Annotated in this window: 54 protein-coding genes and 1 pseudogene (2 of these 55 cut by a window edge); 32 read left to right on the top strand and 23 right to left on the bottom strand. The window is 67.0% G+C overall.

Annotated features, from left to right (window positions below):
- Positions 1-325 carry the 3' portion of a TetR/AcrR family transcriptional regulator gene (locus tag ABD301_RS26500; RefSeq protein WP_163569270.1) on the top strand. The gene continues 314 nt to the left of window position 1, outside the view, so the window shows 325 of its 639 coding nt (coding positions 315-639); its start codon lies beyond the left edge, outside the window; its stop codon occupies positions 323-325.
- A 2-nt stretch (positions 326-327) separates the two neighbouring features.
- On the opposite strand, the gene ABD301_RS26495 is transcribed toward ABD301_RS26500, so the two are convergent.
- The 5 genes from ABD301_RS26495 to ABD301_RS26475 form a co-directional block, all read right to left on the bottom strand.
- Entirely contained in the window at positions 328-1143 is an 816-nt protein-coding gene (locus ABD301_RS26495) for an FAD binding domain-containing protein (protein ID WP_344313152.1), read from the bottom strand.
- Positions 1140-1607 (bottom strand): (2Fe-2S)-binding protein, encoded by a 468-nt coding sequence (locus ABD301_RS26490; protein WP_344313151.1) that lies wholly within the window; start codon positions 1605-1607, stop codon positions 1140-1142. The genes ABD301_RS26495 and ABD301_RS26490 overlap by 4 nt, the downstream gene beginning before the upstream one ends.
- Positions 1604-3883 (bottom strand): xanthine dehydrogenase family protein molybdopterin-binding subunit, encoded by a 2280-nt coding sequence (locus ABD301_RS26485; protein ID WP_344313150.1) that lies wholly within the window; start codon positions 3881-3883, stop codon positions 1604-1606. Before ABD301_RS26485 ends, ABD301_RS26490 begins: the two co-directional genes overlap by 4 nt.
- Positions 3884-4056: 173 nt before the next feature.
- Entirely contained in the window at positions 4057-4812 is a 756-nt protein-coding gene (locus tag ABD301_RS26480; RefSeq protein ID WP_344313149.1) for an IclR family transcriptional regulator, read from the bottom strand.
- The gene (locus ABD301_RS26475) at positions 4809-6251 is read right to left on the bottom strand and encodes an APC family permease (protein ID WP_344313148.1); all 1443 of its coding nucleotides are present in this window, start codon (positions 6249-6251) and stop codon (positions 4809-4811) included. Before ABD301_RS26475 ends, ABD301_RS26480 begins: the two co-directional genes overlap by 4 nt.
- Before the next feature lie 203 nt (positions 6252-6454).
- Here ABD301_RS26475 and ABD301_RS26470 point away from each other — a divergent pair, with 203 nt between their 5' ends.
- Together ABD301_RS26470 and ABD301_RS26465 are read left to right on the top strand one after the other, a co-directional pair.
- Positions 6455-8365, top strand: coding sequence for a primary-amine oxidase (locus tag ABD301_RS26470; protein WP_163569268.1), 1911 nt, complete (start codon positions 6455-6457; stop codon positions 8363-8365).
- 100 nt (positions 8366-8465) lie between these two features.
- Entirely contained in the window at positions 8466-9335 is an 870-nt protein-coding gene (locus ABD301_RS26465) for an SAM-dependent methyltransferase (protein WP_344313146.1), read from the top strand.
- Here the strand turns inward: ABD301_RS26465 and ABD301_RS26460 are convergent.
- On the bottom strand, positions 9319-10191 hold the full coding sequence (locus tag ABD301_RS26460) for an SDR family NAD(P)-dependent oxidoreductase (RefSeq protein ID WP_344313144.1): 873 nt from the start codon (positions 10189-10191) through the stop codon (positions 9319-9321). The two genes, ABD301_RS26465 and ABD301_RS26460, sit on opposite strands and share 17 nt — an antisense overlap.
- A 79-nt stretch (positions 10192-10270) precedes the next feature.
- On the opposite strand from ABD301_RS26460, the gene ABD301_RS26455 reads away from it, so the two are divergent.
- Positions 10271-10855: a TetR/AcrR family transcriptional regulator gene (locus ABD301_RS26455; protein ID WP_163569264.1), complete on the top strand. Its 585-nt coding sequence runs from the start codon at positions 10271-10273 to the stop codon at positions 10853-10855.
- On the opposite strand, the gene ABD301_RS26450 is transcribed toward ABD301_RS26455, so the two are convergent.
- Positions 10830-11918, bottom strand: coding sequence for a glycoside hydrolase family 88 protein (locus ABD301_RS26450; protein WP_344313142.1), 1089 nt, complete (start codon positions 11916-11918; stop codon positions 10830-10832). The two genes, ABD301_RS26455 and ABD301_RS26450, sit on opposite strands and share 26 nt — an antisense overlap.
- A gap of 323 nt (positions 11919-12241) precedes the next feature.
- Between ABD301_RS26450 and ABD301_RS26445 the strand changes: the two genes are divergently transcribed.
- Entirely contained in the window at positions 12242-12898 is a 657-nt protein-coding gene (locus ABD301_RS26445) for an LppU/SCO3897 family protein (RefSeq protein WP_344313141.1), read from the top strand.
- A gap of 105 nt (positions 12899-13003) precedes the next feature.
- Entirely contained in the window at positions 13004-14416 is a 1413-nt protein-coding gene (locus ABD301_RS26440) for an O-antigen ligase family protein (protein ID WP_344313140.1), read from the top strand.
- On the opposite strand, the gene ABD301_RS26435 is transcribed toward ABD301_RS26440, so the two are convergent.
- The gene (locus ABD301_RS26435; RefSeq protein WP_344313139.1) at positions 14340-14975 is read right to left on the bottom strand and encodes a helix-turn-helix transcriptional regulator; all 636 of its coding nucleotides are present in this window, start codon (positions 14973-14975) and stop codon (positions 14340-14342) included. The two genes, ABD301_RS26440 and ABD301_RS26435, sit on opposite strands and share 77 nt — an antisense overlap.
- 69 nt (positions 14976-15044) lie before the next feature.
- Between ABD301_RS26435 and ABD301_RS26430 the strand changes: the two genes are divergently transcribed.
- Entirely contained in the window at positions 15045-15515 is a 471-nt protein-coding gene (locus tag ABD301_RS26430; RefSeq protein WP_279579053.1) for a hypothetical protein, read from the top strand.
- 4 nt (positions 15516-15519) lie between these two features.
- Here ABD301_RS26430 and ABD301_RS26425 read toward each other — a convergent pair whose 3' ends face one another.
- Positions 15520-16827, bottom strand: a complete 1308-nt coding sequence (locus ABD301_RS26425; RefSeq protein WP_344313138.1) for a Gfo/Idh/MocA family protein — start codon at positions 16825-16827, stop codon at positions 15520-15522.
- A 66-nt stretch (positions 16828-16893) separates the two neighbouring features.
- Here ABD301_RS26425 and ABD301_RS26420 point away from each other — a divergent pair, with 66 nt between their 5' ends.
- The 5 genes from ABD301_RS26420 to ABD301_RS26400 all read left to right on the top strand — a co-directional run bounded on the left by ABD301_RS26420 (position 16894) and on the right by ABD301_RS26400 (position 23738).
- Positions 16894-18108, top strand: a complete 1215-nt coding sequence (locus ABD301_RS26420; protein WP_344313137.1) for a hypothetical protein — start codon at positions 16894-16896, stop codon at positions 18106-18108.
- Positions 18105-18632 carry a hypothetical protein gene (locus ABD301_RS26415; protein WP_344313136.1) on the top strand — a complete coding sequence of 176 codons (528 nt, stop codon included), beginning with the start codon at positions 18105-18107 and terminating at the stop codon, positions 18630-18632. Before ABD301_RS26420 ends, ABD301_RS26415 begins: the two co-directional genes overlap by 4 nt.
- Positions 18629-19270 carry a hypothetical protein gene (locus ABD301_RS26410; RefSeq protein WP_163566887.1) on the top strand — a complete coding sequence of 214 codons (642 nt, stop codon included), beginning with the start codon at positions 18629-18631 and terminating at the stop codon, positions 19268-19270. The genes ABD301_RS26415 and ABD301_RS26410 overlap by 4 nt, the downstream gene beginning before the upstream one ends.
- Before the next feature lie 20 nt (positions 19271-19290).
- Positions 19291-22440 carry a coiled-coil domain-containing protein gene (locus ABD301_RS26405; protein ID WP_344313135.1) on the top strand — a complete coding sequence of 1050 codons (3150 nt, stop codon included), beginning with the start codon at positions 19291-19293 and terminating at the stop codon, positions 22438-22440.
- Between the two features lie 68 nt (positions 22441-22508).
- Entirely contained in the window at positions 22509-23738 is a 1230-nt protein-coding gene (locus ABD301_RS26400) for an MFS transporter (RefSeq protein WP_344313134.1), read from the top strand.
- On the opposite strand, the gene ABD301_RS26395 is transcribed toward ABD301_RS26400, so the two are convergent.
- Complete coding sequence (locus ABD301_RS26395) at positions 23704-25107, bottom strand: MFS transporter (protein ID WP_344313133.1); 1404 nt, start codon at positions 25105-25107, stop codon at positions 23704-23706. The genes ABD301_RS26400 and ABD301_RS26395 overlap by 35 nt on opposite strands.
- A gap of 66 nt (positions 25108-25173) precedes the next feature.
- Between ABD301_RS26395 and ABD301_RS26390 the strand changes: the two genes are divergently transcribed.
- The 3 genes and pseudogenes from ABD301_RS26390 to ABD301_RS26380 all read left to right on the top strand — a co-directional run bounded on the left by ABD301_RS26390 (position 25174) and on the right by ABD301_RS26380 (position 28070).
- Positions 25174-26109 carry a LysR family transcriptional regulator gene (locus ABD301_RS26390; protein ID WP_344313132.1) on the top strand — a complete coding sequence of 312 codons (936 nt, stop codon included), beginning with the start codon at positions 25174-25176 and terminating at the stop codon, positions 26107-26109.
- A gap of 22 nt (positions 26110-26131) precedes the next feature.
- Positions 26132-27150: pseudogene (locus ABD301_RS26385) on the top strand (glutathione S-transferase family protein).
- Positions 27151-27194: 44 nt separating this feature from the next.
- A complete protein-coding gene (locus ABD301_RS26380; protein WP_344313131.1) occupies positions 27195-28070 on the top strand; it encodes an alpha/beta hydrolase family protein in 876 nt (291 codons plus the stop codon).
- Here ABD301_RS26380 and ABD301_RS26375 read toward each other — a convergent pair.
- Positions 28067-29026 (bottom strand): GNAT family N-acetyltransferase, encoded by a 960-nt coding sequence (locus ABD301_RS26375; protein WP_163566734.1) that lies wholly within the window; start codon positions 29024-29026, stop codon positions 28067-28069. The two genes, ABD301_RS26380 and ABD301_RS26375, sit on opposite strands and share 4 nt — an antisense overlap.
- A gap of 342 nt (positions 29027-29368) precedes the next feature.
- Here ABD301_RS26375 and ABD301_RS26370 point away from each other — a divergent pair, with 342 nt between their 5' ends.
- Positions 29369-30115 carry a FadR/GntR family transcriptional regulator gene (locus ABD301_RS26370; protein WP_344313130.1) on the top strand — a complete coding sequence of 249 codons (747 nt, stop codon included), beginning with the start codon at positions 29369-29371 and terminating at the stop codon, positions 30113-30115.
- Positions 30116-30124: 9 nt separating this feature from the next.
- On the opposite strand, the gene ABD301_RS26365 is transcribed toward ABD301_RS26370, so the two are convergent.
- Positions 30125-31078 (bottom strand): zinc-binding dehydrogenase, encoded by a 954-nt coding sequence (locus tag ABD301_RS26365; RefSeq protein ID WP_163566735.1) that lies wholly within the window; start codon positions 31076-31078, stop codon positions 30125-30127.
- Between the two features lie 112 nt (positions 31079-31190).
- Positions 31191-31691 (bottom strand): Lrp/AsnC family transcriptional regulator, encoded by a 501-nt coding sequence (locus ABD301_RS26360; RefSeq protein WP_163566736.1) that lies wholly within the window; start codon positions 31689-31691, stop codon positions 31191-31193.
- 94 nt (positions 31692-31785) lie between these two features.
- Here ABD301_RS26360 and ABD301_RS26355 point away from each other — a divergent pair, with 94 nt between their 5' ends.
- The 6 genes from ABD301_RS26355 (at position 31786) to ABD301_RS26330 (ending at position 36994) form a co-directional block, all read left to right on the top strand.
- Positions 31786-33039, top strand: coding sequence for an MFS transporter (locus ABD301_RS26355; RefSeq protein ID WP_344313129.1), 1254 nt, complete (start codon positions 31786-31788; stop codon positions 33037-33039).
- A gap of 126 nt (positions 33040-33165) precedes the next feature.
- Positions 33166-33429 carry a hypothetical protein gene (locus tag ABD301_RS26350; protein ID WP_344313128.1) on the top strand — a complete coding sequence of 88 codons (264 nt, stop codon included), beginning with the start codon at positions 33166-33168 and terminating at the stop codon, positions 33427-33429.
- Positions 33430-33555: 126 nt separating this feature from the next.
- Complete coding sequence (locus tag ABD301_RS26345; RefSeq protein ID WP_344313127.1) at positions 33556-34407, top strand: universal stress protein; 852 nt, start codon at positions 33556-33558, stop codon at positions 34405-34407.
- A gap of 9 nt (positions 34408-34416) precedes the next feature.
- Positions 34417-34596: a hypothetical protein gene (locus tag ABD301_RS26340; RefSeq protein WP_163566740.1), complete on the top strand. Its 180-nt coding sequence runs from the start codon at positions 34417-34419 to the stop codon at positions 34594-34596.
- A gap of 113 nt (positions 34597-34709) precedes the next feature.
- The gene (locus ABD301_RS26335) at positions 34710-36335 is read left to right on the top strand and encodes a sensor histidine kinase (RefSeq protein ID WP_344313126.1); all 1626 of its coding nucleotides are present in this window, start codon (positions 34710-34712) and stop codon (positions 36333-36335) included.
- The gene (locus tag ABD301_RS26330) at positions 36332-36994 is read left to right on the top strand and encodes a response regulator (protein ID WP_344313125.1); all 663 of its coding nucleotides are present in this window, start codon (positions 36332-36334) and stop codon (positions 36992-36994) included. Before ABD301_RS26335 ends, ABD301_RS26330 begins: the two co-directional genes overlap by 4 nt.
- A gap of 5 nt (positions 36995-36999) precedes the next feature.
- On the opposite strand, the gene glmS is transcribed toward ABD301_RS26330, so the two are convergent.
- The 3 genes from glmS to ABD301_RS26315 are packed head-to-tail and all read right to left on the bottom strand — an operon-like array spanning position 37000 to position 40308.
- A complete protein-coding gene (gene glmS, locus ABD301_RS26325; RefSeq protein WP_344313124.1) occupies positions 37000-38817 on the bottom strand; it encodes a glutamine--fructose-6-phosphate transaminase (isomerizing) in 1818 nt (605 codons plus the stop codon).
- A complete protein-coding gene (locus tag ABD301_RS26320) occupies positions 38793-40133 on the bottom strand; it encodes a glycosyltransferase family 2 protein (protein WP_344313123.1) in 1341 nt (446 codons plus the stop codon). Before ABD301_RS26320 ends, glmS begins: the two co-directional genes overlap by 25 nt.
- Positions 40126-40308: a hypothetical protein gene (locus ABD301_RS26315; RefSeq protein WP_163566741.1), complete on the bottom strand. Its 183-nt coding sequence runs from the start codon at positions 40306-40308 to the stop codon at positions 40126-40128. Before ABD301_RS26315 ends, ABD301_RS26320 begins: the two co-directional genes overlap by 8 nt.
- 353 nt (positions 40309-40661) lie before the next feature.
- Here ABD301_RS26315 and wecB point away from each other — a divergent pair, with 353 nt between their 5' ends.
- The 5 genes from wecB to ABD301_RS26290 all read left to right on the top strand — a co-directional run bounded on the left by wecB (position 40662) and on the right by ABD301_RS26290 (position 46510).
- Positions 40662-41939: a non-hydrolyzing UDP-N-acetylglucosamine 2-epimerase gene (gene wecB, locus ABD301_RS26310; protein WP_344313122.1), complete on the top strand. Its 1278-nt coding sequence runs from the start codon at positions 40662-40664 to the stop codon at positions 41937-41939.
- Positions 41940-41980: 41 nt separating this feature from the next.
- Positions 41981-43807, top strand: a complete 1827-nt coding sequence (locus ABD301_RS26305; RefSeq protein ID WP_344313121.1) for a DUF2334 domain-containing protein — start codon at positions 41981-41983, stop codon at positions 43805-43807.
- A 71-nt stretch (positions 43808-43878) separates the two neighbouring features.
- On the top strand, positions 43879-44517 hold the full coding sequence (locus ABD301_RS26300; protein ID WP_163566742.1) for a hypothetical protein: 639 nt from the start codon (positions 43879-43881) through the stop codon (positions 44515-44517).
- Positions 44514-45218: a LamG domain-containing protein gene (locus ABD301_RS26295; RefSeq protein WP_344313120.1), complete on the top strand. Its 705-nt coding sequence runs from the start codon at positions 44514-44516 to the stop codon at positions 45216-45218. The genes ABD301_RS26300 and ABD301_RS26295 overlap by 4 nt, the downstream gene beginning before the upstream one ends.
- A gap of 44 nt (positions 45219-45262) precedes the next feature.
- Positions 45263-46510, top strand: coding sequence for an SH3 domain-containing protein (locus ABD301_RS26290; protein ID WP_344313118.1), 1248 nt, complete (start codon positions 45263-45265; stop codon positions 46508-46510).
- A 25-nt stretch (positions 46511-46535) separates the two neighbouring features.
- On the opposite strand, the gene ABD301_RS26285 is transcribed toward ABD301_RS26290, so the two are convergent.
- Both ABD301_RS26285 and ABD301_RS26280 read right to left on the bottom strand, forming a co-directional pair.
- Positions 46536-47105, bottom strand: a complete 570-nt coding sequence (locus ABD301_RS26285) for a DUF5134 domain-containing protein (protein WP_344313117.1) — start codon at positions 47103-47105, stop codon at positions 46536-46538.
- Positions 47106-47213: 108 nt separating this feature from the next.
- Positions 47214-48065, bottom strand: coding sequence for an SDR family oxidoreductase (locus ABD301_RS26280; RefSeq protein ID WP_163566746.1), 852 nt, complete (start codon positions 48063-48065; stop codon positions 47214-47216).
- Positions 48066-48158: 93 nt separating this feature from the next.
- Here ABD301_RS26280 and ABD301_RS26275 point away from each other — a divergent pair, with 93 nt between their 5' ends.
- Positions 48159-48539 (top strand): winged helix-turn-helix transcriptional regulator, encoded by a 381-nt coding sequence (locus ABD301_RS26275; protein ID WP_163566747.1) that lies wholly within the window; start codon positions 48159-48161, stop codon positions 48537-48539.
- Here ABD301_RS26275 and ABD301_RS26270 read toward each other — a convergent pair.
- Positions 48536-49606: a fatty acid desaturase family protein gene (locus ABD301_RS26270; RefSeq protein ID WP_163566748.1), complete on the bottom strand. Its 1071-nt coding sequence runs from the start codon at positions 49604-49606 to the stop codon at positions 48536-48538. The two genes, ABD301_RS26275 and ABD301_RS26270, sit on opposite strands and share 4 nt — an antisense overlap.
- A 214-nt stretch (positions 49607-49820) precedes the next feature.
- On the opposite strand from ABD301_RS26270, the gene ABD301_RS26265 reads away from it, so the two are divergent.
- Positions 49821-50465 (top strand): Rv1733c family protein, encoded by a 645-nt coding sequence (locus tag ABD301_RS26265; RefSeq protein ID WP_425551981.1) that lies wholly within the window; start codon positions 49821-49823, stop codon positions 50463-50465.
- On the opposite strand, the gene recQ is transcribed toward ABD301_RS26265, so the two are convergent.
- Positions 50457-52313, bottom strand: a complete 1857-nt coding sequence (recQ, locus tag ABD301_RS26260) for a DNA helicase RecQ (RefSeq protein WP_163566750.1) — start codon at positions 52311-52313, stop codon at positions 50457-50459. The genes ABD301_RS26265 and recQ overlap by 9 nt on opposite strands.
- A gap of 63 nt (positions 52314-52376) precedes the next feature.
- On the bottom strand, positions 52377-52733 hold the full coding sequence (locus ABD301_RS26255) for a YciI family protein (protein WP_163566751.1): 357 nt from the start codon (positions 52731-52733) through the stop codon (positions 52377-52379).
- 174 nt (positions 52734-52907) lie between these two features.
- On the opposite strand from ABD301_RS26255, the gene ABD301_RS26250 reads away from it, so the two are divergent.
- Positions 52908-53933, top strand: coding sequence for an LLM class F420-dependent oxidoreductase (locus ABD301_RS26250; RefSeq protein ID WP_163566752.1), 1026 nt, complete (start codon positions 52908-52910; stop codon positions 53931-53933).
- A 162-nt stretch (positions 53934-54095) separates the two neighbouring features.
- Here ABD301_RS26250 and ABD301_RS26245 read toward each other — a convergent pair whose 3' ends face one another.
- A complete protein-coding gene (locus ABD301_RS26245; protein ID WP_163566753.1) occupies positions 54096-54605 on the bottom strand; it encodes a winged helix-turn-helix transcriptional regulator in 510 nt (169 codons plus the stop codon).
- A 109-nt stretch (positions 54606-54714) separates the two neighbouring features.
- Between ABD301_RS26245 and ABD301_RS26240 the strand changes: the two genes are divergently transcribed.
- Entirely contained in the window at positions 54715-55215 is a 501-nt protein-coding gene (locus ABD301_RS26240) for an SRPBCC family protein (protein WP_163566754.1), read from the top strand.
- Complete coding sequence (locus ABD301_RS26235) at positions 55215-56288, top strand: LLM class F420-dependent oxidoreductase (protein WP_344313115.1); 1074 nt, start codon at positions 55215-55217, stop codon at positions 56286-56288. The genes ABD301_RS26240 and ABD301_RS26235 overlap by 1 nt, the downstream gene beginning before the upstream one ends.
- Here ABD301_RS26235 and ABD301_RS26230 read toward each other — a convergent pair.
- Positions 56251-56568: the 3' portion of an Lrp/AsnC family transcriptional regulator gene (locus ABD301_RS26230; protein ID WP_163566755.1), read on the bottom strand. Its footprint extends 165 nt past the window's final position; the window shows 318 of its 483 coding nt (coding positions 166-483); the start codon falls outside the window, past its right edge; it ends in the stop codon at positions 56251-56253. The genes ABD301_RS26235 and ABD301_RS26230 overlap by 38 nt on opposite strands.

The following is a 56568-nucleotide window of genomic DNA, read 5'->3' as shown; positions in this document are numbered from 1 at the left end:
GCGGAACAGTCAGCGGCCCAACCAGGTGCGGCTTTTCGTCACGCTGAGTGCGGAGGCGATCGATCCGGCGCATCCCGCGCACGACTGGGTTCAGCAGCACTACGCGGGCGTCTACGCGTGGCTGACCGCGGCCGTCGAACATGGCCTGGACGCCGGCGAATTCCGCTCCGAGGTGCCGGTCGAGCGGTTCGTCCACCTCACCATCGCCGCCCTGGACGGCCTGCAGATCCAGTGGCTGGTCAGCGGTGGTGAGCTGGACATGGTTGGCGACTTCGGGGCGTACGTGGCCGCCCAGAAAACCCGCTGGGGCCCGGTCGGGGGGTAACGTCAGCGGGCCTCGGCTGCGGTCAGGGCTCGGCGAGTGAGAACTCTCGCGAGGTGCCGGCGGAATTCCTCGGACGCGTGCATGTCCGCGGCCGGCGCGGTGCCGTCGGCAGCCAGTGCGGCCGCTTCCGAGACACTCGCGCCAGACGTGAGTGCCTCTTCGACCGCGGTCGCGCGCAGCGGGGTCTGGCCCATGTTGACCAGCCCGACCCGACCGTCCACTGTGGCTGCTCCCACGATCGCCCAGTCGTTGGCCCGCCGGACGAATTTCTGATACGCCCACGGGCACGCACCCGTACGCGGCAGCCGAACCTCCACCAGGATCTCATCCGGTTCCAGCGCGGTTTCGAAGAAGCCGCGAAAAAAGTCGTCGACACCAATGATCCGCCGACCAGCCGGACCCTGCGCGATCAGCGAACCGCCGGTGGCCAGCACGACGGCTGGGAGGTCCGAGGCGGGATCGGCGTGTACGAGGGTGCCGCCAATCGTGCCGCGGTGGCGCACCTGCGGATCGCCGACCAGCGATGACGCGTACCCGAGCAGCGGGGCTTCTTTCGTGACCACGTCAGCGGAAACCAGGTCGCAATAGCGCGTCAAGGCACCGATCGCGAGCTCGTCACCTTCCACTCGTACGTACGACAGATCCGTCAGCCGGCCGATGTCGATCAGCACGCTGGGGTTGGCGAACCGCAGTTTCATCAGCGGCAGCAAGGAATGCCCACCGGCCAGCAGTTTCGCCTCGTCGCCATGCTGACCGAGAAGGCCGATGGCCTCCTCGACCGTTTCTGGCCGTGCGTAGTCAAAAGCGGCGGGGATCACGCGCGATTCCCTTCGGCGGCAAGGCGGACGGCCCGGACGATGTTGTGATAGCCGGTGCAGCGGCAGAGGTTGCCTTCCAGGCCCTCCCGGATCTCCTGCTCAGTCGGATCCGGATTCTCCGCCAGCAGCCCAATCGACGCCATCACCATGCCTGGCGTACAAAACCCGCACTGCAGCGCGTGCTCCTGCTGGAAGGCCCGCTGCATCGGATGCATCGTGCCGTCTTCGCTCGCCAGACCCTCCACAGTGGTCACTTGCCGGCCGTCCGCCTGAACGGCCAGAACCGTGCAGGACTTCACCGACTCCCCGTCGACGTGGACCGTACAAGCGCCGCACGACGAGGTGTCGCAACCGATGTTGGTGCCCTTCAATCCTGCGACCTCGCGCAGATAATGCGCCAGCAGCAGGCGAGGCTCGACCTCATCCGTACGTTTCACGCCGTTGACGGCGATCTCGACCTTCACGCGGTTCCTCCGGCGGCTTGCTGGATCGCGGACCAGACCCGCTCCGGGGTGGTCGGCATCTCGATATGTCTGACGCCCAAATGGGAAACGGCGTCGATCACGGCGTTTTGCACGGCCGGGGTGGCACCGATCGTGCCCGCCTCGCCGATTCCCTTGGCGCCGAGCGGATTGTACGGTGTCGGCGTCTGCATGGTGACCAGCTCGAAGCTCGGCAGCTCGGTGGCCGACACGAACGGATAGCTGGCGAAGGTCGAGGTCAGCGGATTTCCGTCCTCGTCATAGAGAACCTCCTCGAACAGCGCCTGGGCGACGCCCTGCGCGATGCCGCCGTGCCGCTGCCCGTCGAAGAGCAGCGGGTTGAGGATCGTACCGGCGTCGTCCACCGTGACGATCCGGCGCAGCTCCGCCTTGCCAGACTCCGTGTCCACATCGACGACCGCGATATGGGCGCCGAAAGGAAAAGTCGCACCGTCGGTGGTGAAAACCGTGTAGACGGAAAGCTTTTCCTGTGCGGCCAGCTCAGCGAAGCTGATCGTGGCGGTTGGTACGCCGGCGACCGCGATCGCGGCCCGCCCGGTATCCACCACCAGATCGTCCACATTGGCCTCGAGCAGGTCGGCCGCACGCGTCTTTGCCAGCTCCACCAACTCTTTGGTGGCCTGGTGCACGGCGGCGCCGCCCTGCTGCAGGCTGCGCGACCCCATCGTGCCGCCGCCTACCGGAACCAGGTCGGTGTCGCCGTATTTGACGGTGATCCGGTCCATCGGGATGCCGAGCTGGTCACTGACCAACATCGACCATGCCGTCTGATGCCCCTGACCGTGCGGTGACGTGCCGGTGAGGACGGTGACGCTGCCATCGGGATGCACCTCGACGGTCGCGTTTTCGCTCGGCGAGCCCCCTTCGCCGCCGGCGCCGGTGACTTCCACGTACGCGCAGACGCCGATGCCCATCTGGACGACGTCCCCGTTGGCGCGCTTTTGCGCCTGCTCAGCCCGCAAACCGGCGTAATCCGCCGCGTCCACCGCGAGGTCGATAGCGGCCGCGTACTCGCCACTGTCGTAGAGCGCTCCGCCTTTTGTCTTGTACGGAAAGGCTTCTGGTGGCAGCACGTTCTTCTTGCGCACCTCGATCGGGTCCATCCCGATCTCCGCGGCGAAAAGATCCATCGCCCGTTCGATCGCGGCTGTCGCCTCTGGCCGACCCGCGCCGCGGTAGGCCGCGACAGAGGTTTTGTTGGTGGCCACACTGCGAGATCTGTACTGCAACGTCGGAATGTCGTAGACGCCGGTGGCCATCGAGTAGGTGAATGCCGGCAGCATCGCACCGAAAAGCGGGTAGGCGCCGCAGTCCTGGATCACATCCAGCCGGTACGCCTGCAGCGTGCCATCGCGACGGCCGCCGAGCGTGATGGTCTGCACCTGGTCGCGGCCGTGCGTCATGCCGACGAGGTTCTCCGAGCGGGTTTCGACCCACCGCAACGGCCGTTTGAGCCTGCCAGCCATCCACGCGACCGCGGCGGCCTCCGGATCGGCGCCGATCTTGGCGCCGAACCCGCCGCCGGTGTCCGGCGTGATGACGCGGACCAGATCCGGGTCGATGCCCAGGATGGCGACCAGCCCGGCCTTGGTCATCTGGGCCGCCTGGTTGGGAATCCACGCGGTCAGCCGGCCGTCCTGCCCCCAAACCGCGGCCGCCGCCCGCACCTCCATGGGCGCCGGCGCGAGCCGCTGGTTGACGATCTCGCGGCTGATCACCACCTCGCAGCCCTCGAAAACGCTGTCATCGAGGTCGCCAGGGACGGTGAAGATCAGGTTCGTACCGGCCGCTGGGAACAGCAGGACCTCGTCGTTCAGCGCCTTGCGCGGATCGACCACCGCCGGCAGCGGATCGAAGTCGATGTCGACCAGCTCGGCGGCATCCTCGCCCTGGTAACGCTCCTCCGTGACGATCGCGGCCACCAGGTCGCCAACGAACCGTACGGTGTCGGCGGCCAGCAGCGGCCGATCCATCCCCTTGGTGAACATCGGCAGCGCTGGCGGGATCGGTGGGAGCTCGACGTCCTTCGCGGTGAAAACTCGTACGACTCCCGGCGCGGCCTCCGCCTCCGACGTGTCGATCGCGGTGATCCGCCCATGCGCGATGGGCGATCGTACGAACGTCACATACGCGGCGCCGGCGAGGCGCTCGTCGACGAGGTCCTCGGTGTAGGTGGCCCCTTTTGTCAGAAACAGCGGATCTTCGGTGCGGAGAACCCGCGTACCGAGAATGCTCACCAAACGCCTCCACAGGCAGTCGTAGTCCGATAGAAGATGTCTATCAGCCGGCGCGGTCTGTGTTCACCGGAGTCTCGACCTCCGAACCGCGGTGTTCCACGAAGAAAGGTGATCTGTCCGTGACCACAGCTCTGGACCGCGCTCGCGGACGTGCTGCTGGCGAGATCAGGACACTAGGCGAGCAGCGGTGCGAGACGGTCGGCATGTTTGCGCAGGAGGGCGATCATGTCGGTGTTGGGTTCGGCGATCCGATCGGGTGGGCCGCTGACGGCGAGGCCAGCGACCAGGGCGCCGGTGTCCTGGTCGCGGATGGGGACGGCCAGGCAGCCGCGGTCGGTACGCAGCTCGCCGCATTGGCGGGCGACGCCGGAGGCGGCGACCTCGCGGAGTTCGGTGTCCAGTTCGGTACGACCGACGATGGTGTGTTCGGTGAAGCGGCGAAGGTCCCGGACCATCGCCCGCCAGTCGGGTTGGTCGGCGAGCAGCAGTTTGCCCAGCGCGGACGCGTAAAGGTAGCGGGCGAGGACTACCTCGTCGCTCGGTGGGTGGTCGCGGTCCGGGTCCATGAGTACGAGACGGCCGGCGGTGAACGAGGCGAGGTGGACGCCCCACCGGACGTTGCCGCGCAGATGGCCGACAACGGCGCGTACGGCCGCAGGTGGGCGGGTGTTGGTGGGAGCGGCCAGCCGGGCGGCCCGGCGGCCGAGCGCGAAGCCGCGCAGGTCCGGCAGCCGGACCAGGTATTCCTCGCCGACCAGCAGGTTCAGCAGTCGGTACGTGGTGGCCGGCGGCAGCTTGAGGGCGGCGGAGATTTCCTTCGCGGTGACGCCAGGCCCGGCCGCGACCACCTCCTCGATGATCGCGAGCGTGTTGCGAAGGGCCCGCGGCTGCCGGCCGGGCAGCGGCGAGGGGTCCATGCCTGAGGTCATCTGTCGGTGCCACCCAGCACGTCAGCCGCCAACGTCTCGTCGTACACCCCGATACCGGACAGGGTGGCCGGCCGGCGCAGCCGCAACCAGCCGAACCACCCCAGCGCGGCCAGGACGAGGAGGCCGAAGGCGTACGGGTAGGGGCCGTTCCAGGTGACCATCGTGAAGGCGACCAACACGGCGACCAGCACCGGCGCGATCACCGCGGCGGTCAGCACCGCGCCCACGGTCAGTTCGCCGATCCGCCGCAGGAACACCGGCGCGGACACGCAGACCAGCAGATATGCCACCAGATAGCCGAAAACCGCGATGTTGATCAGGGTCACCAGCAGGACGCCGGCGGGCATCCCAGCCAGCAACAACACGGCCGGTACGGCGGCGGTGACCGGGATCGCCACCATGATCGCCACTCGCGGAGTCCGGTGCCGTGGATGGGTGGCGCCGAACTGGTGCGGGGCGATGCCGTCCCGGCCCATCGAGAACAGCACCCGGGTCAGCGCGGTGCCGGTTGCCAACGTACAGGCGAAAAACGAGGCCGCGATGCCGATGTCGAGCAACAGGGACAGCCAGGGCAGGTGCTGTGCGGTGGCAAGCGCGGTGACCGGCCGGCCCTGCCCGGCGAGGCCGCCGGGCAGCCGGCTGAGGCCGACCACCTGGGTGTAGGTGGCGGCCACGAACAGCACGCCGGCGAGCCCGGCGGTCCATTGCACGGCCCGCGGGATCGTCTGGAACGGCCGGCGGGCCTCGACGCCCAGAGCCGCCGCCGCCTCGAAGCCCACGAAGGCCCCGAGAGCGGGCAGTACGCCGGCACCGACGATGCCGAGGTTGGCCGAGGAGATCGCGAATGGCCGCAGGTCCAGGTGCGGCCCGATGCCGGTCAGGAGCACCGCGAAAATCACCAGCATCAGCCCGATCGACACCGCCTCGACGACCAGGATGACCTGCGCGGACAGTCGTACGGCCCGGAGTGTGCAGACGGTGGCGAGGGCACCGAGGGCGAGTACGCCCAGAGCCGCGACGGCCACTGTGCTGGGCCCGCGCGGCACCCCGAGGCGGGCCAGCAAGTCGCCCAGGTAGATGGCGCAGCCAGTCAGCATGCCCATCCCCAGCACCCCGTAGCCGACGAGCATCGCGCAGCCGCACGCGAAGGCCGCCGACGGGCCGAGGCCCTTGGCGGTGAGGCTGTAGAGCGAGCCGGCCACGGCCATCCGGCGGGTGAAGTAGGCGATGCAGCGCCCAATCAGCAGCGCGAGACCAGTGGCGATGACGTACGACCAGGTCACCGTCGCGCCGGCGGTCACCGCGGCCATCGCCGGGCTGGTCGCCATCGCGGCCGACGGTGCCACCGCCGAGACGGACTGGGCGATCACCTGGAGCGGCCCCAGCCGGCGCCGGTCCAGCCCGGACACCGGCGACCGGTGGCGCAGCTGCAGCTCCACCAATGGACGGTCCTTTCGTATCTGCGGGTGAAAGGTAGCGTCCGTCCGCTATGCCGAGGTGGGTCATTCCCGGGTTGTGAGAATGCCGCTTTCCGTCTTCCCGGCAGCCAGGTTGTGGCGAGCCCGTCGGCGTACGGTGAAGGCACTGCCGGATCCGGGCGGCCAAGTAGGCTGACGCAAACGTCGTGAAGAGGAGCTGAGAAGTGACGATCGTCGACGGGCTGGTGGCCGCCAGCCACCCACTGGACCGGGTCACGAAGGACGAGATTCGCCGGGTGAAGGAAGTCCTGGCCGAGGCCGGACTGCTCGGCGAGAGCGTGCGATATGCGTTCTGCGGTCCGGAGGAGCCGTCGAAGGCCGAGGTGCTGGCGTACGGCGAAGGGACCGAGCTGGACCGTCGGTTCCGGGTGCTGCTGCTGGACCTCGCGACCGGTGACTCGCACGACGTGCTCATCTCGGTCACTCGGTCCACAGTGGACAGTGCAATTCGGCTGGACACGGCCAAAACCGGTCAGCTGCCGATTATCGACAGTGAGTTCGAGCTGGTTGAGGAGGTCGTCGCGGGCGACCAACGGTGGGTGGACGCGCTGGCCAAGCGCGGGATCGACCCCGCGAGCGTACGAGCCGTGCCGTTGTCCGCCGGCGTCTACGACGAGCCGGACGAGACCGGCCGGCGGCTGCTGCGGACGATCGGTTTCCAGCAGTTCCACGAAAAAGACCACCCGTGGGCGCATCCGGTCGACGGTTTGTCAGCGTACGTGGACATGACCCGCAAGATCGTCACCAAAGTCATCGACCACCAGGTTTTCCCGGTGCCGGCCGAGCCGGGCAACTTCGACGACCCGGAGCAGGTCGGTCCGCTTCGTACGACCTTGAAACCGATCGAGATCACCCAGCCCGAAGGCCCCAGTTTCGCGGTCTCCGGCGGCGAGGTGAGCTGGCAGAACTGGCGGCTGCGGATCGGTTTCAACGAGCGCGAAGGCCTGACCCTGCACCAGATCTCCTTCGACGACCGGCCGATCGTCTACCGCGCGTCAATCGCCGAGATGGTCGTCCCGTACGCGGATCCGTCGCCGGTCCGGTTCTGGCAGAACTACTTCGATGCTGGCGAGTACATGTTTGGTCGCTACACCAACTCGCTCGAGCTAGGTTGCGACTGCTTGGGGGAGATTCACTACGAAGACGTGGTGATCGCCGACGACTTCGGTGAGCCGCAGACGCTGCGCAACGCGATCTGCATGCACGAGGAGGATTTCGGGGTGCTGTGGAAGCATTCCGATCTTTTCACCGGTTCCTCGGAAACCCGCCGGCAGCGCCGATTGGTGATTTCCTTCTTCACCACGGTCGGCAACTACGATTACGGCTTCTACTGGTATTTCTCCCTCGACGGTACGATTCAGTGCGAAGCCAAGGCGACCGGTGTGCCGTTCACGTCGGCCTTTCCGGGGGCCGGTCACCCGTACGCCACCGAGGTCGCGCCCGGTCTCGGCGCGCCGTTCCACCAGCATCTTTTCTCGGCCCGGCTGGACATGATGGTCGATGGCCTGACGAACGCGGTCGAAGAGGTCGAGGCCGTACGGGTCCCGGTCGGCCCGGACAATCCGTATGGGAACGCTTTCCGGGAGGCCCGGACGCGGCTGGAGCGGGAGTCGGACGCGCAGCGAATGGGTGACCAGAGCCGCGCGCGTACGTGGCAGATCGTGAATCCCGAGGTGCGGAACCGGTTCGGCCGGCCGGTCGGCTATGCGCTTTATCCGGAAGGCCTGCCGACGCTGCTCGCTGACGAGTCGTCGTCGATTCACCAGCGAGCGGCGTTTGCGACCAAGCATCTCTGGGTGACCGCGTACGACCCGGCCGAGCGTTATTCGGCCGGTGACTTCGTGAACCAGCACCCCGGTGGCGGCGGCCTGCCGGCATGGACTTCGGCTGACCGGCCGGTGGATGGCGCGGATGTGGTGCTGTGGCACACCTTCGGGCTGACGCACTTTCCGCGGCCGGAGGATTGGCCGATCATGCCGGTCGACTACGCGGGCTTCACTCTCAAGCCGATCGGTTTCTTCGACCGCAACCCGACCCTGGATGTGCCGCCCAGTAGCAACGGGCACTGCCACTGAAGGGCAATAGCTGAATAATCACATTGTGCCCGCCCAAATCGGACGCTAGCGTCGATAGTTAGGTATGCAAACTATCTGACGGTGGGGCGAGGTGGGCGCGATGGCGGCGCGGGTCGAGATGGCCGATGTCAGTTGGACGGCGCTGGGAGTGGCGGTGGGTCGCGCGGCCGAGGACGCGCGGCCCGACCCGCTGTTCCATGATCCGCTGGCCGCCGCCTTCGTCGCGGCCGGCGAGGCGCATGCGCCTTTTCCCAGTGGCGCGGCGGCCGATTCTCCGGATATCTGGCAACAGATGCAGGTGCTCATGGGCGAATATGTGAGCGTACGAACGAAGTTCTTCGACGACTACCTGCTGGCCGCGACCGCCGCCGGCTGCCGACAGGTGGTGCTGGTGGCGGCCGGGTTGGACGCCCGGGCGTACCGGCTGGACTTTCCCGCTGGCGTAAGGGTTTTCGAGCTCGACATGCCACCGGTCCTGCGGTTCAAGCAGCAGGTCATCGACGAGGTGGGCGCTCAGCCGCGCGGCGAGCGGATCGTGGTGGCGACGGACCTGCGCGAGGACTGGCCGACCGCGCTGCAGGCCGCCGGGCTGGATCCGGCCGTACCGACGGCGTGGCTCGCCGAGGGCCTCATCCCGTACTTGTCTCCGGCGGACAACGACCGGCTGATCTCCGGCATCACCGGACTGTCCGCGCCGGGCAGCCATCTTTCGGTGGAATACATCGACGCCGATTTCGCCAAGGTTCCGGACCTGATGCGCGATGTGGACCCGGAAATGACGAACTGGTTCGCTGATCTGTGGAAAGGCGGTGTCGGCAACGACCCGGTCAGCTGGCTGGCGGATCACGAGTGGCTCGCTCGTACGGCCGATCCAGCCGAGCTGAGTCGGCGCCATCACCGCGACCTGGCGCCACTTTTCGCCGGCACCGCGGGATTCACGCCGCCCCAGTTCATCACCGCCCAGCGCTGACCGAAAGGCCCACCAGCCGGGCACTCTCGTCCCACAGTCGGTCGCAGCGAGCCTTGTCGGTGGTGTGTGGGGCGGTGGGAACTTGCTTGCGTTTGACGAAGAACTTCCCGGTCACGCCAGCGACCTCGGGAGAGGTGGCCAACCACGCGGGGCTGTCGGCACCAGCGTCCACGCCCGGCATGAAGGGAGCGACAAGGCTGCTGAACACTCTCAGGGAGCCGCGGGCGTCTCGGGCCAGACCGGTTCCGCTGATGATGCCCGGATGGACACCGTTCACCTTGATCTGGCTGTCGGCGAGCCGGTCCGCGAGCGCGTAGACGAACATCGCGTTCATGTTCTTCGTCCGCCCGTACGCGGCGAACGGTCGGGCGCTGGGCAGCGGTCCGAGTCCGCGACCGGTGTGGCAGTCCAGATCGTCGAGATTCACCGGCGTACGGGCCAGCGCGGTCGGTGATGCTCCGACCACGATGAACCGCGCCGCCCGGTCGCCGATCGGTTTGACCAGCGAGCGCATCAACAAATAGGGCGCGAGATGGTTCGTCACCAGGGTCCGCTGCAGACCTTCGGAGGTGACGTCCCGAATCTCCGCGATCACTGCCGCGCAGCTGATCACCACGTCCGGCGGATTGTCGGCGGCCTGATCCGCCAGCGCTCGTACTTCGGAGAGCAGGGACAGATCCGCGCGTACGAGCCGGAGGTCGGCAGCCGGGTGGGTGCCGAGAATCCGTTGCCGTGCCTGCTCAAGTCGGCCTTGGCTGCGTCCGACCAGGTCAACGGTCATGCCGTTGGCGGCCAGTAGTCTCGCGATCTCCGCACCGATCCCGGAAGTCGCTCCGGTGATGACCGCCCGTTTCATATCATCGGTCCTCTCGTAGGTTGACAGCGTCAACCTAGCTCGCCAGGTTGACACTGTCAACCGGCGTTACGCTGCTCGCATGGCTCCTGGTACGCGTGACGCCCTGATCGAGGCGGCCGCCCATCTGCTCGATCAGGGTGGCGTCGACGCGGTGACCCTGCGCGAGGTCGGCCGCCGGGTCGGCGTCTCGCACAATGCCCCGTACAAACATTTCGCCAGCAAGGAGGCGTTGCTGGCGGCGGTCGCCGCGCGGGAGCTGGCGCGGCGAAGTGCGGTGCTGGCCGGCGCATCGGGGCCGCCCGAGGCCGTGCTGCGGGAAGCCACGCACGCATACGTCGAGTGGGCGAGCCGGTATCCGGCCCGTTTCAGGCTGGTTTTCGGTCCGTGGACGATCGAATCCAACGAGCTGGCGGCTGCCGCCGAAACCACCCAGGCCGCGCTGGTCGGGCTGGTCGCGGCGACCCAACGGGCCGGCGCGCTGCCGGCCGGCGATCCGGTCCGGTTGGCCTCGCTGATTCGATCGCTCGCCCATGGGGCGGCGGACCTCGCGGCGGCCGGCCACCTTGCCGCCGGCGGAAAGGGAAACGCGAGTCCGCGGCAGCTGGTCGACGACCTTTTCGGCTACCTGAGAGGTGCGGCTACGGAGCCTGGCAGGCCGGGGTGAGGGCAGCGATCCAGCGGCCGGCCTGCAGGAAGCCGCCGACGCCGTACGCGGCGGTGTCGGTGGCTTTCGCGGGCGGGCTGAACGGTCGAGCGGCGGGATTCTGGACGTAGCCAAGGAATCCGCTGGGCAGCAGGGCCTTGGACGTAAGTGCCTGCCACGCCTTCGTGGCGGCTGGTTCGTACGTGCGCGCGTCCAGGACGCCGGCCGAGACCCCCCAGGCGAGGCCGTACGTGAGCAGTGACGTGCCGGCGCTCTCCGGGCCGGGGGAGTCCAGCGGGTTGAGCAGATCGGTGTTCCAGAATCCGTCAGGGCGCTGGGTCAGCCGGATGGTGCCGGCCATTTTCCTGAAAACACGGAGATATTCGACCCGGCGTGGATCTGTGGACGGCAGCGCGGCGAGGACCTTCGCGAGCCCGGCGAAGGCTTCGCCGTTCGCTTGGGAAGAGAACGTGAACGACCCAGAGTCGTGTCTCCACAGCCCGACGGTCTCGTTGAAGAGCCCGCCACCGTCGACCTTTTCGGTGTAGTGGAACAGTTTCTGCATGGATGCGAGGATGGTGTTGTCGCTGTCCAGCACGCCGAGCCGGGCGAAGGACGGCATCGACCGGTTGATCGCCTCCGCCTGCCCCCAGTAGGTCGTCTTGCCCGTGCCGATCTCGGCGAGCACGTTGTTTCTGAGCGGGACCAGGTTTTCCGGTTCCGGGTGGAAATAGACGTGCAGGTCGAGGTACGCCTCGCCTACTGCCTGGGTGTCCGGGGCGAAGGGGTGGGACGGATCGCTGAGGATTGCGTAGCCGTTGGCATCGGCCCACGGCAGCGTGCGGTGGTTGGACTGCCCGGTGGCCAGCACGACGGCCAGGTTGCCGGTGTAGAAACTGCCGTTCTGCCAGGTGTTCGCGGCGAGTTCGGTGCCGTTGACGACCCAGTAGTTGGCCGCCGAGATCATCGCGTCGGTGACGGGACAGGGCAGCGGGGTGGCGCTCGCCGGGGAGGCTAACAACCCGCTGGCCAGGGTCGCCGTGACGGCCAGCAGGGCGGCGGTGCGGATTCGTCGAACGCGCATGCGCGGAACTCCTCGAAAGCCGAGCGGCCTGGTTTCACGGCTCGAAAAAAGGGTGTGCCGGGTCACTATGCGCACCTCGCGAGACTGTGTCAAGGACCGCGTTTTCCTTGTTCATACTGATGAAAGTTCACATCTGTGAAAGGGTTTGGATGGATCTGCCAGACCGCCGAACGGGCATTCCCGCGAAACCATGAGGGACCGTACGGCGCAAGGTGTTGCCCGATCGGCTGGCCGCTGGGGCGTTCGGCATCTTCGCCGGCCACGCCACACTGAATCGCCCGCCCAGTTGGTGCGGACAGACGTGACGGAGCCAGGAGCCCGGAGTGAGCCAGTACGACCCCCAGGGTGGTTACAACCCCTACCCGCAGAACCCCGGCGGCCAGCCGTACGGTGCTCCTACCCCGAATTCGGGTGTCCCGTACGGCTCCCCGCCGCCCAGCACTGGCGCTCCTTATGGCGCGCCGGCGCCCGGCGACCCTTACGGCGCTCCTGCCGCGCCCGGCACTGGCGCGCCGTACGGGACGCCGCCGGGTGGGCAGCCGTACGGCATGCCGCCAATGGGACCGCCGCCGAAACAGAAGCGCGGTGGCGGCGGCATCATCGCCGTCGTGGTGATCGGCGTCCTGGTGTTGGGCTGCCTCGGCGGCGCCAGCTACGGGGCGTACTACCTCTACACGTTGGCGAACAAGGCCACCTCAGCCGCCAGTTCGAACAGCCGGCCGGCCGCCGCCAACTCGCCGCGCAACAACCGGACCGGGGACGGCGACGAGGACCACCTGAAGGTCGGCCAATGCGTCACCACCCGGGACGAGGGTTCGGACTCGTATCTCGACCTGGCGCCGGGCTGCGGCAGTGGCACGTACAAGCTGGTCTCCCGCTATGACGGCACCACGGCCAAGAGCCTGTGCGACGACGACACGGACTACACGTATACGAACGAGGGCACGCCACCGTACGTGCTCTGCCTGAAATCGAATTGATCCACGGCATAGTTTCGGAGGGCCCATAACCTGATTGCCCACCTGGTGCGTCTCCTTTAAAGGCGCATCAAAGGGGATGGTCAGGTGGGGTTGCGGGCTCGGCGGGTGGAACTGACGCGGGCGGCGGGTACGACACTGCTGGTGCTGCTCGCCGCCCTTGTCCTCGATGTCCTGTTCGAAGGCTGGGTCCAACAGATTTTCGGCCATGCCGGACCAAGGGACGCCAAGGGGCAGCTGACCTGGGTGCTGGCCGGCTGGCCCAAGACTGTGAAGAGCGCGCTCTTCCTGGCCGTACTCGCCGTCACGCTGGCCAAGGTGGCACTGGACCGGAGTTGGCGTGACTTCGCCACCAAAACCGAGGCCGCGTTGGTCGCGCTGGCTATGGTGATGGTGGCCGCTGGTCTGTTCGGTGGTTGTGGTCCGGTCCTGATAGGACAGTCGCTGTTCGTCTATTTTCGTGGCGTAATCGTGTTTTTCGCTTGGCGGGCGCTGCGGCCGACGTGCCGCCAGCTCAAGCCGATAGTGATCGCCGTCGGGGTGATCGCGGTCCTCAACGCGTCGGTCGCGATGGCGGAGTTCGCCTTCGGTTTGCCGGTTTTCCGGGCGTTGGGCTGGACCGAGCTGACCTGGGCCCGGCTCGCGAGGGCCGACGGGTTCTTCAATCATCCCAACCATCTCGGCCATTTCTTGATGGTCGTGGACCTTGGATTGCTCTGTTGGTTCATGACACTTGAGCGGGTGTCCCGCAAATGGTGGCTGTTGTTCGGCTTCCTGGCTTTCGGCTTGTCCGCGACCCAGTCCCGTGAGTCCACGATCGGATTCGTCCTGGGCGCAGCGGTCATGTGGTGGTTCCGTCGCGGATCGGTGAAACCCGTCGTCATCGCCGCGGTCCTGGTTCTCGGATTCGCTGGCCTGCAGGTGGCTATCCCGAAGAACCAGGCGACCGTCGCCGACCGGCTCGCCGGCGTTTTCAACGCGATCGGCGGGGGTAAGCCAAAACCCAGCGGAAAGGACGATCCGGCCGCGAGCCGGCAGGAAACCCGGATCGTCTTTTTCAAGCAGGGCGCCGGGCTGTTGGTGAGACGGCCGCTGCTCGGTTACGGCGTCGGCCAGTTCGGTGGCACCGTCGCGTACCAGCACGACCCGTACTGGTACGACACCTTGGTAGACAACAAGCTGGACCCAGCCCACCCGGATTTCCCGCTGGCCGGTGCGCATCCCGACCAGGTCGACTCGTTCTGGCTGCATCTCACCGTGGAAACCGGCTTGCTGGGTCTCGCCTTCTATCTGCTTTGGCTCTATTTCCTGATTTCCCCGATCGTACGGGCACGGCAGCGCGACTCGTTGCTGCGATCGTGGGCTCCGGCACTCATCGCGGCCTCCGTGGTGATCGCGGTGTTGTCGCCCGCCCTGGAAGATCAGCTCTATCCGGTGTTGCTTTTCACCGTCCTGGGGTGGGCGTGGGCGGCACCTGGAGCCGGGTCGCCGCTGCCCGCAGCTCTTCCTCGCTCCAGGTAATGGATTTGTCGCGGAGCCCCGCCAGAACTTCGTCTATCCACCGCAGTTCCGCCTGGGTCAGCGCCCGCAGATACTCCGACTCCAACAGGGTGACCCGGGGGAGCTGAAAGCCTTCCAGGGCAGTGGTGAGCTCGGCGTCCCGTTCGGTCAGCTCCTGGATCAAAAGCTCGCGCCTTCGTTCGAAAAGGTCCGCTGCGGCCTCTGGAGTCAGCAGCGGCAGGAACGACAGTGCGGCGGGGAACTCCGGGAACTCGTTTCTGGGCGTGGACAGGATTTCGTCCATCCACTGCCGGGCGGCGGCTCGGCCGGCGTCGGTCAGCTCGTACGACGTCCGCTCCGGGTAGAGGTTGTCCCGGGTGGTCTCGCAGACCTTGATCAGCCGCGCCTCGGTCAGCCTGGCGATCATCTTGTAGAGGGTGGCGCGCTGCCCGACGTTGATCACCTGGTCCTTCCCCCATTCCTTGATCAGCTGCTGCATGCCGTACGGGTGCAGGGGGCCGGCCTCCAGAAGGCCGAGGATCGCCAGCGCCAGGGGTGAGCGCTTGAAGCTAGTGGTCATAGGACAAAGTTACACTAGTCACCGAACTGCTAGTTGCAATGCAACTAGTTTCTGTGTCACTATCTAGCCATGACAAACACAGAGAGCATCACCGCAGACGTTGTCCGCATCGCCGCAGACCACAACATGAGCAAGCACCTGGGAAACTGGACGACCGCGCGCAGCTTCGAGGTTCGAGCGCGTCGCGGCGCGGTGGTCATCGACCTGCGCTCGCCGGCCATCGCCGAGGGGGACATCGAGCTCGCCGTCGATATCGACCACAGCATGGTGAAACTGTTGCTGCCCAGCGACGCGACCGTCGATCAGTGGGGCATCGAGTGGACTGGCCGCGGCCGGATCAAGGATCTCGAAGGCGGCGGCGCTGGAGGTGGCCGCCGGGTGGTGATCACCGGCCGGATCCGCGGCGGGGAGATCCGCGTCAACCGCGGCGGGATCGCCATCCTGTCGGCGCTCTTCTCCCGCGAATTCGTGGCGGACGCGCTCCGGGCGCACCGGGAAGGCGCCATGACCACGATTGACGACCCCACCCGGGCGTTCTGACCACCTACCAGGAAATGTCCGTACCCAGATCGAGACCGGCGATCGTGATGGGCGTGCCGCTCGCGATGCTGTCGTTGGCCGCGATGCCAACAGCAACCGAGCGCACCCCGTCGCGATAGTCGGCGGCTCGGTGGAGTGGGTCGTCTCCAGGTCCCACGAAAATGTCCTTCAGCAGTTTGGCGTCGCCGCCACCGTGGGCGCTGCCGTCAGCCGGAATATCGATGTGCCGAGCCGATTCCCAGTGTTGTTGTACGACCAGTTTTTCGCCCTGTGGACGGGTGTCGGTGCCGACGACGCGGTCCGGGGTAGCGCTCGGATCCACGATGACGCGGCCATCGCTCACCACCGCCCCGCGTTCCACGACTGTCAGCTCGGCTCGGCCTCGGGTTCCGTTGACGGCGACTGTGTAGCCTTCCCAGGGGCTGTGTGCATTCAGTGCGTACGACATGGTCGCGCCGCTCGCGTAGTCGACGATGACGCACAGATTGTCCTCGATAGTGATGCCGTCGCTGAAAACGTCCTGGTCGCGGAGATAGCCGTCGTATTTCTCGTTTTCCAGGTAGAGCGAGCGCAGCTTCGGATCGGCGCGCATGTCCAGCATGAACGGGTCGCGGCTGGGTACGTCCACGCTTCCCCTCGCCGGCCTCGCGGCCAGGCCGCGCCCCATCGCGTTTTCGCTACCGTAGAACCGAAGACCGCCACTGGCGAAGACGCGGACCGGGGTGTCCTGGATCCACCAGTTCACCAGGTCGAAGTGGTGCGATGCTTTGTGTACGAGCAAACCGCCGGAATTCTTCTTCTCGCGATGCCAACGGCGAAAGTAGTCGGCGCCGTGCGCGGTGTCCAGGACCCACTCGAAATGAACCGAGGTGATTTTCCCGATGGCCCCGCTCGCGATGACCTCGCGAAGCGCGGAGTTTCTCGGTGAGTAGCGGTAGTTGAAGGTGACGATGATCGACCGGCCGGACTTCTCCCTTGCGGCGCCGATGCTTCGACAGCCTTCGGTGTCGATCGTCAATGGCTTCTCGACGATGACATCCGCACCGGCTTCGAGTGCGGCCACCACTGTCTGCGCGTGGGTGTGGTCAGGGCTGGTGACGATGACTCGGTCGACCCGCTCGTTCCTGACTATTTCCGCGACGGAGTCCGGTCCGTAAGTTGCCGCGCTGAGATGTCGTCCGTAGTAGTCGAGGCGCCCTCGGTTGCTGTCGGAGATGGCGACGAGGTCCGCGACGTCGCGGTGGACGGTGGTGCACGCGTCAACGTACATCTGAGCCCGGGATCCCAGGCCAATGATCGCGTACCGGGTCACGCCTTCTTTCTATCAAGAGCGCCCTGAGTAGTCCGATCGTGGGGGAGTCCCTAGAGTTGGGCAGTTGTGGAGTCCGATGAACCGAATCTGGACGGCTGGGCCGCCGAGGTCGCCGTCGTCGATGTCTACCGGCAGATCGTGTCGGTGTTGGGGCGTGGCGCGCGGTCGGTAATCACCGATCCGGCGATGTTCGACGTGGCGGAGACCCTCTTCGCGGCCTTCGCGGAGGCCGGCGAGCGGGGCCTCACAGTCGAGCAGATGCATGCGGCCTGCCGGCACTACCCGCGGGCCGTGGCCGAGGAGCGGGTACGGGTGTTGCGCGAGCTCAAGGCCATCCGACCGGCCTTCGAGAAGCCGAACGCGCGGGAGTTCCAGGCGTCCTTCACCGCGTACGTGTCGCTGCTGTTCGTCCAGCGGATGCTGCGTACCGGCGGGCAGGCGGAGCTGCATCAGCTGCTCGCGATCGAGCGGATCAATCTGGAGTCGCGGGACGCGACCGAGGGGGACGCGCGGCGGGTCGCGGCGGAGATCACCCGGGCTTTCCGGCTGCTGGCGAACGAGCTGGTCGGGCTGGCGGTCGGCGGCACGATCGAGTCGTTGCGGGAGCGGGCGCCGTTGCTGTGGAGCGCGGACGAGCTGATCACCCGCGCGACCGGCGTACACGGGCAGATCCTGGAGCGGTGGCCGTCGATGGGGCGGGCCTGCATGGAGATGCGGGCCGGCGTCGACGCGTACCGGGATGCTTCCCAGTCGGCTTCCGCGCGACTCGCGGACGACGCGGGTGCCACCCGCGCACTCGACCTGCTGCCGGTGGAGATGTGGAACTCGTTCGCGAAGCGAGCCACTGTACGAGAGTTGGCGGACGTGCTGGCCAACCACGTCTTTGACGCGCCGGCGGCGTGGCATGACGCGGTGGCGCTGGACGAGGCGTTGGCCACCACTGCCAAGCCGGTGCCGACGCGCATCCCGCCACCGCGTCCGGCGCTGCCCGACCGGCAGGCCGCCGAGGGTGCCGTACGCGTCGACGCGGACCTCGAGCGGCTGCGCGTACTGGCCGAGGATTTGCTTGGCGGCCGTGATGCCGTCAGCATTCCGGAAGTGTTGCGCGAGGTGGGGGACTGGACGACGGCTCGGCGGGTGTTCGCGGATCTGACCGCCGCGAGCAACAGCCCGGAGCTGGCGTACCGGATCGACTGGGAGGACACCGTGGAGCTGAGCGGCGTGGGTGCGGCGCACTGGATGACGCACGGCTGGTTCCGGCGGGCTGGGGCGGCCCGGTGACGCTGGACTCCGCGCTCTGGCTGGCCCGCGCCAGGGCCACCGGACCGCTGCTGGTGGACGCCGAGGAGCCGACTCCGCCGGGCCTGCGGCGGCTCCCGGAGCCCGGCTCCCAGAAGGCGTGGCTGATCGCTGGTACGCCCGACGACGTGACGCCGTCGGTGGTCAGCGAGCTGGGCCTGAGCCTGCTCACCGTCGACCAGCCGAACGAGACCAACCGGGTGCTGCTGTGTTGCCTGCGGTGCTGTTGGGGTGAGCAGTCGGACCGGCCCTGGCCAGGGATTCCGGCTTCTTTCGACGACATCCTGGATGTCGCCGGCCAGCTCGCGCCGGGCCGCTCGGCGGAGTCGACCCGGATCCTGACCGTCGGTGCGCTGCGGCGTTTGGCGACGCACCGCTGGCTGCTGCTGGACGAGCCGGCGAGTTCGGTCCGGCTCGGTCCCGCGGTCGCGCTGTGGCCGGAGTCCGACCTCGCCAGCCTGCGGGATCTGTGCCGGGACACGCCGGGGCCGCGGAGGCCCGAGTGACGGATCTGTACGCGCCGCTGCTGGACGCCCTGAGCGACCGGGAGCGGGATCAGGTGGTGGCCGCCTGGTCGGCCCTGGAATACAGCAGTGAGCCGGTGCCCGAGCTGCAGCTCGGTGCGTTGCGCGATGCCACCCTGCGCCAGCGGGTGGACGCACTGCTGGCGAAATCCGGTCGTACGCTCGTCTCGCTTGGCCCCGGTCTGTGGACTTCCGGTTATCGCGACGACATCGCCGAGCAACTGGTCGACCGTGGCTGGGGTGTGCTGCCGGAGCTGGACCGGGCGATCCTGACGATCATCCTGGTGCACTCGGTGGCGATTCCGCGATCGGAGGGGAAACTGCCACCCGGCACCTGGGTGTCGAATTTTCCCACTACTCCCACGCATTTGCGGCGAATCTCGCAGCTGGCCGGTGGTCGGCCGATGACCGACGCGCTGGCCAGGTTGCGCGGCGCCGGGTTGATCCAGATGGTCCGCGGCGCCGACCCGACCACCGAGGGTGCCTCGTACCAACCCGGTCCGCAGCTGCACCGGCTCACCCCGGCGGCCTCCCGCCGGCTGCAGGACGAGCTGATTCTCGCGGCCGGGCCGGCGACCCCGCTCGCCGCCGCCATCCGCGCCCGCCGTGGCACTCGTTAGTCTTTAACGGAAGGAAAATCTTGCCCGCAGCAGTGGCGCGTACGGATGACGGATACGACGATGACGTGGTCGGTGGCCGGGTCCTGGTCGGCCTGCAGACCGTACACATCTCCAGGCTGTCCATGCATCCGATCCCGATCAGCGCTGCCAGCCTGATCGCGGTCGCCGGTCAGGGGCCGAAGGATTCCAACGGTGCCGGCAAATCCTCGCTGATCGGTTCGGCGAGTTTCATCCACGCCGACGACCAGTGGCGGTTCAACTCCGGCGCCACCTCCGCGCTGGATCTGTTGTTCACCGCCGAAGACGCCGGCCAGGAAGGCCGGTGGTCGGACGCCAAGCATGGCTACATCATCGGTGTTTTCGCCGATCCAGCGGCAGACACCCTGCCGACCTTGCAGGACAGCGCGCTGACGGTGTGGATCCGGATCGACCGGGAACACAGCCCGCACGTGGTGTTCCGGTGGGCCGACGGGTTGAAGTTGCCGATCGGCCGCAGTGAGGCCGATCGGGAGAAGTCCGCCGACGAAACCTGGGCGACACTGCCAAAACGTGGCCGCCGGCGCGGTGACCTGTCGGCTCGCGAAATGCCTCGGGTGTTGTTCGGTGACCATGTCCGGTGCGTTTCGTTCCTTTCCACGTCCGTACGAGCCAGTGCCACCGCCAACTTGTTGGCGCAGCCGTTGAACGACTTGCCCGCGCACCGGATTTTCTCCGCGATCGCCGCGTTGACCGGGCTGGACCGGGAAATCGAGCAGGAGCGGGTCGGCCGGATCCGCGAGCACGAAGAGCAGCGCAAAGTCGCCCGGGCGGAGGAACTGCTGGGCGAGTGGGAAGAGCACGCGCGGGCTATCGAGGCGAGCATTGACGATCGCGACGAGGCCCGGGCCGCCGTCGTCGAGGCCGAGCGGGCCTGGCGGTCCCGGGTCGCGGTCGCTGTTACCAAGGCGTACGAAGAAAAACAGAGCCTCGACTTCACCATCGACCGGCTCGCCGACGAAATCACCGAGAAGAAGGACAAGATCCGGGAGATCTCGGCCCAGATCAACGAGGTTTCCAACGACGACGAGTTCCAGCAGAAGCAACGGCTGGTGATGGAAACCCACCGCGGTCTGACCGGCCGGGAGCGGTATCTGGAAAGCGAACTGGCCCGCCGGGACGACCGGATCGAGCAGGACCTGAAGAAGGCGGACACGCTCCAGGAAGTCGCCCGGGACGCGGACGGTCGCGAGGAGAAGGCCGCCCTCGTCGAGCTGGAAACCGCGGTCGCCGCCCAGCAAGACGCGGTGAAAGCCTGCGGAGTGGCCGAAAGTCGGGTCGCCGCTGCCGCTGTACGACTGCGCTCGGCGGAGGCTGGCGAGGACCTGGCGCAGCAGGAGCTGCACCTGCTCGCGACCGCCGGCATTGAGGCGATCGCGGTCGCTGACGCCGTCGGCGTGAGTGACGCCCAGCGGGCCCGCTGGGAGCCGATCCTCGCGCCCTACCGGCAGGCTGTCGTAGTGTCGACGGAAAACCTGGATGCGGCCGTACGAGCGTTGGTCGGCGAGCCGGGGTCCGTGGTTGTCCCGGCCAAGCCCGCGAAGGGCCGCAAACCCAAGGATGTGCCGGAAAGTACCGACCGCCGGTTCGACCTGTCCGGGTTTTTGGTGGCGCTGGCCGGACAGTACGAGCTGGGCGACGATCCGGAGCGGGTCACCGACATCGGCAGCGGCGCGGTGATCGTGGGTGGTTTCGCGGAGCCGACCACCGGCCGGGTGCAGCGTATCTCCCGCGCCGAGTTCGAGCTGGAGAATCTCCGGGACCTGTTGGTCGTTTCCGAGCAACGAAAATCCGCCGCCGACGTGGTCGTACGTGACGCCGAACGTCGGGTGCTTGGCTCCCGTGCTGCTGAGGAAGTCGCCACTATCCGAGAGGCGATCGAAACCAACCGGGTGGAGCGGGAGAAGATCTCCACCGAGCTGGCGGAAGTGCAGAGCAAGCTCGACGTGGCCGCCCGAGAGCGGGACAAGATGGTCGGCGACGCGGCTACCCGGAACGGGATCGTCGACAACCTGCTCAAGGAGCGGGACCGGTTTTCCCGGGACGTCACCACAATGCAGGACCAGCGCGGTGAGTTGGAAGCGCAGCGCGCGCAAACACAGCTGGGGGAGTTGCTCACCGAATGGGGCCACACCCTCGATGAGGCGCACACGTATGTGCTGTCGCTGGAAGAATCGCACCAGACGTGGAGCGAGAACGACTGGTGGTTGGAAGCCGACCGGCAGATGTCCACCGCGATCGCGAAATGCTTCCCGGACCGCGGCGACGCTGCATCACCAGACAATGTGGTGCCCAGTGAGCTGCGGAATCTGTTCCAGCAATACCACGGACATGGCGCCGGCCGGGCCGCGCAGGCTCGGCAGGCGTTTCCGGCGCTGCGCACGGCGGTCGCCGGTTACCTGCGCCAGCAGGAAACTTTCGACGGGCACCAGCGCCGGCAGATCGGTACCGAGCGTACCGACCGGCACAAGGACCTGGAAGGCGCCCGGCTCGGCCACGGCCAGGCAACGCAGGCGGCCGGCGCCTATCGATCGTCGCTCGCCGACGCGATCAAGAACCGGCTGAAGTCAGTGTCCGACGAGTTTGACCGGATCGACCGCAAATACGGCGGGTACGGCGCTTCTTTGCATTATCCGGTGCCAGAAGCGCCGAGCGACCCGACGCAGCCCTGGACCTGGGAGGTCACTCCGCAATGGCGCCGCGCGGAGGGAAAGCGGCTGATCGCGTACAACCGGCGCGGCAACACCGCCCAGATGGATGAAAAAGCCGTCAAGTTGGTCTGTGCGGCGGCGATGGCGGGTGCGCAAGACCGGCCCTTGACGCTGATTCTGGACGAGCTGGGCCGGAACCTGGGCAAGCAGCACCGGCGGGAGGCGGTGTCGCTGCTCGGCCAGATTGGGGCGGACAGCGGGATCACCGTGATCGGCGCGCTGCAGGACGACATGGAGCGCTATGCCATCGACGCCTGCGGGCAATACATCAAACTGCGCCGCAGTTCGGACTCCATGCCGTACAACGAGCAGCCCGTCATCATTGGTTACGAACCGCGGGCGGCGCGGCTGGAACTGCTGCGCGGGTGGCTCACCGGCAATGGCTACGTGGATCGCGACGAGGAATCCCACGCTGCGGGATAATGTCGGTTAATCCCATGCACCGGGATAATCCGCGGGGGTTTTCCTGGTTCTGGTGATAGACAGGGTTCATGGCACAGGTGGACCAGGCGAACGACACGGCGACGACGGTGAACGACCACTGGAAGCGCAATCTTGTCGTGTGTCTTGTCGGTTCCTTCACCACGATTGTCGCGATGACTTTGTTGCTGCCGTCTTTGCCGCTCTATGTTGAACAACTCGGCGTTCGCGGGCACGCGGCGATCGTGCAGTGGTCGGGCATCGCGTACAGTGCCACTTTTCTGACGGCCGCGCTGACCGCGCCGATTTGGGGCATGCTCGCGGATCGGTACGGGCGCAAATCCATGCTGATCAGGGCCAGCCTCGGCATGGCGATCGTGATCTCGCTGATTGGGCTGTCGCAGAATATCTGGCAGTTGGTCGGGCTCCGACTGCTGGTCGGTCTGGTCGGCGGTTATGCCTCCGGATCGACGATCATGGTCGCCGCGCAGACCCCGAAATCCCGGACGGCCTGGGCCCTGGGGGTGCTGTCCGGTGGCGTGATGGCCGGCAACATCGCCGGTCCATTGATCGGTGGGGTGGCAGCGGCCACTATCGGTATTCGGCAGGGGTTCTTCGCGGCCGGCGGACTGATCTTCCTTACGTTTCTGGCGACCTGCTTTCTGCTGAAGGAAAAGCGCGTCGTCCGCGCGGCGAAAAATCCGGGCGTACGAGTAAAACTGTGGTCGGAGATCACCCGTCCAGGCCAGGTGATCGTGCTGCTGGGCACCGCGAGCCTGCTGATGTTCGCGACCATGTCCATCGAGCCGATTATCACGGTTTTCGTACAGCAACTGACCGGCAGTACGGCCAATCTGGCCACCATTTCCGGAATAATCATGGCGGTCGGCGCCGCCGGCAGCATTCTCTCGGCCCCGCGGTTGGGACGGCTGGCGGATCGTGTCGGGCATATTACCGTCATCATCGGCTGCCTGCTGGCCGCCGGCGTCCTGCTGTTCGCCCAAGCCGCCGCCACAAACATCTATGAGCTCGGAGTTCTGCGGCTCCTGATGGGCTTCTGCCTTGGTGGTCTGCTGCCCTGTATTGCCGCCGCTATTCGGCATCGGGTGCCGAACTCGGCGGTCGGTCAGGTGCTCGGCTACAGCGTTTCCGCCCAGTATGCGGGCCAGGTCCTCGGCCCGATCCTGGGCGGCCTGGTCGGCGGCCACCTGGGGATGCGGACGGTTTTCGTGGCCACTGCGGTGATTCTGCTCGCGGGTGCCGCTCTCACCTTCTTCTCTCGCCGGAAAGTGCCAGCCTAGGCTGCCGTACGGCGTCGCCGGCGGTGCGGTGCAGGCGAGCGGCGCCGATCGTAGCCAGGAGCGGGATGACCGCGAGGACACCAAAAGCGACGGTGTAGGCGGCCGCCGGACCGACCAACGTGTTGCCCAGGCTCAGCGCGACGGTCGCGACCGCGACACTCAGGCCGGCTGCCGTTTGCTGGGTGGTCGCGAGCAGCGTGTTCGCGTCGCGCAAGTGGTCCGGCGGGGTGTCGCTGAAGGCCATGGTGGAATAGCCGGTCAGTCCGACCGAGCGAGCGACACCGCTAAGGAGCGCCACCAAGGCGATCAGCGCGACGGGCGTGTCCGCGGTCAGGAAACAACACGCGATCACAGTGGCGGTTAGGCCAACTGTCGAGGCCAGCAGCAGCGTACGAAAGCCGAAACGGTTGAGCAGGTAAGTCGTCGCAGGTTTGATGCCAATGTTGCCGACGAAAACGAAAAGCACGATCGCGCCGGACTTGACCGGGCTCCAGTGGAAGATTTCCTGGAAAAGCAACGGAAGCAGGAAAGGCACCGCGCCGGCGGTCAGCCAGAACAGCGCCCCGCCGGTGACGGACGCTCGGAAAGTCCTGACCTGGAGCGTACCCAGATTGATCAGCGGAGCGGCGGTTTTCAGCAGGTGCCGCACCGCGATCGCGCCGGCCACCGCGGAAACCGCGATGATCGCCACCACCAGCGGCACCGCGGCATGCGGCTCGGACAGCAGATGCGCCGCGTACGTGAGGCCGCCCAGCGCCACCCCGGTGAGGACGACGCCACCGGTGTCCAGCCGGCCGGGCCGCGGGCCGGCGGTGGTGGTGATCAGTCGCCAGGCGACGAAAAACGCTCCGATGCCGAGCGGGATGTTGAGCAGGAACATCCACTGCCAGGTCGCGTACGTGGTGATGATCCCGCCCAGCAGGGGCGCGGCGACCGGCGCCACCAGGCCGGGCCAGACGATGTAGGACATGATCCGCGGGATGTCCGGTTTCCGGGTCTTGGACAGTACGACCAGGCGTCCGACCGGCACCATCATCGCGCCGCCGGCTCCTTGCAGGACGCGCATGGCCACCAGGACACCGAGACTCGTACTGGCGGCGCAGGCGACCGACGCGAGGGTGAAGATCGCGATAGCGGACAGGAACACCGGGCGCGCACCAAAGCGCGCGGTCAGCCAGCCACTGAGCGGGATCAGCACCGCGAGGGTCAGCAGGTACGCGGTGATGACGAGACCGACGGCGGTCGGCGGCACTCCCAGCGCGGTGCCGATCCGCGGCGCCGCGGTCGACACGATGGTGCCGTCCAGGTTCTCCATAAAGAAGCAGCCGGCGACCAGGAGAGCGGTCGCGCGGTGGCGTGAATCAATCATGGATCTAGACTCGCTGACACCACTACTGCGCACTAGTTCCGATATGTACAGTCAGGATTGCGCCCGATGCAACTGCCAGACATGAACCTGCTTCCGGCGCTGGACGCGTTGCTTCGGGAGGCGAGCGTCACCGGCGCGGCCGCCCAGCTCAGCGTGTCCGCGTCCGCGATGAGTCGCACCCTGAGCCGGCTCCGCCGGGTGGTCGGCGATCCCCTGCTCGTGCCGTCCGGGCGTGGTCTGACGCTGACCCCGCGGGCCTGCGAGCTGCGGCCGCGGGTGGAGGCCGCGCTGGCCGGTGCGATGGCCGCGCTGCAGCCGCGCTGGGAGGTCGCCATGGCGGACGTACGGCGGGATTTCGCGATCCGGACGAACGACGCGGTCGCGATTGGCGTCGGGGCGGCGCTCAGCGGGTATGCGGCGCGGGAGGCTCCGGGCGTTCGGCTGCGGATCCTGCCGGAGGGCGACGAGAATCCGGTTGACCTGCGGGATCGGATCGACCTGGACATTGGGGCGCTGCCGGACCTGCCGCACGACGTACGCAGCAGCGACCTTGGCGAGCACCACATCGTGGCCGTCGCGCGGGCTGGCACGTCGTACGCGAAGGATCCTTTGACAGTGGCCCGGTTCGCTGAGATTCCGCACGTCACGGTGTCTCGCCGCGGCCGCATGCACAGTGTTGTCGACGAGGTGCTGGCTGCTCAAAACCTCAGCCGCCGGGTGCTGGCCACCGTTCCGACAGCGAGTGCGGCCTGTTTCTTCGCGCTGGAATCGGACGTGCTGGCGCTGGTGTCGTCGGAATTCGCCGTACGGGCGGCGGCCGCCATGCCGTTGGTCGTGATGGACATCCCGCTCGACCTGCCGACCGTACGGCTCAGCCAGGCCTGGCACCTGCGGTTGGACGCCGATCCCGCGCATCGATGGTTGCGGGAGACGGTCGCGAGGATCGTTCGGCAGAGTGCCCCGAACAGTGCCCCAGACCAAGCGACCTCGGTGTCCGGCTGACGTCTCTGCGTACGATTGGGCCATGGCCGACGGTGAGTACGAGCGGGACCAGACCTATCTCCGAACGCGCATCACCGCCGACGGGCGGGACGGTTTTCCGGTGGAGCCTGGGCGTTATCGGTTGGTCGTCGCGCGCGCTTGCCCGTAGGCGAACAGGGCCGCGATCGTCCGCCGGCTGCTCGGCCTGGAAGACGCGCTGTCGCTGGCGATGGCCGGGCCGACGCACGACGAACGGAGCTGGAGTTTCGACCTCGACCCGGGCGGCCGCGATCCGGTGCTAGGGCGCGTCTCCTCATCCACCTGGAATGAGGAGACACGCCCTGGGCATCGAGCGGCTGCAGGAGGCGTTCTTCGCCAGGGATCCGCACTACCGCAAGGGAATCACCGTGCCGGCGATCGTGGACGTGCCGACCGGCCAGGTGGGTGACCAACGACTTCGCCCAGATAACACTGGATCTTTCCAGCGAATGGACCGCTTTTCAGCGACCGGGCGCGCCGGCTCTCTATCCGGAGCCGCTCCGCGAAGAGATCGACGAAGTCGCCGGGAAGGTGTTCACCGACGTCAACAACGGCGTTTATCAGTGCGGTTTTGCCAGCACACAAAAGGCATACGAGGAGGCGTATGACAAACTCTTCGCACGTTTGGACTGGTTGTCCGAGCGCCTCACCGACCAGCGCTATCTCGTCGGGGACACCATTACCGAGGCCGATGTGCGGCTTTTCACCACGTTGGCAAGGTTCGACGCCGTGTATCACGGCCATTTCAAGTGTAACCGGCAGAAACTCGCCGAGATGCCGGTTCTGTGGGCGTACGCGCGAGATTTGTTCCAGACTCCGGGCTTCGGTGACACCATTGATTTCGAGCAGATCAAACAGCACTATTACGAGGTCCATCTGACCATCAATCCGACCGGGATCGTCCCGGTCGGGCCGGACGTGTCGACCTGGGCGACTCCGCACCACCGCGAACGCCTCTGCGGCCGCCCGTTCGGCGACGGCACGCCACCGAGACCGCCGCCCGAACCTGAGCGAGTGGGCTGAAACCCATCCGGACGGGGGCCGATGACGAACGTCTGGGTGTGCGGATGACACGTCGATCGGCGCTGCGGTCTTTTCTCAGCGCCGCCCTGTTAGCTCCCACGGCCGGCTGCACGGTCGCGTCGGCCACCCGCTCGCCGGGGGTGCCCACGGCCGTACCGCTGCGCTATGGACCCGATCCGTCGCAGGTCCTTGACCTGCACCTTCCGGCTGGTACGAGCCGATCACTGCCGGTCGTGGTGGTCATCCACGGTGGCTACTGGAGCGACGCGTACGGCAAGGACCTCGGCGACCCGCTCGCGGTCGACCTGGCCAATCGCGGCTATGCGGCGGTGAACATCGAATACCGCCGGCTAGGCAGCGGCGGTGGGTGGCCGGCGACCCTCACGGACGTGGCTGCCGCCATCGACAGCCTGGACACCGTCGTACGACCGGCCGCCCACGACCGCCTCGACCTGACCCGGGTGGTCGCGCTCGGCCACTCGGCCGGCGGCCAGCTGGCCGTGTGGGCCGCCGCCCGACCGGGTTTTCCTTCGTCCGCACCAGGTTCTGGCCCGAAGGTGCGGCTGCGGGCGGCGATCAGCCAGGCCGGCGTGGTCGATCTGATCACCGGCGCCCACCAGCAGCTCGGCGGGGGAGCGGTGCAGGCGTTGCTCGGCGGCTCTCCGGAGGCGGTCCCCGAGCGGTACACGCTGGCGTCCCCGTCCGAACGAATCCCGGTCGGGGTGCCGATTTCGTTGGTGCACGGGGACATTGACAGCATCGTGCCGATCGAGCAAAGCGAGCGCTATGCCGCCAAGGCCCAGGCAGCCGGCGACAAAGTCACTTTCGTGAAGGTGTCAGACGCAGACCATTTCGCCATGATTAACCCCAAAACACCGGCCTGGCAGCGGTGTGTCGAACAGTTGGGCCGGCTGATTTAGGCGAGCGTGAAGCGGCGCTGCCAGGCGTCGATGACCAGGACCGTACGCATGCCGACGCTGGTGTAGAGGCCGAGCGCCGGAGTCACGTTGTTGGCGTCGACGTGCAAAATCGTGCCCTTTCGGCCGCGTGCGGCATCTGCCGCGAAGGCGGTCACCAGCAGCAGCCGGCCGAGTCCGAGGCCGCGGTATTTCGGCCGTACGCCCAAAGTCGCGACATAACCGCAGTCCTCGTCCTCGACGAACAGGTCGCTGCCGATGACGACCGCGGCGGGCTCGTCGTCGAGCCGGGCCACTTGCAGCTGCGTCCAGTCATGGGTGCTGGAGGACTCGTGGTGGGCGTACCAGCGCTCGTACGGGATCGGGACGAAGTCGTGGTGGTCGGCGAAGGACTCCTGGTGGATCAGGTACGCCTCGCGGCGGGCCCGGTCCGTGGTGCCGTCGTGCAGGGTGCAGCCGGGCGGCGGTTCGGGCGCCGCGCCGGTGTCGTTGAAAGCTGTGCCCTCGAAGTCGATCCGCTGCCGGTGATAGCTGGTGGAGGGGCTGAAGCCGTGCCGCTGCGCGAACGCGCGTTTGGTGTCGTCCGCGCGGTGAATGCCCACGTCGACCAGGCCGCCTGGGTGCCCCAGCTCGGTGGCAATTTCGCCGGCCCTGTCCTGCACGGCCGTCCAGAGGAGGTCGGCGACCTCGGCGTCGCCCATCCGGGCATTCACCTCGGCCAGGAAAATGTCACTGCCGCCCTTGCTGTGGACCATCGCGTGGCCGACCAGCTGACCAGCCGCGTCACGTACCAGCCAGCCGTCCTTGGTCAGGTCGAACTCGGCCGAGGCCAGGTCGTCGACCACGTCCGCAAGGGCCACATCCGGTGCGCCGAGCACGGCGGTGTCGTACGCGGCGATGAGGTCATAAATCTCGTGGGCGTTGTCGGGCGTGGGCCGGCTGACGGTGTACTTGTCCATGACCTCGATTCTGCTGAATTCCGGTGCCGGCCGCCGCTCAATTTTGGCCGCCGGCAGCGACCTCCTCGTCCTGGGGAATCGGGTGGAAACATCGAAAGAGATGCTCCGCGTCGCCGTCGGAAGTGTCCTGCTGGGGAGCCGGCATTTCGTTGGCGCAGGTGGCATCCGCGCCCAACGTGCCGCTGTAGCGCAGGGAGTCGCGGCGGCTGACGGGTTCGGGACAGGCACGGGTGTCTCTCCTACGGGATCATTTCTGGCATCAGATGTCCCACATCCCATGTCCAACGGTTAGGGTGGAGGCTAGGACGGCTCGTTGCCGGGGTCAAGAGGGGGTGCGGTCAGATGACGGCGAGGTTTCCCGATGCGCGTACGGACGGGACCGCGGCGCGGCGGCACCGGGTCGGCCGGGCGGTTGAGGTGCAGGAAGCGGTCAAACAGATCATTCTGGACCGTCGACTGGGCGCCGGTGATCCGCTGCCCACCGAGTTCGAGCTGATGGAGTCGCTCGGTGCCGGCCGGAACTCGGTCCGGGAGGCGCTGAAGGCCCTGCAGGCCGTCGGCATCGTGGAAATCCGGCACGGTTTCGGCATGTTCGTCGGCGAGATGACACTCAGCGGCCTGGTGGACGAACTCACCTTTCACAGCAGGATGACGCTGCCGGAGGGGGCCGCCCAGCTCGGGCACCTGATGGAGATCCGCGAGGTGCTCGAGGTCGGACTCGTACGGCGGCTTATCGAGCGGCATCCGGACGCGGATCTGGCGCCGGTCACCGAGGTCATCGACCGGATGGCGGCCGAAGCGCTGGCCGGAGCGGTGTCGGCGCAGACCGACCGGCTCTTCCACGAGGTGCTCTACCGGCCCCTCGGTAACCCGTTGGTCGGCCAGCTGCTCGGCGCCTTTTGGGACGTTTACTACCAGTTACGGGACCATCTCGGCGCCCCGCACGAGACGCCGGCCGGGGTCGTTCGGCGGCACCGCGACATCTATCTCGCGGTGGTCGCCGCCGACGGACCGGCCGCGGCGGTCGCGATGCGGGCACATTTCGACAGCATCCGGACCCGGCTGGCCCGGTTGCGGCAACAAGGGTGACGCGGGACTTCAGATGCGCAGCAGGACCTTGCCGACGTTCGTACGTTCCTGCAGCGCCCGATGCGCCTGGGCGACATCATCCAGCGCGTACACCTGCCCGACCACTGGCGTGATCAGACCAGCCGCCGCGTCCGCGAGCGCGCGCTTGGTGAAACGTACGGCCTCCGCGGCCGTGACCTGCGCTTCCGCGATGCCAGTGAGCGTGATGTTCCGCTCCCGAGCGCGTTCGGGATCAGCGGCGGTGAAACTGCCGGCCGGCGTACCGTGCGCGGAGAACCGGCCGCCGGCCGCGACGATTTCGAAGGCCGCCTGTCCGAGCGGTCCGCCAGCGCCGTCGAAGACCACGGCTGGCTGGTCAAGGTGGTCGGTCCAGCCCGGCTCGGAGTAGTCGACGGCGGCACCCGCGCCCCACTTCGTCACCATTTCCAGCTTCGCCGCCCCGCGGGCCGCGCCGATGACGTGGGCGCCGGCATTCCTGGCGAGTTGGACGAGCAGGATGCCCAGCCCGCCGGCGGCCGCGACCACCAGCACGGTCTCGCCCTCGTGAATGCCGACCTTCTCCCGCAGCGCGTACGCGGTGAGGCCGTCGTGCAGCAGCGACGCCGCGTCACGCTCATCCAGCCCAACCGGGACCTCGACCAGTATCGCCGCGTCTACCAGCGCCTTTTCGGCGTACCCGCCCCAGTTCTTGGTCCGGCTGGCGACCGACCGGCCGATCAGACCGGGGTCGACCCCGGCACCGACCGCGGCCACCGTGCCGGCGATCGCACCGCCGGGAACGTACGGCGGACGCAGCGGGAAATACTCTTGGCCGGCACCGCCTCGCAGCGTGGTGTCGAGAAAAATGATGTCCGCGTACGACACCTGAACAACCGCTTCGCCGGGACCTGGAACCGGCTCCGGCACATCGGTGCTGACCAGCACCTCCGGGCCGCCGAACTCCGTCACCTGGATGGCGCGCATGGCATCTCTCTTCGCTCGTTGAGGCTTCAGTCTTCAACCTCAAGCAAGTCTGAGGTCATGCCCAACGCTCGACGTCCTACGGCGCAGCCGAGGTGGCCAGCTGCGGCATCCCTCACCCCCATCCCTCCGGCTCGGTCACCGGGCGAGCGTCGGCGGCCGGCTGGTCGAGGGTGTGGCGCTCGTATTGAGTGGACAGCACGATGTACGTACGCAGTTCGCCGTGCTCGCCGAGTTGTTCTTGAAATCCCTCGAAATGTCGCAATGACGCGGCGCGCACTTTCAGCATCGCGCAGGCGTCGCCACTGAGCTTGTGGATTTCCACGATTTCCGGGAAATCTGCGGCCTTACCGGTTTTGAGCAGACACCGGCCGTGTGTGCAGCGGATCTGGATGAAAGCGGCCAGCGGGACGCCGGCCCTGGCCGGATCGAGCCGGGCCTGGTATCCGGTGATCACGCCGGTTTCCTCCAGTCGGCGGACCCGTTCGGCGACCGCGGGCGAGGACAAGTTCACCCGGCGGGCGAGCTGGTTGTACGACAGTCGGCCGTCCTCCTGCAGCTCACGCAGGATGTGCCAGTCCACGTCGTCCAGCGGTCGGTTCGGCTGCAAGGTCATCCGGGCCAAACTCCTTCCGATCGATAACCAGAATAGCGCTAACGCCTTTCGCTAGCCCTTCTTGAGAAAGCCTGTGCCTTTTTAGTCTGAGAACATGAAAATTCCCGGACGTACGGCTGGGCCGCGGCGACGGACCTTCGCCGCGTTGTTCGCCGGTGTCGTGCTGATAAATGCCGCGATGTCGACCACCAGCGCGGCCGGCACCCTGGTCTTCGCGACGGTGGCCGGCGCCGGCTGGGGTGGCGCGCCGAGCGCCGCCGCGGTCGCTGGTACGGCGGTGGGCGCGATCGCGCTGACGGCGGTGACCGCGCGGCGCGGCCGGCGTACCAGCTTGCTCGCCGGGTACGCGGCTGGCGTGCTCGGAGCGGTGTTGGCCCTGGTCGGCGTGTGCTGGCCGGCACCGATCGCCTTGCTGGTCGGGATGTTCCTGCTCGGGATGGCGAACGCCGGCGCGCTGCTGTCGCGGTATGCGGCCGCCGAGTGGTACGCACCAGAGCGTCGCGGGTTCGTGTTGGGCGCGATCGTGTGGGCCGGTGCGATCGGGGCGGTCGGCGGCCCGCTGTTGCTGGCACCGTTGGCGCGGCTGGTGGGCGGTGCCGGGTGGCCGCCGCTGGCCGGCGCCTTCGTGCTGGCGGTGCTCGCGACCGCCGGCGCGGTAGCGGCCGCGCTGGTAGTGGCGTACCGGCCGCCACCGGTGCCGACGGTGACACTTTTCGGCACTGGTACGCCCATCCATCGGTTGCTGGGCCAGCCGCACGTGAAGGTCGCGATGGCGAGCATGCTGACGGCCCAGGTGGTGATGGTGGCGATCATGACCGCGGCGCCGCTGGACATGCACATGCATGGCGATGGTTTGGGTTTGGTGGGCATGGTTTTGAGCGTGCACACCTTCGGGATGTTCGCGCTGGCACCGCTTTCGGGGTGGCTGACGGACCGTTTTGGTGGCGCACGGGTGATCGCGGCCAGCCTGGTGACCCTTGCCGCGTCCGCGCTCTTGGTGGTCACCAGCACCGTCGAGGGCTGGCCTGGGCTGCCGATTTCGTTGTTCCTGCTGGGATACGGGTGGAATCTGGCATTTGTCGGCGGCAGCGGCCTGCTGGTCCGAGGCCGGGTCCAAGCGGACCAGGCCCGGGTGGAAGGCCTGGTCGAGGCCATTTCGTGGGGCGCCGCGGCGATCGCCACCCTGGGCTCCACCGGAGTGCTCGCGGCCGGCGGATATGTGTTGCTTTCGCCACTGGCCGCCGCGTTGTTGATTGTTCCGGCGGCATTTCTGCTGTTGTTTCAACCGCAAATGGTCCGTACCATCAAGACCTCTCAAGATCGCGGCCAGCAAACAAAAACCGAATAGGCTGTAACGCGGTGACCGAATGGTCGGGGGCCTGGATGTCTGGTGCTATCCGGGCGCCCGAACGGCGCAGGTCTCCGGCTGTTCCGGTGAAGCGACAGGGACTTGCGCCCGGTGATGATGGATGCTGTGCGTGTCGTAGAGGTGTGGTGGAACGCTCTGGAAGAACCGGATTCCCGATGGCTGCGGCTGGTCGAGGACTCCGGTCGCTGGGGCGTGTTGCTCAGCGCGACACACCAGGCGGACCAGGACGACAGTGTGGATCACGACGACCTGGGCCTCTGGGTGTCCCGCGACGAGGATGAGGCCCGGGAGCGGCTGCGTTACCTGCTCGATGCCTGCCCCGCCCCGCATGGCTGGCGGCTCGCCGAGGTGGACTCCTTCCGCAAATAACGGCTGATCGTACGCGACCGAAAGTGCCGTGTACGCAGTGCCCAAAGGCCCTCCTGGAACAGGCGTTTGCACCCTGCTGCCAGGGATTTCTCTTCCGTACGGTCAAAGGATCGGTGGGAGGGGGATGTGGTGGCGGACCGTAACCCGGTGGTGGTCGGGGTGGACTCGGCCGCCCATCAGTTGGCGGCGGTCGGCTGGGGTGCGACCGAGGCGGTCAGCCGCGGGGCGGAGCTGCGGCTGGTCCGCAACGCGCCGCCGGAGCTGGCCAGCGCGGCATTGTCGACGAATCCGCATAGCGACCGGCATATCGCCCGGGCCGCGCGGCATTTGCTGGCGAACGCGCAGGCGTACGCGCTGGCCGTGGCGCCGAGTGTACGAGTCTCGACGGTGCTGCCGGAGGGGTCGGCGATCCGCCACCTCGAGGCCGCGATCGGGACGCCGTCCCTGGTGGTTGTCGGCCAGCCGGACAGAGATCGGCTGGGCGGTTCACAGTTTGCGTCCACCGGGCTCGCGCTGATGGGTTGTACGACGTGCCCAGCGGTGGTGGTGCGGACCAAGGCGGACTGGCGGCGCCCGTCGGACGCGCCGGTGGTGATCGGGCTGGACGACGACTTTCCGCCCGGTGTCACCGAAGACGTGCTGGAGTTCGGCTTTCAGTCCGCGCTGCGAACAAAAGCGCCGCTGGTGGCGGTCGAAGCCGGTGAGAACCACGAAACCACCGCGAGACTGCGGGCTTGCTGGCGCCAATATCCGGATATCCGGGTGTGCCGCCATATTGTCGGGGATCACACCAGCCGGGCCTTGATCGACTGGACACGCAGTGCCCGGCTGCTCGTGCTGGGGTGTCACCGGGAGGACGATCTCGGCCTGCTGACACCAGGAGCGGCGACTCGTACGTCCGTCGACTTCGCGCGCTGCCCGACCGTTCTGGTCAGGAGTCGTACCAAAAATGGCGCTCTTCAGAAGGATATGCGTTGAGGAGATAGGATGTTCTGGATCGCTCTCATGGTGGCCGCCGGCCTCTTCGCCGTGCTGGCATTGGTCTGGACATATCTGGACGGCGCCCGCAGATTTGACCGTACGATCGCGCAAACCCCGGATCGCCAGGAGAATGTTGGGAAAACGTCGGCCTCGGCGGCATCTCGCCGGCACCGCCGAGGTGCCTGATTAGCTGGACATTCACGTCCCACGGTCACCAAGTCGCCACTACCTGCTGCACAGGTTCGTTCCGCCTGCCAGACTGACATCTTCGCGGGACCGGTGATCAGGGGCGGTGTCTCATGAGCGAGCCCAGCGTGCACCATCTGGTGGACGCCGTCGCGGGCGTGGTGGGCGAGGATGACCTTCCAGACCTGTTAAGGAAAGTGGTCGACAGCGCGCGGGCGCTGGTGTCCGCGCGGTTTGGCGGCTTGGGCGTGCTGGCCCCGGACGGGAGTCTCGCCGAGTTCATTCATTCCGGTGCGGACTACCGGATGGGCACCTTCGAGGCCGAGCTCGGAAACACGTTGGACCATCCCACCATTGCAGGGTTCCCGCCGGCCCATCCGCTGTTGGAATCCCCGCTGGTCGTGCCGGTCACCACCGGCGACAGTGTCTTCGGAAATCTTTACCTGGCCGCGAAAACCGACGGCACCGCGTTCACCTCGGCTGATCAGGCCATGATGGGGATGTTCGCGACGGCGGCCGGCTCGGCCATCCAGTGCGCGCTCCGGCGCGCCGACCTCGATCGTCGTGAGCAGTGGCTGGAGGCGTCCCATCTGGTGACCACGGCCATGTTGGCCGGCAAGGGCCCGTCGATGGCGATGCGGTTGATCGCCGAGCGGGCCCGGAAGGTGGCCGGTGCACCGGCCGCGGCGATCACCCGGCCGAATGCCGCCCGCACCGAGCTGATCTTCGAGATCGTCGATCTGGGTGTCGATCTGGGCGTGCCGGTGCTGGGCATCACCGTGCCGATCGAGGGCAGCTCGACGGGGCTGGCGTTCACCACCGGCCGGCGGGTTCTCGTACGTGGTTATGGCGGCCACGTCGTCGCCAAGGAAGCGGCGGCCCGTGCGCGCCTGCCTACGGCGGTCACCGACCTTGACTCGGCCGTCTGCATTCCGCTGGTGGCCGGCGACGAGCCGATCGGTGTCCTCACCGTCGCCCGGTTCAGCGGTCAGCAGCCGTTCACCGAGCGGGAAGCGGACCTCGCCGAGATGTTCGCCAACGACGCCGCGCTCGCGGTTGAGTTCGCCCGCGCCGAGGACGACCGGCGCCGGCTCGCCGTGCTGGAGGACCGTGACCGGATCGCCCGCGACCTGCACGACTTGGTGATCCAGCGGCTGTTCGCGATCGGGCTCGGGCTGGAAGGGATCAGCAAACTCATCATGCGCCCGGAGGTGGCCGCCCGGATGACCGGTTTCGTCCGCGACATCGATCGGACCATGGACGACCTGCGGGCCAGTATCTTCTCGTTGCAGGAATCGGTACGCCGGCCGGACAGCCTGCGGTCCGAGCTGCTGCGGCTGGCTCTGGAGGCGGCCGCGGTGCTCGGCTTCGAGCCGCGACTGGATTTCGACGGCCCGGTCGACTCGGTGGTGCTCGCGGACGTACGTGCCGACCTCATCGCCGCGCTGCGGGAGGCGCTGACCAACATCGCGCGGCACGCCGGCGCCACCGCCGTGCTGGTGGAGGTGTCGGTGGACCGCGCCGGGCAGCACCTGACTATGGTCGTCGACGACAACGGGGTGGGAATTCCCGAGCAGCGGCACCGCAGCAGCGGCCTCGCCAACCTGGCTGATCGCGCCGCGAGGCACGGCGGGGACTTCTCCGCGACCCAGGTGCCGGCCGGCGGCACCCGGGTGGTCTGGACCGCGGCGATTCCCAGCACCACACCGGCACTGGCCACCCGAGGGCGGAATTCATGACGATTTCGGTGTTCCTGCTGGACGATCACGACGTCGTACGCACCGGCCTGCGGATGGTGTTGGAAGCCGAGCCGGATTTGCGGGTGACCGGCGAGGCGGGCACCGCGGCCGAGGCACTGGCCCGGGTGCCGGCGGTGAGACCAGATGTCGCGATTTTGGACGTACGGCTGCCGGACGGCGAGGGCATCAGCGTCTGCCGGGAGATCCGCAGCAGTGTCACGCCACCGCCAGCCTGTTTGATGCTTACGTCCTTTTCCGACGATGACGCGCTTTTCGGCGCGATCATGGCGGGAGCGGCTGGCTACATCCTGAAGAAGGTTTCCGGAAACGACCTGGTTTCCGCGGTGCGTACGGTCGCGGCCGGCGGCTCGCTGCTGGACTCGCACCTGACCACGTCGGTGCTGCGGATGCTGCGCGGCGAGGATGGCCCGGCGGATCCGCGCTATGACCTGCTGAGCCCGCAGGAGCGCCGGGTGCTGGACCTGATCGCGGACGGACTGAGCAACCGGCAGATCGGCGCGAGCCTGCATCTTGCCGAGAAGACCGTGAAAAACTACGTTTCCTCGCTGTTGCACAAACTGGGTTTCGCGAGGCGTACGGAGGCGGCCGTCTACGCGGCCCGGCGTCACCACCCGAAAAACGGCGACGCCTGGGGGTAAATCTGCTATTCGACGGTCACGCTCTTGGCGAGGTTGCGCGGCCGGTCGACTTCCCGGCCGAGTTCTTTGGCCCACGCCCACGCGAACACCTGCAGGGCCACCGAGGACAGCAGCGGGTCGAGCTGTGGTTCGCCGGATGGCACCCGGATGACCTCGTCGCAAAGCCCGGCTGGTAGGTCGGCTGAGGTCACCGCGATGACCGGGCCGCCGCGGGCCTTGATCTCCTCGACAGTGGAGATGTTGCGGGGGAGCAGGTCGTCATCCGGAATCACCGCGACGGTGGGCATTTGCGGGGTAATCAGTGCGAGCGGGCCGTGCTTGAGCTCGCCGGCCTGATAGGCCTCGGCATGCAGGTACGAGATTTCCTTGAGTTTCTGGGCGCCCTCCCGGGCCACTGGCCAGCCGCGTACTCGGCCGACATAGAATAGGTGGCGGGCGTCCCGATAGCGCCGGACGATCGCGGTGATGTGGTCCTCCTGCTTCAAAACTGTCTCGATCTGACCCGGGAGTTGGCGCAACGCGCCGATCAGGCGTTCCGCGCGGGCCGCCGGCAGGTCCCGGACCCGGCCCAGCTTCAAGCCCATCAAAGCGAAGGCGACCACCATCGTGGTGAAGGACTTGGTGGCCGCTACCGAGACCTCCGGCCCCGCGTGCAGGAAAACCCCGGCGCCGCAGGCCCGGGCGATGCTGCTGCTGGCATTGTTGACCGCACCGACCACGGTGGCGCCTTTGCGCTGTAGCTCGCGGACAGCGGCGAGCGTGTCATGCGTTTCGCCGGATTGGCTGACCGCTACGTAAAGCGTGTCGGGGTCGACAATCGGGTTCCGGTAACGAAATTCCGAGGCTGGCTCGGCGTCGGCCGGAATGCGGGCCAGCTCCTCCACCAGGTTCGCGCCGATTTGGCCGGCATAGTAAGCGGAACCGCAGCCGACGAAGGTGACGCGCTGGATCTTGCGACAGTCCCGTGGTTCCAGCCGCAGGCCGTCCAACCGGGCGGTCGCCGCCGCGTCGTCCAGCCGACCTCGGGTGCACCGGTCCACCGCTTCGACCTGTTCGTGCATTTCCTTGTGCATGAAGTCGGAGTGCTCGCCGAGTTCGTAATCCTCTTCGGGCGCTTCGATGACGGTCGGCATTTTGGTGGTACGCCGGTCGTCCAGGGTGCCGGTGCGAAACTCGTCGGCTCGTACGACCGCGATTTCGTCGTCGTCGAGATAGACCACCCGCTGGGTGTAGCGCACCAGTGCGGCGGTGTCGGACGCGACGATCATTTCCCGGTCACCGATGCCCAGCACCACCGGACTGCCGCGCCGGGCGGCGACGATCTCGCCGGGCCGCTGGGCATCGAGCACCAGCAACCCAAAAGTGCCCTGGACCTGCCGCAGAGCCTCCCGGACGGCACTTTCGAGGGTGTCAGCCGAGCTGAGGGCGACAAGGTGCGCCAGCACCTCGCTATCGGTCTCGGACATCAGCCGTACGCCGGCGCGTACCAGCCGGGCCCGCAGGTCGGTGGCGTTGTCCAACACTCCATTGTGGACAACCGCGATCCGGCCGCTGTTGTCGGTGTGCGGATGGGCGTTCGCGTCGGTGGGCGCGCCGTGGGTGGCCCAGCGGGTGTGCGCGATGCCGACGGTGGCCGGTGGATCGGTGGGCATCAGTCGGCGTAATTGCACGACGCGGCCGGCCGTGCGGTGCACTTCGAGGCGCTGATTTTCCACCAGCGCGACTCCGGCCGAGTCATATCCGCGGTATTCCAGCCGCTGCAGCCCGTCCAGCAGGACGGGGGCGGCCGCGCGATAACCTACGTAACCGACGATTCCGCACATGAGACCGCGTTCCCTTCGTTGCCAACGTCTTTGTCGTCTTCTTCGACCAGCCGCTCGGTCTTGGCCCACGAGTTGCGTCCGGTGAGGTGCCGGCCCAGAGCCCGCCAGGTGGCCGCGATCCCGATCACCAGGAAACCCGGATAGGCGAGGCCCACCAGCAGGGTCCGACCGAGCGGCTCGTCGGCGTTCTGGATCCGATGTACCAGACCCCAGACCACGCCTGGGAAAATCAGCGCGGCCAACCAGATCGCGATCGACAGCGGCCCGGAAGGGCCAGTCGCCACGAAACCGTCGAAGTCATAGCCGGTGGCCAGGCCCGCGGCGGTCAGTGCGGCAAGGCCGAGCACCAACAGCGACACCGGCGCGATCAGCCACGGCGCCAACAGATAGTAAAGAAATTCCAGCAGTGCCAGCGACGACACTGTGGGAGTGCCGATTAGTTTTGGTACGTAACGCAAACACTGCAGGTTCCCCTGGGCCCAACGGGCCCGCTGGCGGACCATTCGGCTGACGTCGACCAGGCCCTGTTGGGTGATGGTCGCCTTGCTGGCGTACCGAATCCGGTGGCCGGCCAAATGCATGCGCAAACCCAACTCCAGATCCTCGACCAGGCACGAGGACCAGGGCGCGTCGCCGAGGGTGGCGAGACTGCGTAACCGGACGAACTGGCCGTTGCCGCCCAATTCCGCGCTGCCCACGCTGTCCCGGAGAATTTGCGAAGCGTTCGCTATACAGCTGAATTCGAGATCTTGCAGGAATGCCAGCAGTCGATCTCGGTTGTGAATGCGTACGCGGGACTGAACACCGCCGACCGCGGGATCCGCGAAATAGCTGGCCACCTCGCCGAGCATGCCGGACACCCCGCGACCGTCGCCGTCGATAACTCCGACAATGAGACGGTCGAAGATGCCCTCGCGGCGCGCGGTGTCGCGGATAAATGTGTAGGCCGCATTCAGCGCTTCACCTTTGCCCTTACGGGCATTTGGTGGTTCACGCCGAAGGACATAAAGGCGTGGATCGTCAATGGTGGCAAGAACTTCCGGTGTCCGGTCGTCTGAACCGTCGTCCACGACGAGCACCCGGACTGGTGTTCTCGGTTCCTCGAGAGCGAGCGCGGCTCGTACTGTGGCGGCCACCACACGCTCTTCGTTCAGGGCCGGAACGACGATCCAGAAAGGGACGGAATTGCCGTTGTGGTCGGAAATCGCCGCCGGCCGCGGCCGCCACCAGGTAAATATCGCGAGGACGAGGTTGTAACACGGCCACAACAGCAGTAGGACGAGCATCAAGCTCGCCCAGTTCGTGCTGTCACGCACGATGTGCCCCCTCTCGGCGTATTGCCACCAGCTGGAACCAAACCCGGCGCGCGAACAGCAACATCGCCAACACCAGAAGCAGTTCTCCGAGCACGCCCAGTGCGCTTTCGCCGAAGTACGAGATGCCGATGATGCCGGCGGCCACCGAGACATTCCCAGTGCGGCAGAAAGACATGACGAATCTCCGTTGGTCTCGTACTTTTGTTTGGCTGTGCGGCACTTTTTCCTGAGCGGCTGACCGAAAGGCGGATATCCGGCCGTTTTCAGGGCAGCGGCGAGTAGCCCCCCGCGGGGAACCATAGCTTCGATGTCACGTCTTGGAAACAGGACTAGTCAAATAGAGCCGTTGGTCCTACCGGGCTCGCCGGATCGGCCACTGTTCGAATGAGCTCCCGACTGTGAGGCTGTGCGCCGGGGGCTGGTAGCGCTTGCACGGAGGAGATTTCCTCTCCAGGCAGAGCGAAGGCGACAAAGACATCAGGTCGACAGCGGCCGTTCGCCGAATGCTGCCCGGAATGGAGTTTATTCGTGCAAGCGAAAGTGCAGATTCACAGTGTTGGGGGCAACACCGCTGGGCTGCCGGAGATTTTCCTGGTGGCCGGCACCAGGCCCGAGTCGATCAAGCTGGCGCCGGTCGCCGCGGCGATCCGCCGAACCGGACGAATGCGACCAGTCATGGTCGCTTCCGGGCAACATCCGACCATGGTGCCCCAAGCACTTGAGGCATTCGATCTCATTCCGGACCACACCCTTTCGGTCAACCGCCAATCGGGGACCCAGGCCGAGTTGTGCGGCCAGTTGATGTCGGAGCTGGACGGTTTGCTGGAAACCCGACAGCCGGCCGCGGTGGTGGTTCAAGGGGACACCACCACTACCTTGGCCGGTGCATTGGGGGCGTTCTGGCGGCGAATTCCGGTCGTTCACCTGGAAGCGGGCCTGCGTTCGTACGATCTCACCTCGCCCTTTCCCGAAGAGGCAAATCGCAAGCTGGTCGGTCAGGTGGCGGCGCTGCATTTAACGCCGACAGCGGTGGCGGCCGCGAACCTGGCTGCGGAGGGAATTGCCAGCGAACGCGTGTTGACCGTCGGAAACACGGTTGTCGATGCGGTCCTGGAGGTCGCCGGTAAATGCCGCCCCTATCAGGACAGCCGGTTGGCCGCGGTCGATGCGGAAGTGCGTGCCGGCCGTCGCCGGCTGGTGCTCGTCACCGTGCACCGGCGCGAGTCGTGGGGCGAGCCGATGGAACGGGTGCTGCGTGCGGTGGCGGAGATCGTGCTGACCCATCCCGATATCGAGGTGGTGTTGCCGGCGCATCCGAATCCGGCGGTTTTCGGGCAGGTTCAGGAGATTCTCGGCCAGCTCGACCGGATCACCGTGACCGAGCCATTGAGTTATTCAGATCTTGCCCGGGTGCTGTCGGTGGCCACCCTGGTTTTGTCGGACTCCGGCGGAATTCAGGAGGAGGCTCCGAGTTTCGGGGTGCCGGTGCTGGTTCTACGGGACGTGACCGAGCGCATGGAAGCGGTCGACGCGGGGTGTGCGCGGTTGGTGGGTACGGACCGGCCGCTGATCGTCGCGCAGGCGCATCGGCTGTTGACCGATGAAACGGCCCGGCAGTCGATGGCCGCGGTCGGGAACCCGTTCGGCGACGGGCTCGCCGCCGAACGTACCGAACAGGCGCTCGGCTGGCTGATTGGCCTACAGGCCGAACGGCCGGCGGATTTCACGTCCCTCACAGGAAAAGACACGGCGGCCGGACAGGGCCTCGATGGTGGCGTCGCGATGGACGCGCAGGCAGTGGCCTGAATCCATCGGGCCGCGTACGCAACTCACGGAGAGAAGCAGAGATGAAAGGCATCGTCCGGAAACACCGGGTAGCGATCGGCATCGTCGCGATGAGCGCGGTCGCGCTGATGGTGACCACGCTGACCGGAGCCAACGCGTCGGCGACCGCCGACCGGAAAACAACGCCGGCGGCGCCGTCCGGCCAGGAGACCACCCAGTCACTGCCGGCCCCACCCCGCCCAGCTGCGGTAAAGCCGGCCACTGCAAATCCCATCCCCAAGCGGTCGAACCAGCCGCGGCTGGCCGTTCATCCGGCCGCTTTCGGCGCTGGGAAGGCTCAGGTGGCCACTGCGGCGGCGACCGCGGCCACCACGTCCGGCGGCGCGGCCCCTGGCGCCAGTACGACGCAGAAGACACTGATTCTTTATGACAGCACCGGACAGTGGGGCTGGCTGGGGGAGGCGTACGCGGTCAACGCCGCGAACCTGGTTTCCCATGGCAGCCCGTACGTGATGCAGCCGGTCAGCAAATACACGGCCGGCCAGATGGCCGCCTACACCGGTGTCATCTACATCGGCTCGACGTACGACGAGCCGGTGCCGTTGGCATTCCTGGACGACGTGCTCAGCGGTAGCCGGCCGGTGTTGTGGATGAACGACAACATCTGGCAGTTGACCGCGCGGGCCGCCGACTTCGGCACGCAGTACGGCTGGAACTGGCAGCAGTTCGACTTCGCCACCACACCCATCGTCACGTACAAAGGCGTTGCCCTGCAACGGGATCCCCTCGCCGCGCCGTCGGGGCTGCTGGCCACCACGGTGCTGGACCCCACCAAGGCGACTGTCCTCGCGACCGCGACCCGGACCGACGGCAGCACCTTGCCGTGGGCGATCCGGGGCGGGAATCTGACCTATATCGGGGAGATACCGTTCAGCTACGTCGGTTCGACGGACCGGTATTTCGCCGCCGCCGACCTGGTGGGCCAGATCGCGAACCCGGCGCAGGTCAGCCGCAAACGCGCGTTGGTACGGATCGAGGACGTGAGCGCGGACGACGATCCCGCCCAGCTGCGGCAGGTCGCGGACTACCTGTTCGCGCAAGGTGTGCCTTTCAGCGTCGCGGTCATTCCGCAGTACAAGGACCCGAACGGTTACTACAACAACGGAAAAGCCGTGAACAAGTCGCTCCTGCAGGTGCCGGCGCTGATTTCGGCGCTGCGGTACATGCAGTCCAAGGGCGGCACGATCATCATGCACGGCTATACCCATCAGTATTCGAACGTGGCCAATCCGTACGACGCGGTGAGCGCGGACGACTTCGAGTTCTACCGCTCGCACATCGACGCGTCCAACAACGTCGTCTATGACGGTCCGGTCGCTGGTGACTCGGCTTCCTGGGCGCAGGGCCGGATCACGTCCGCGAAGCTGAACTTCCTGCTCGCCGGGCTGAGCCAGCCGACGATCTTCGAACCGCCGCACTACGCCGCCTCGGCGGCGGACTACCAGGCTTTCCAGCAGACATTCGGAAAGCGCTACGACCGCGGACTCTATTTCGGCGGCTACTGTCCGAACGGCGCCTGCGGCACCGGTACGCCCGACTACACCAAGATCTATGGGCAGTATTTCCCGTACCTGGTGAAGGACATCTACGGCTCGACGGTCATTCCCGAGGACCTGGGCAACATCGAGCCGGTGCCGTTGAACAATCACCCGGCGCGGCTGCCGGCCGACATCCTGGCCAGCGCGGCGGGCATGAGCGTGGTCACTGACGGTGTGCAGAGTTTCTTCTACCACCCGTATTTGGGCACCAGTTACCTGCAGCAAATCGTGCCCGGTATCAAGGGCATGGGCTACCAGTTCGTCTCACCGGCTACTGTTCTTGCCGGGTGACCCACACGTGTCGCCGGGCGTGGCCGAGGGGGCCACGTCCGGCGACCGTTCGTCGATGACGGGGGCTGGGAATGCTTGATCGCCGGTGGATCGCCGGGTGTGCCGTCGTCGCGATGACGGCGGCCGCCGTGCATGGATGCCAGCGGGACGGCCAGGAGTCCTCCGGTGGCTGGAAAGTCACCACCTACTACACGGCCGTGGAGTCGTTGCACCAGGACGATCCACGGCAGGTGACCGGCTGCCCGAAGCTGGAATGCGACAACGGGCACGATGATCTTGGCTCTTATCCGGCCGATTTCGTGCAGGCGGTCCAGGACGAAGGAGCCGGCCGGATTACCACCGGTCCGCACGCCGGCCGCTATCTCAACTGGTCGTCCGGATCCGGATACTGGCTGGACACCGCCGCACGGGACACCCACGGCCGGCCGTTGCGGCCGTTCGTCACCGCGGCCGCGGATGGTTTTCCGGATGGCACCCCGATAAGGCTGGCTGGCTGCGGTCGGCAGGAGGATGGTACGACCGTGCCGGCAACCATCTGCCGGCGGCTTTCCTTGGCGCGCTGGAAGATCTTGGACGCTTTCACGCCGGGCCTGGGCGGCAAACGTCATGTCGACCTCTATCTCGGCGAGGAAACCGGACCCGACTTCACCTCCGCGCCGATCTACACGACGCTGGTGGATGCGGACGTACGCACCGGCGCCGGCAAATGACCTGCTGGGGCCGGTGGGCAGCAGGCCTGGCCTGGTTACTGCTGCTGGCTGTGGTGCCGGCGGCTGGAGCGCAGCTGCCCTTCCAGGAAAGCTGGGACCAGTTGCCGCTGTCGTCCTATGTGGACGGCGGCCGGATCGGCCCGTTGTGGGTGGACGCCTGGAACGGCGGTGGCACCGGCCAGATCGCCACCGCACCCGGGCACGGCCGGGTGTTGCAGCTCGCGCCGCCGTTCACCAGCAATTCCGCCACGCATTCGGCGTTGGCGCTGTCGGACGGGGTTTTCGGACATTCCGACTCGGCGGTGCAGGTGCGTACGCTCCGGCAGGTGAAAAGCCAACCCAATCCCTGGGAGGTGGGGTGGCTGCTGGTCGACTACCACCTGGACCACTGTGGAAACAAGGTTTTCTACTACCTGCTCTTGAAGCAGGTCAGTGGCTGGGAACTGGGCAAGACGTATTCGGACGGCCAATGTGGTTTCCGGCAACAGTTTCTGGCCACTGGCGCCGGGACCTTTCCGCTGGGCCAGTGGTACACGGCGCGGATCAAGATCTCCGGCGACCAGTTGTCTGCCTACGATGGAACGCGGTTGCTGGGCACCGCGGTGGATGACGGCGCCAAGGGCGGTTTCTACCGCAGTGGGCGGATCGGGTTCTACACCGAGGACGCGGTCGTCCAGTTCGACGAGGTGACAGTGCATTAGCGCAATATATTTGGTTTGTATGTGTCGGTCCCATACTCCGTCGCATGGACAAACCAAGGCCCCGGAAGAGGCGAATCTTCCTGCTCAGCGCGAGCACGGTCGCGGTCGCACTCGCTGTCGCGATGCCGGCGCAGGCCGCGCCGGTGCCAGGTCCCAGCGCGGGAGCCTGGCACGAAAACCTGTCCGCCACGGTGGCTGGGCAGGTGAACCTGACCAGCCGGACGGACGGGCTGACGATCGCCAATCGGGCAGTACGCCCAGCGGCGACCGGAGGCCAGCGGCCGTACGGCATGGAGATTCTCGCGCCCCGCACGCTGGCCGCTCCGGTTGACCAGATTGCCGTGCAGGTGACCGGAAAAGTGCCGGCCGGCGGGGCGGCCACGGTGGACGTCCGTACGACAACACAAGGCCAGCAGTGGTCCTCCTGGCAGCAGGCGTCCGGCACCGCGGCGACGCTGGACCGGCCAGCCACCCAGGTGCAGCTGCGGATCACCTTGTGGGGCAACGATTCTGGCGCCAGCCCTGCGGTTTCCGGCCTGGACGTGACGGCGAAGTCGATCGGCGTCCGCAAGGTTGCCGCGCCGGCCGCCGCTCTCAGCTATCGGGTTTACGCGACTCGCGAAGGCCTTGTCGGTGGCACGACCGCCAATGGTCACGTGATTGTGTCCAGCGACCATTTTGTGGCGTTGCCATCCGGACGCAATCTTTCGCCGAAGGGCAGCACCCAGTATTCGGTGCAGGTTTGTGGACCGACGCGGTGCGAAACCGCGCCGGTGTGGGACATCGGCCCGTGGAACACCAAGGACGACTACTGGAATCCGGGCAGCACCCGGCAGGAATTCAAGGATGTCGCCCAAGGCACGCCTGAGGCGCAGGCCGCCTACCTCAACGGCTACAACGGTGGAAAAGATGAATTCGGCCGGCACGTCAGCAATCCCGCCGGCATCGATCTCGCGGACGGCACCTTCTATAACGTCGGCATGAATGACAACGGCTACGTCACCGTCACGTACCTGTGGACCAGCGGCGGCGGCAGCGGCGGCACCACCGGCACGGTCAGCACCGGCGGCTCCGCGCTGAACGTACGCTCCGGCCCACACACCACGGACTCGGTCGTCGGCAGCGTCGCCAACGGCTCCACCGTGACGATCACCTGCCAGACCAGTGGCACCTCGGTGACTGGTACGTACGGCACCAGCACCCTGTGGGACAAGATCACGTCCCCGGTCGGCTACGTCTCCGACACGTACATCTACACCGGATCCGACGGCCAGGTCGCGCCGAACTGCTAGTGCGGCGAACCTCAGACGCAGGACGCTAGTGCATGGAAAGAAGCATCACGACCATGGCGGCGGCCATCGCGGCCTCGCAGAGTGAGACGGCCCGCGGGCCGAGCGGTGCGGTTCGGATCGGCGGCCCGTCGGCGACGGCGAGGCCGCCGATGCCGACTCGTACGCCGGTGGCCGGCAGCAGCGACCACAGCGCGACGGCGCCGAAATATGCCACCAGCGTCCAGGTAACCGCCGGAACCATCGCGGAGGACATCTGCATCATGTCCGTGCCGGACATCGGCATCTCGGTCGTCGTGAGCATGTAGAGCATCCCGCCACCGGCGACTGCCTGCCGCAGCCACATCCACGCCCGCCGGGAGTGCGACCGGCCGGCGGAAAAGGCGGCCCATCCGACTGCCACCGCGAAAGCGGCTTCCCAACCGGCCCGCGGGATCGGGCCGCCGATCGGCGACACCATCGCCGCCATGCCGGCACTCATCGCAGCTTCGATGGCGTTGTGCGTACGGTCAACGGCGCAATGAGCCCGTTGGGCGACCACCAGCCGGGCGACGCAGTGCCCCGCGACGCCCAGCAACACGATCGTCCACAACCACATCAAGAGCGCGGCCCTTCGCGGTCTGTTGGGCGGGTGATGAGGACATCATCCGCCAAACTTGGTCATCCGTCACCAAGACAGACCGCCGCCGGGACCAAAACTCATCGCTCAGCCGAGAGATTTCACCATCTGGGCGACGGTGTCCTGGTACGGCGTGGTCGGTCGGCCGATGAGTGCTCGCAGCTCACCGGAGGTCTGGCCGAGCAGGCCGTCGGCGGTGTTGCGGTCGAGCCCGACGACCAGTTCGACGACTGGCTCCGGCAGGCCGGCCGCGGCCAACGCGGTGCGATGGGCGTCCGGTGTCAGGTCTTCGTACGTGACCGCCTTCCCAGCGGCCTGGGCGATGGTCTCGGCGAGGTCCGCGTACGTCCACGCATGGTCGCCGGACAGCTCGTACACCCGGCCGTCGTGGCCATCGCTGGTCAGCACCGCGACCGCTGCGGCAGCGTAGTCGGCGCGGGTGGCAGTCGCGACGGCTCCTTGGCCAGCGCTGCCGGCGAAAGAGCCCCGCGCGACCCCGTCCTGGACTTTCTGCGCGTAGTTCTCGGTGTACCAACCGTTGCGCAGAAACGTGAACGGTAGCCCGGACGCCCGGATGATCCGCTCGGTCGCGGCGTGGTCGGGCGCGAGGACCAGCGCGGTGTCGTCCGCTTTCGGGGCGCTGGTGTAGATGAGGTGCTTCACACCGGCCTGCTGCGCGGCTTCGACGACGGCGGTGTGCTGCGGGATCCGCTGTCCCACCTCGCTGCTGGAGATCAGCAGCACCTGGTCGGCGCCGGCGAACGCGGCGGCCAGCGTGGCAGGCTTGCCGTAGTCCGCTTCTCTCACCTGTACGCCCAGGTCAGCGGCCTTTTCTGGGGTGCGGACGGCGGCCACGATCTGGTCCGCGGGCACCTTGGCGCGCAGGCCTTCGATGACGAGCCGGCCGAGCTGGCCGGTGGCGCCGGTAACGACGATCATGTGACTCTCCTCTGGGTCCCGAGTACTAACCACGAGTATGCACTAACTATTCGAAAGTGCTAGCTCAGGGTTAGCTCGAGGTACCTTCGGTGCATGGAAGAGTTCGATCGCATCCTGTTCGACGTGTTCGCCCGCGGCTGCCCGTCGCGCGACGCGCTCGAGCACGTCACCGGCCGCTGGGGGGTGCTCGCGATGGTTGCCCTGCGGGACGGCTCGCTGCGCTTCAACGCGCTGCGCCGCCGGGTCGACGGGGTGAGCGAGAAGATGCTGTCGCAGACCCTGCACGCGCTCGAGCGGGACGGCTTCGTCGACCGGGTCGCGCAGCCGGTGATCCCACCTCGGGTCGATTACAGTCTGACGCCACTGGGATCCGAGGTCGCGGAGAAGTTGTTCGCGCTGATGGATCTGGTCGAGTCCCGAATGCCGGCGGTGCTGGCGGCGCGCGATGAGTACGACGGCGCGAAGGCCGTCTAGCGGGAGCGGAACTGGGCGGTGATCGGGCACTCGAAGGGGTCGCTGTGTCCGAGGCCGACCCGGTTGAGGTAGCGGACCACGATGGCGTACGAGTGCACCAGGGTCGTCTCGGTGTAGGAGATTCCGCGCTCGGCGCAGTAGCGCTGGACGATCGGGCGAGCCAGTCGGAGGTTGCCGCTGGGCATGCTGGGGAAGAGGTGGTGTTCGATCTGGTAGTTCAGGCCGCCCATCGCGACACCCATGCCGCGGCCGCGGATGTTGCGTGACATCAGCACCTGGCGGCGCAGGAAATCGATATCGGCGGTCGGCGGGACGATCGGCATTCCCTTGTGGTTCGGGGCGAAACTGGCTCCCATGTAAACGCCGAAGGTCACCAGTTGGACGGCGATAAACGCCAGCCCGAGCGGAATGCCGAGAATCCACAGCACCAGCAACGGAAAAGCAAGCAAACGAATGGCGAGCAGAGCGAGTTCCAGATTTCGATGCTTTCCACGGTCGGGGGACAGTAGCGTACGAACCGCGGTGATGTGCAGGTCGATGCCGGCAAGTGTCAGTAACGGAAAGAAAAACCAGCCCTGCCGGCGGACCAGCCAGCCGGCCAGTCCGGTACGTTCGCGGGCCTCGTCGGCGGTGAAGACCAACGCGCCAGCCTCGATGTCACCGTCTTTGCCGACCTGGTTGGGATTGGCGTGGTGGCGCGAGTGTTTGTTCATCCACCAGCGATAACTCAGGCCCACGACCAGGCACCCGACGATCCGGGAAAACCACTCGTTGTGCTTGCCTGCGGCGAAAACCTGCCGATGCGCCGCATCGTGCGAGAGGAACGCGACCTGGGTGACCAGGATGCCGAAAACCGCGGCCACGGCCAGTTGCCACCACGAGTGGCCGAGAGTGACCAGCAACACCGTCGGGACGGCGAAAAGTCCGGCGAGTAAAGCGATCCGGGCGAAATACCAGCCTACCCGTCTGTTCAGCAGGCCTTTTTCCCGTACGATCTTCGCGAGTTCGGTGTAGTCGCTGATCTGGTTTCGCCGGATCGGGCGCTCGGCAAGGGTGGCTGCGGGCATAGAGAATTCTCCAGGTCGGCGGAATCAATCCAGCGGATGCACGATGAGCGTATGAATCGCGCGATGCCCGGCGCGTCACCCAGGAGAGTCCCTTCAAGACCCCCTACTCAAGTAGGGGGTACCGAGAAATCGGTCACAGAGTGCACAGGGTCACTGAGGCAATGGCGAATTCTCGTTACCATCGGAAGGCAAAGCGGCCGGACGGAGGAAAACGGTGTCGTTTCTGCGCGGTGGGCGTCGTTTTCTGTTGTTGAGCCTGCGAAATCTGGGCTTTGGGCGGAGTCCGATGCGGCGGCACTCGGACTGGATCGAGAGTGTTGTGCTGCGTGTCGGTCTGGTCGCCACGGTCGTCGTGATCGCGCTCGCCCCGTCGATCGGCACCGACACGTACACGCGCGAGATGCGCCAAGTGGCCACCCAGACCGCCAGCCGGCACCAGATTTTCGCGGTGGCGCTGGGAAATGCCGCCACCCAACCGCCCAGCGGCGCGGAGCCCAGCGGGATCGCGCCGCCGCCGGTACGAGTCCCGGGCTCCTGGCGTACCGCGGACGGCCGTACGCACCGGGGGTCCATCGAGGTGGACAGTGGCACCCTCGCCGGCGCGCGGGTGCCGATCTGGGTGGACCAGACCGGCCAGCAGGTGCCGGCGCCGGAAACCGAGTCCAGCGCGATGATCGGTGCGGTGGTGGCCGCCGGTGGGGTAGTCGCCTTCACGATCCTGGTGTTCGTGGCTCTCTACTGGCTGGTCCGCTGGCCGCTGGACCGGCTCCGGATGGCCAGCTGGGAGCGCGAGTGGCGGCGCACCGCGTCCGACTGGGCGCCCGGCCGCACTCCGCCGGCCGACGACACCTCAGTCTGAGAGTCCCGCCAGCACTTCCAGGATTTGTTCGCCGTATTTGGCCAGCTTGCTCTCGCCGACGCCGCTGATCGTGCCCAGCTCGGTGAGGGACGAGGGCCGCTCGACGGCGATTTGCCGCAGCGTCGCGTCGTGGAAGATGACGTACGCCGGGAGGCCCAGCTCGCGGGCCGCGTTGCCGCGCCAGGACCGCAGCTCCTCGAACACCGGCGTCGCCTCGGGCGTCAGGTCGATCGTTGCCTTGCTCTTGCTCGGCTTGCTGGTCCGGGCCGCGCGGGCCGGGCGCTCTGGCTCCCGGCGCAGCCGCACTTGCCGGCTCTCAAAAAGGACCTGCGAGCTGGCGTCGGTGAGCACGAGGGTGCCGTAGTCGCCTTCGACCCCGAGCAGCTGCTGAGCCAACAGCTGCCGCACCACACCGCGCCATTCGAGGTCTTTGAGCTCGGTGCCCTTGCCGAAGACAGTCAGCGAGTCGTGACCGTGCTGGCGCACCTTGTCGGTGGTTTTTCCCAGCAGGATATCCACAATCTGGCCGGCACCGAACTTCTGGCCGCGCTCGCGGCGGAGCCGGTAGACGGCGGACAGCAGTTTCTGCGCGGCGACCGTGCCGTCCCAGGACTCCGGCGGCGTCAGGCAGGTGTCACAGTTCCCGCAGGCCTGGCCGGCGTCCACTGGCTGCCCGAAATACGCGAGGAGTTGACCGCGCCGGCATTCGACCGTCTCGCAGAGCGCGAGCATCGCGTCCAGATGGATACCGAGCCGCCTGCGGTAGGCGTCGTCGCCCTCCGAGGTGTCGATCATCCGGCGCTGCTGGACGACATCCTGCAGTCCGTACGCCAGCCATGCGGTCGACGGCAGCCCATCGCGGCCGGCGCGGCCGGTTTCCTGGTAGTAGCCCTCGACCGACTTGGGCAGGTCGAGATGGACGACGAAGCGTACGTCCGGTTTGTCGATGCCCATCCCGAAAGCGATGGTGGCGACCATGATCAGGCCGTCCTCGCGCAGGAACCGGGACTGGTTTCGGGCCCGCGTACGCGAATCCAGGCCAGCGTGATAGGGCAGGGCCGGAATCCCGTTCTCCACCAGGAAATCGGCGGTCTTCTCCACCGATGCGCGGGACAGGCAGTAGACAATGCCGGCGTCGCCGGCGTGCTCGGACCGCAGTAGCTCGAGCAGTTGCCGCTTGGGCTCCTTCTTCGAAGCGATCCGGTACTGGATGTTGGGCCGGTCGAAGCTGGACACGAAATGCCGGGCCTCGACCAGCTGCAGCCGGGTCGCGATCTCCTGGCGGGTGGCGTCGGTGGCGGTCGCGGTCAGCGCGATCCGCGGCACGTCCGGCCAGCGTTCGTGCAGCGCCGACAGCTCCAGGTAGTCCGGCCGGAAGTCGTGGCCCCACTGGGCGACACAGTGCGCCTCGTCGATGGCGAACAGCGAGACTTCGCCGCGGTCCAGCAGCCGCATGGTCGCGTCGAGTTTGAGCCGCTCCGGCGCCAGGTAGAGCAGGTCGAGCTTGCCCTCGACGAAGGCGGTCTCCACCTCGCGACGCTGGTACGAATCCTGGGTGGAGTTGAGGAATCCGGCCCTTACGCCGACCGCCTGCAGCGCGTCGACCTGGTCCTGCATCAGCGCGATCAGCGGCGAGATCACCACGCCGACGCCGTCCCGTACCAGCGCCGGGATCTGGTAGCAGAGCGACTTGCCGCCGCCGGTCGGCATCAGGACCAGCGCGTCCCCGCCGCCGATCAGGTGGTCGATGATCTCCTGCTGGCTGCCCCGGAACGAGTCATAGCCGAAGACCCGGGTGAGAACCTCGAGGGCGTTGCTCACTTCCGAGGGGACGACGGGAGAGGCCACCCACCGATCGTACGGTCCGGGCCGGACGCTCCAGCGCCCGACTCGCGGGCGCCGGAGCGGCCATCAGCCTTCCGGCTGCTCGATCAGCTGCCGGACTTCCATGCCCCAGTAGCGCGCGTCCGGCCAGCGGCCGGCGATCTCCACGGCCCGTTCTTCGGAGGCCACATCGACGATGAGCAGGCCCGCGAGCTGCTCCTTCGCCTCGATGTACGGCCCGTCGGTGACCGCCGGGACACCGCCGCGAGTACGCACCGCCTTGGCCGTGGAAGCCGCGAAAAGCGCCTCGCCGCTCACCCACTCGCCACTGTCCGCGAGTTCCTGCCAGAGCGCGCCGGCCTCGTTCATGACCGCGGTCTGCTCGTCCTTGGACAGCGCCTCGAAAACGGCGGGGTTCTGGAAGATCATCAGCATGTACTTCATCGTCACGCTCCTGCCAGCTGGTGCGGCCCCGCTTGCCGGGTGCCTCTCGCGGATACGTCGGAACCGCCTTGCCGGTCTCTACATTTCCCGACTCGGCACCTCATCCGCGAGTCAGGGCCGTCGTACGAACTAGTTTTGGGCCTTGGTGGAGGACCATGACGAGGAGGCTGTGCGATGAAGCTCGGGTGGAGCATGGGCTACTGGGGAGCCGGGCCGCGGCCGGGTATCGAGCAGGTCGTGGCCGAGGCCGACCGGCTCGGCCTCGACTCGATCTGGACGGCCGAGTCGTACGGCTCGGACGCGCTGACCCCGCTGGCCTGGTACGGCGCTCGTACGACCCGGCCGCGGCTGGGCACCGGCATCGTGCAGATGAGCGCTCGTACGCCGACCGCCGTGGGAATGGCCGCGATGACGCTGGACCACCTGTCCGGCGGTCGGTTGATCCTCGGGCTCGGCACCTCCGGACCGCAGGTGGTCGAGGGCTGGTACGGCCAGGAATACGGCAAACCATTGGCCCGTACGCGCCAGTATGTCGACATCGTAAGGAAAGTCGTCGCCCGGGAGCGGCTCACGTACCAAGGTGCTGACTACCGGATGCCGATCGAGGGTGGCACCGGCCTCGGCAAGCCGCTGCGGTCCACGATCCGGCCGCTTCGTGACGACATCCCGATTTTCCTTGGTGCGCAAGGACCGAAGAACGTCGCACTGGCGGCCGAGATCGCCGATGGGTGGCTCACGTTGTTCTTCGGGCCGAAACTCAACGATCACTACCGGAAAATCCTCGCCGAGGGTTTCGCTCGTCCAGGCGCCCGTCGGGACAAGGACGGTTTCGAGGTGGCGGTCAGCGTCGACGTGGTTGTCGACGACGATATTGAGGCCGCGGCGGACAAAGTACGGCCGGGTCTCGCGCTCTACATCGGCGGGATGGGTGCCGCGGAGGTGAATTTCCACCGTAACCAGTTCGTCCGGATGGGATACGAGCAGGAGTGCGAGAAGATCACCGAGCTTTACCTCGCGGGCCGCAAAGACGAGGCGATCGCCGCGGTGTCCACGAAGATGGTGGAAGAGGTGGCGCTGATCGGCCCGAAGGCCAAGATCGCCGACGACCTGGCCGGCTGGCGGAACACCATCGCGACCAGCCTGATCCTCCAGCGCGGCGACATCCCGACACTGCGTACGATGGCGGAGCTAATGGAATAATTCAGGACAAAGTGCGGGAAAATGCAGAAAGCTCTGAAGCGCGTCCTGCGGACCGGGGTGTGCTGGGGCTGGCGTTACACCGGCTCCGGTTACGAGAGCCTCGGCCTGCCCTGCTTCACGATCGAGGTCTGAGCCTGGCCCGGCAGGCTGCCCGGGGAATGCTCAACCGGCGGCCTGCCGGGCGAAGCGGGCGACCACGTCCGGGCGGGTGGCGAGCTTGGGCGGATAGCCGGGTCCCATCGCGAACCGCACCTCGTCCGATGCCAGCGGGGTGTGGCAGTGCGAGCAGACCACCTCGGCGTGCGCGTCGTGGTCGCATGTCGTGTGGTGCATCGTGATCGGCGCTGAGCTCTCCTCGTACAGCCACCTATCGCCCCACGCGGCGATGGCGGCGAGCACCGGGAAGAAGTCCTTGCCCTTGCCGGTCAGCACATACTCGTACCGCACCGGCTCCTGGTGATAAGGCACCTTTTCCAGCAGACCCTCGGTGACCAGCCGGTTCAGCCGCTCGGTGAGGGTGTTGCGGGCGATCCCGAGTGCTGACTGGAACTCGTCGAAGCGCTTGATGCCGTAGAACGCCTCCCGCAGGACGAGCGGTGTCCACCAGTCGCCGAGCAGGTCCACGGTCTGGGCGATCTGACAGGGCCAGTTGGCGAACGACGTCCTTCTCATGGCCGAAATGGTACTCAGTTGTTCGACAGGACTGGCGGTATTTCGCCGTTGACTCCTGCGTCTATTTACGCAACTCTAGAGTTCAGAGCCGGGAAGGTGGAGGGAACCCATGCGGTACGCGGACACGCCGACGGTCGAGGTCGACACGTACATCCAAGCGGCACCGGACCTGGTGTGGGATCACGTCATCGATTTCGACCTGATGGTGAGCATGAGCCCTGAGCTGCGAGGGTTCGAGTGGGAAGGCGAGGGCGACGGGCCGGCGGTCGGCCGATCGTACGTGGGGAAGAACTTCCACAAGGACTTCGGCGAGTGGCAGACCACGTCGACGGTGATCGCGTACGACCCGCCGCGGGAGTTCGCGTGGGCGGTGTCCGATGTGGACTTCCCGTCTTCGATCTGGCGGTTCCGGCTGCGCCCGGAAGGCGGCGGGACAGTGCTCAGCCAGTGGATGCAGATGGGGCCGGCGCGGTCCGGGCTGAGTTTCGCGATTGACCGGATGCCGGACAAGGAGGAGCGGATCGTGGCCCGCCGGCTGGGAGAGTTCCGCACCGCGATGGAAAACAACCTGCGTACGTTCAAAAAGCTGAGCGAAGAGGCGGCCGGCTGATGCGTACCGCGACCACCGTGGAACCCGCAGGACACTTCCGCGAGACAATGGATTTCGCGGTGGAAGCGGAGAAACTCGGGCTCGACGTGTGCTTTGTGGCCGAGGCCTGGGGCTCGGACGCGGTGTCCGCGCTCGGGTATCTGGCGGCGGTCACGCACCGGATGCGGCTCGGCTCCGGCATCGTCCAGCTCGGCACTCGTACGCCGGCGGCCATCGCGATGAGCGCCATGACGTTGGCGGAGTTGTCCGAAGGGCGTTTCATTCTCGGTCTCGGCGGCTCCGGACCGCAGGTCATCGAGGGGTTGCATGGCGTGCCCTTTGCCCGGCCGCTGGGCCGGATGCGGGAAACCGTGCAGATCATCCGGCGGATTTTCGCCGGCGAGAAGGTGGATTTCCAGGGCGAGCATTTCCAGATTCCGTTGCCTGGCGGAGATGCCCGGCCGATGCGGCTCAGTATGTCGCCGAACGAGGACATTCCGATCTACCTGGCCACGCTTTCCCCGAAAATGCTCCGACTGACCGGGGAAGTCGCGGACGGTTGGCTGGGCACCAGCTTCGTGCCCGAAGGCGCGGCCGACGCGTATTTCAGCCATCTCGCCGAGGGCGCGCGGATTTCTGGCCGCAAGCTCGAAGACCTGGACATCTGTCAGGGCGCCGAGGTGTGTTTCGCGGCCGATGAAGAGGAACTGCGGACGATGGTCGGCAGCCGCAAGAAGGAGCTGGCCTTCAGCCTGGGCGGAATGGGTTCGGCCACCACGAACTTCTACAACGCGGCGTACAGCCGGCAGGGCTGGTCGGAGGTGGCGGCGCGGGTACGGGCGCGTTGGCTGGCCGGCCGGCGGGACGACGCGGCCGCTCTGGTGACCGACGAGATGGTGCTCGCGACGACCCTGATCGGCACCGAGCCGATGGTCCGCGAGCGGCTCCAGGTGTGGCAGAAGGCTGGTGTGGACACCGTACGGCTCTACCCCGCGGGCGCGACGCTGGCGGCGCGGCTGGACACCCTGGGCCGCGCGATCGAGCTCGTCCGGGAGGTTAGTCGGTCTCGGACAGCCGCCGCAGCAGCGGAGTGATCCGGTAGCCGACCATCTCCCGCATCACCAGCGCCGTACTCGTGCGTTCCACCCCACCGATGGCGAGGATCTCGCCAGCGACCCGGTAGAGGTCGTCGCCGTCGGTGGCCACCACCCGCACCATCAGGTCGGTCTGCCCGCTGATGCCCTGCACCTGCAGAACCTCTGGGATGTCCGCCAGTGCTGCGCCCACCTCGTCGAGGCGGCGCTGGGTGACCTGGGTCGTCACGTACGCCGTCAGCGGGTAGCCGAGCGTACGCGGCGCGATCCGCCGCTCGAA

It is taken from the genome of Fodinicola feengrottensis (genome assembly GCF_039530045.1).
GTDB classification, from domain to species: Bacteria; Actinomycetota; Actinomycetes; order Mycobacteriales; family HKI-0501; genus Fodinicola; species Fodinicola feengrottensis.
This window is presented reverse-complemented; position numbering and strand designations above follow the sequence as displayed.

Excerpts from the sequence above, each read along its gene's own strand:
- ABD301_RS26480 (WP_344313149.1), bottom strand. The coding sequence starts at position 4,812 with ATGACCTCAGGCATGGACCCCTCGCCGCTGCCCGGCCGGCAGCCGCGG.
- ABD301_RS26465 (WP_344313146.1), top strand. The coding sequence starts at position 8,466 with ATGGCGGCGCGGGTCGAGATGGCCGATGTCAGTTGGACGGCGCTGGGA.
- ABD301_RS26460 (WP_344313144.1), bottom strand. The coding sequence starts at position 10,191 with ATGAAACGGGCGGTCATCACCGGAGCGACTTCCGGGATCGGTGCGGAG.
- ABD301_RS26455 (WP_163569264.1), top strand. The coding sequence starts at position 10,271 with ATGGCTCCTGGTACGCGTGACGCCCTGATCGAGGCGGCCGCCCATCTG.
- ABD301_RS26450 (WP_344313142.1), bottom strand. The coding sequence starts at position 11,918 with ATGCGCGTTCGACGAATCCGCACCGCCGCCCTGCTGGCCGTCACGGCG.
- ABD301_RS26435 (WP_344313139.1), bottom strand. The coding sequence starts at position 14,975 with ATGACCACTAGCTTCAAGCGCTCACCCCTGGCGCTGGCGATCCTCGGC.
- ABD301_RS26430 (WP_279579053.1), top strand. The coding sequence starts at position 15,045 with ATGACAAACACAGAGAGCATCACCGCAGACGTTGTCCGCATCGCCGCA.
- ABD301_RS26400 (WP_344313134.1), top strand. The coding sequence starts at position 22,509 with ATGGCACAGGTGGACCAGGCGAACGACACGGCGACGACGGTGAACGAC.
- ABD301_RS26395 (WP_344313133.1), bottom strand. The coding sequence starts at position 25,107 with ATGATTGATTCACGCCACCGCGCGACCGCTCTCCTGGTCGCCGGCTGC.
- ABD301_RS26390 (WP_344313132.1), top strand. The coding sequence starts at position 25,174 with ATGCAACTGCCAGACATGAACCTGCTTCCGGCGCTGGACGCGTTGCTT.
- ABD301_RS26380 (WP_344313131.1), top strand. The coding sequence starts at position 27,195 with ATGACACGTCGATCGGCGCTGCGGTCTTTTCTCAGCGCCGCCCTGTTA.
- ABD301_RS26375 (WP_163566734.1), bottom strand. The coding sequence starts at position 29,026 with ATGGACAAGTACACCGTCAGCCGGCCCACGCCCGACAACGCCCACGAG.
- ABD301_RS26370 (WP_344313130.1), top strand. The coding sequence starts at position 29,369 with ATGACGGCGAGGTTTCCCGATGCGCGTACGGACGGGACCGCGGCGCGG.
- ABD301_RS26365 (WP_163566735.1), bottom strand. The coding sequence starts at position 31,078 with ATGCGCGCCATCCAGGTGACGGAGTTCGGCGGCCCGGAGGTGCTGGTC.
- ABD301_RS26360 (WP_163566736.1), bottom strand. The coding sequence starts at position 31,691 with ATGACCTTGCAGCCGAACCGACCGCTGGACGACGTGGACTGGCACATC.
- ABD301_RS26355 (WP_344313129.1), top strand. The coding sequence starts at position 31,786 with ATGAAAATTCCCGGACGTACGGCTGGGCCGCGGCGACGGACCTTCGCC.
- ABD301_RS26340 (WP_163566740.1), top strand. The coding sequence starts at position 34,417 with ATGTTCTGGATCGCTCTCATGGTGGCCGCCGGCCTCTTCGCCGTGCTG.
- ABD301_RS26335 (WP_344313126.1), top strand. The coding sequence starts at position 34,710 with ATGAGCGAGCCCAGCGTGCACCATCTGGTGGACGCCGTCGCGGGCGTG.
- ABD301_RS26330 (WP_344313125.1), top strand. The coding sequence starts at position 36,332 with ATGACGATTTCGGTGTTCCTGCTGGACGATCACGACGTCGTACGCACC.
- glmS (WP_344313124.1), bottom strand. The coding sequence starts at position 38,817 with ATGTGCGGAATCGTCGGTTACGTAGGTTATCGCGCGGCCGCCCCCGTC.
- ABD301_RS26315 (WP_163566741.1), bottom strand. The coding sequence starts at position 40,308 with ATGTCTTTCTGCCGCACTGGGAATGTCTCGGTGGCCGCCGGCATCATC.
- ABD301_RS26305 (WP_344313121.1), top strand. The coding sequence starts at position 41,981 with ATGAAAGGCATCGTCCGGAAACACCGGGTAGCGATCGGCATCGTCGCG.
- ABD301_RS26300 (WP_163566742.1), top strand. The coding sequence starts at position 43,879 with ATGCTTGATCGCCGGTGGATCGCCGGGTGTGCCGTCGTCGCGATGACG.
- ABD301_RS26295 (WP_344313120.1), top strand. The coding sequence starts at position 44,514 with ATGACCTGCTGGGGCCGGTGGGCAGCAGGCCTGGCCTGGTTACTGCTG.
- ABD301_RS26290 (WP_344313118.1), top strand. The coding sequence starts at position 45,263 with ATGGACAAACCAAGGCCCCGGAAGAGGCGAATCTTCCTGCTCAGCGCG.
- ABD301_RS26285 (WP_344313117.1), bottom strand. The coding sequence starts at position 47,105 with ATGTGGTTGTGGACGATCGTGTTGCTGGGCGTCGCGGGGCACTGCGTC.
- ABD301_RS26280 (WP_163566746.1), bottom strand. The coding sequence starts at position 48,065 with ATGATCGTCGTTACCGGCGCCACCGGCCAGCTCGGCCGGCTCGTCATC.
- ABD301_RS26275 (WP_163566747.1), top strand. The coding sequence starts at position 48,159 with ATGGAAGAGTTCGATCGCATCCTGTTCGACGTGTTCGCCCGCGGCTGC.
- ABD301_RS26270 (WP_163566748.1), bottom strand. The coding sequence starts at position 49,606 with ATGCCCGCAGCCACCCTTGCCGAGCGCCCGATCCGGCGAAACCAGATC.
- ABD301_RS26255 (WP_163566751.1), bottom strand. The coding sequence starts at position 52,733 with ATGAAGTACATGCTGATGATCTTCCAGAACCCCGCCGTTTTCGAGGCG.
- ABD301_RS26250 (WP_163566752.1), top strand. The coding sequence starts at position 52,908 with ATGAAGCTCGGGTGGAGCATGGGCTACTGGGGAGCCGGGCCGCGGCCG.
- ABD301_RS26245 (WP_163566753.1), bottom strand. The coding sequence starts at position 54,605 with ATGAGAAGGACGTCGTTCGCCAACTGGCCCTGTCAGATCGCCCAGACC.
- ABD301_RS26240 (WP_163566754.1), top strand. The coding sequence starts at position 54,715 with ATGCGGTACGCGGACACGCCGACGGTCGAGGTCGACACGTACATCCAA.
- ABD301_RS26235 (WP_344313115.1), top strand. The coding sequence starts at position 55,215 with ATGCGTACCGCGACCACCGTGGAACCCGCAGGACACTTCCGCGAGACA.